Here is a 56,736-nt window from a genome sequence, read left to right on the forward strand (position 1 = left end):
CCCAGCGAAGGCTGGGGCCTAAACCGAAGGCTGTGAGACTCTCATAGGCGGGTTGGATCCCAGCCTGCGCTGGGATGACAGCAACCTATTTCAACCGCTCGATCTTGCTCGCGGCCTCGTCGATGATCGCGGTGACGTCCAGGATTTTGTCCGATCCCTTTTCTTCTTCGGCGAGCCGGATGCGGATCGCGCTTTTCAGATTATGCATCGCGCGGCGGACGGACGCGCCATCGCTGGCCTCGCCCATTTTGGATACGCCTTCCAGCCGTTCGAGAATCTCGGCGATCTGCGCCTCTTCCTCGGCCAGACGGGCGGAACCCGCTTCGGTGATCGAGTAGATCTTCTTGCCGTCGCCATCGACCTTTTCGTCGATCAGGTCCATTTCCGCCATCAGGGTCAGCGTCGGATAGACGATCCCCGGACTGGGCGCATAATGGCCGCCGGTCAGCTCCTCGATCTGACGGATCAGATCATAGCCGTGCCGCGGTTCCTCGGCGATCAGGTGCAAGGCCAGCAGCTTCAGTTCGCCGCGCCGGAACATCCGTGCGCGCCTTTTGCCCTTGCCGCCTTCGAAGGCTGCCTGGGCGAAAGCGCGGGCGAATTTCTCGCCGGGCGGCCCGCCTCTTCCGCGGCCCCGGCCCCTGCCAGATCCACGTCCCGACCCGTCGGGGCCGCCATTTCCAAATTTCATTCCATGTCTCATTTTCTAATCTTTCTCTATATCTAAGATGTTCTTAAGATATATCTTATAATGTTCTTTGCAACAGGAAATTGCCGAAAAATGCACAAGCACCTGAAAATGTGGCAGAAAATCGGGGTGATTTCGTGCTCTGCGCTGCGCTGCACCGGCTCTAAAGATATTGGACTCGCGCGCACAAGCTGTTAACCAAGCAGTTAAAGTCGAGATGGAGAGAGCAATGACAACCCCGATACATGGCACCTGCGACCCCCGCTTTGCCCCCGTTAAAGCGGCCTTCGCCAACAATTTCAGCGAGCATGACGATCTCGGCGCGTCCGTTGCGATCACCCTGAACGGAGAATTTGCCGTCGACCTGTGGGGCGGCCATCTCGACGAAGAGCGCACCCAGCCATGGCAGGAAGATACGCTGGTCAACGTCTGGTCGAGCACCAAGACGATGGCGGCCATGTCGCTGCTCTTGCTCGCCGATCGCGGGGATGTCGATTTATATGCAAAAGCTGGCAAATATTGGCCGGAATTTGCCCAAAATGGCAAAGAAGACGTCGAAGTCCGGCATTTTCTCTCCCATAGTGCCGGTCTCTCCGGCATGGACGAGAAGGTCGTGGGCGACGCGCTCTACGACTGGGAATGGATGACCACCGCTCTCGCCAAGCAGAAGCCGTGGTGGGAACCGGGCACGCAGTCGGGCTATCACGCTCTCACCCAGGGCCATCTGATCGGCGAAATCGTCCGCCGCGTAACCGGCCAGACGATCGGCAATTTCTTCCGTCAGGAAATCGCCGAACCGACCGGCGCGGATTTCCATATCGGCGCGGATGAAGCGCTGGACGCGCGCATTGCCAATCTCGTACCGCCCAAGAGCGGCCCTGCCCCCAACCCGGATTCAATTGCCGGCCGCACCTTCGCCAATCCCGGCGTCGACGCCACCGAACCGAGAAAGCGGGCCTGGCGCGCGGCTGAAATACCCGCCGCCAATGGTCAGGGCAATGCCCGCAGCATCGTCCGCGCCCAGACGGCGATGGCCAATGGCGGCCAGGCCTTCGGCAAGACGATCCTGTCGGAAGCCGGAACGAAGCGGATATTCGACAAACAGACCGAAGGCACCGATCTGGTGCTCGGCCTGCCGCTGACCTTTGGCATGGGCTATGGGCTGAACAATCCGGCCACGCCGATCAGCCCCAATGCCAACACCGCCTTCTGGGGCGGCTATGGCGGATCGTCGGTGATTATCGACCAGGACGCGGGCCTGTGCTTTTCCTATGTCATGAACAAGATGGAATCCGGCCTGCTCGGCGATCCGAGAGGCTTCGGACTGGCAGCAGCGATGTATATGTCGATGGCTTAACCAGAGGCTGGGCGTTGCCCATAATGGCTAGTCGGCACGGCACGACGATCCCGCTAGAACAGCCGTTCAACCTTTCAGGATAGAGCCCGATATGGATCTGGGAATTGCAGGCAAAATTGCGCTGGTCAACGGCGGGAGCGCCGGATTGGGTCGCGGGGCGGCTCTGGCGCTGGCGAGAGAAAAGACCGAATTATACGTCACCGCGCGCGGCGAAGAGCGGCTGCTCCAGACCTGCGAAGAGCTGGCCCGCGAAACCGGCGCCAATATCACGCCGATTGTCGCCGATCACAGCAGCGACGAAGGCCGCGAGACGATCCTGTCCATCTGTCCCAGTCCGGATATCTTGGTCGCCACCTGCTCCCCTCCCCCCTTCTCCGGCGATTTCCGCACCGTCGGCCGCGCGGAATGGGAGGAAGCCCTGTCGCTCACTTTGCTCAGTCCGGTTGAGTTCATCAAATCGGTGATCGACGGCATGGTCGAGCGCAAATGGGGCCGGATCGTCAATATCGCCACCGGTGCCGCCAAATATCCCGCCGCGATGCGGGTGCTGTCCGGACCGCCGCGTGCGGCTCTCGTCAATTATACGGTTGCGGTGGCGAAACAGGTCGCCAGACATGGCGTGACAATCAACAATATCCTCCCCGGCATGCATCACACGGACGGGATCAGGGATATGTTCGACAGCCAAGCCGAGGCCAATGGCACCAGCTATGACGAGGAAGTCGCGAAATTCGTCAAACAGGTCCGTATCCCGGTCGGGCGGTTTGGCGACGCGGAAGATATGGGCATGTTTGTCGCGATGTTCTGCAGCGAAATGGCCGGCTATGCGACCGGACAGAGTCTGGTGGTCGATGGCGGCATGGGCAATTCGATTTTCTAGCTGAGATGCGCGCCTATTTCGGTCGTACGCGCAAAATTTGCTGGTCGGGCCGTCCGGTTCTTCGGTCAGCAGATAGAGAAAACCGTCCGGGCCGGTTCTGACATCGCGGAAACGCGTGTCCAGTTCGCCGAACAGTTCCGCCTGTTTGCCCAGTGACCCGTCAGCATTCATGTCCACATGGCGCACATGTTTGAGCGCCAGCGCGGAGAGGAACAGATCGCCTTGCCAATCCGGGAAGGCCTCTCCCGCATATTGGGCAAAGCCGGATGGCGCGATCGATGGCGTGAAATGGACCAGCGACTGTTCGGTTCCGTCGAACGCCTCATAAGGCGAAATCCGGCCACCGGAATAATCCAGCCCGTAGGAAGCGGTGGGCCAGCCATAATTGGCGCCCCGCTTGATCTCGTTGATCTCGTCCCCGCCCGCCGGGCCATGTTCATTTTCCAGCACGCGGCCGTCCGCCGCCAGAATGATACCCTGCTGGTTGCGGTGACCAAGACTCCAGATTTCCGGCAGCGCGCCCTCTTTCCCGACAAAGGGATTGTCCTGCGGCACCGAACCATCGTCCTTCAGCCGGACGATCTTGCCGAAATGATTGTCCAGTTTCTGCGCTTCCTCGCGAAAATGGAAAGCATCACCGACCGGCATCATCAAGGTCCCGTCGGGCAGGAAGATGATCCGCGCGCCGTAATGATTGCCCTGGATCCGGCTCGGCGCAGCGGCGAAACTCTGCTCGCCATTGCTGATCTGCGGCTTGCCGTCGGCACCATCATATTCGAAGCGCATCAGCGAAAGCGTGTTGGTGCCGTCACCCTGATCGGCAGCATAGGAAATATAGAGCAGGCCATTTTCGGCAAAAGCGGGGTGCAGCACCACGTCGAACAGGCCGGCCTGCGCGCCGGCGGCGGTGTGAACCTTGGGATATTCCTCGCCGCTGGCGAAATCATGGACCAGCGTTGCGGTCCCGTCCGGGGCGATATGCTTCAGCTTGCCAGTGCGTTCGGTGACCAGCATGGCCCCGTCGGGCAGAAAGGCGAGCGACCAGGGATGGTCGAGGCCGTCGGCGACCGTCTCGATCGTGTAATTGACCGGAGCCGGATCGACACGGCCAGCGGCTTCGCTGGTTTTCGTGCCATTGGAGGAAGCGCCCTGGTTCGAACAGGCCGCCAATGCGCCCAGCGCGACAACGGAAAGGATGGTTCTGAAATTTCGCATATTGGCCCCTTGTTTGCCCCCCTGTTTGATCGCCCAGTCTACCAAGTTTCTCCGGTCTGGCCAGCCTCTCTAATTCAGCTCTTGCCAGTTACGACGAAGCCTTTAGGCTGGACCGCTGACAGGAGAATTTCATGGCGCGCTTTGTTCGTTGGATTTTGGGGCTGACTGCGGCGGCGCTGGCGACCTATGTCGTCGGGACCGCGCTGAATTCTCAAGCGGTCATCGCGATGCACGATATTTCGGTGAGCCTTGACGACCGGCTGAACATGACGCTGTTCGACCTGTCCAACATGGTCGCCTATCTGGCAATCATAGCCATTGCCTTGCTGATCGGCTTTCTGATCGCCACCCTGTTGAAGCGCTTTCTGCCCAATCTGGCGCGCGTCGCCTACCCGATTGCCGGAGCCGCCGCGATCGCCGTCACGCTGGGCGCCATGTATATGGTGTTCCAGACCATCCCGATCAGCGGCGCACGGTCGACCTTGGGTTTCCTGTCGCAGATATTGGCGGGTGCTATCGGTGGCTGGGTGTTTGCGCGGATTGCGGTCCAACCCGTCACCCCGGCGAAGGCTGGGGCCTAAACCAAGGGTAGCGAGACTCCCATAAGCGGGCTGGATGCCAGACTTCGCTGGCCTGACGGAGGCCTAAGTGCCTGCCGTCGTTTAGGATATATTCAATGATTTGCGCTAGAGATGCGCGATGAATGATATGTCTCTCGATATCAAAGCGGTCCAAGCCGTGAGCGAGCTTTCAACCACATTCAATATCGATGAGGCACATATTCTGCATAGCAAGATTATCGCTGAATGCGCATCTGTGGAGCGATGGCTGTTCAATCAGATTTCACTGTTCCAGAAACCGGCAATGATGCTTTCTCAGAAAATCGATCAGATGGAAAAGCTGCTCGATCAAGACGAAAACCCATCGAAGCTCGCTAAAAAGATGAAGGTGCGCTTGACCGCATTCAGGCCGTTTGCTCAGTTTAGATCCGACATTGCGCACTCTGAGATGAGTTGGGCAACGCGGGGATCTGAAATCATTATCTTATTCGAAAATGCCGCTCAAATCTGCCAGCCTCCAGTCCGAAAAATAACGGCTATGTCGATGGATGACTTGAGAAATGTTCGGATCGGTATCGCAAAAGCGGAGAACGAACTGACGATGCTGGACATCAGCCCCAAACCATCTTGCACATCTCAGCCGGCGAAGACCTCCGTCACCCCAGCGAAGGCCGGGGTCTGATCCAAGGTTGGTGAGATCCCCATAAGCGGGCTGGGTGCCAGACTTCGCTGGCATGACGGGATAATTTCATCCTCTCCCAGAGGGAGAGGCAAGCAAGACTTGAGAGCGAAGCGAACTAGTCGCGCTCGGTGAGGGGTTGATCTTCTTTGCCCTCCAGTATTGCCAGCCGAATTTCCTCAAGGACGCCCTCCAGGTTCTCAAACACCTCGCTGTTCCAGAATCGGATCACCCGATAGCCCGCGATCTCCATGACAGCATCGCGATTCTTGTCTTCAGGGCTGTCGACATGCTGACCCCCGTCCAGTTCAATTATGAGGCTGGCCGAATGACATAGAAAGTCAGCTATATAGTCATCAAAGGGGGCCTGAAACCGAAATTTCGTATTTTCGAGCTGGCGATTGCGAAGGCGCGACCAGAGCAAAGCTTCTGCATCAGTTCTGTTTCTTCGGAGTTTTCTTGCGACTGGAGTCAGGCGCTTCTTTATGGCCTGTCTAAACCCCTCACCCACTGCGACTAGGCAATGAATTGCCAAGTCTCGTTGCCCTCTCCCTCCGGGAGAGGAAAATCACGCTGGCGGCAGCCAACGGAACGAAATGGAAATATAGCATGTTCAGCCGAAAAAGTCATTCCGCCTGCTTTATCAGAGTCTAAATAGGTGCGTTAAATCGACCGTCACCCCAGCGAAGGCTGGGGCCTCAACCGAGGGTGGCGAGACTTGCATAGGCGGGCTGGATGCCAGCCTGCGCTGGCATGACGGGATATGGTCAGGTCTTCTGCGAAGGCTCGACCCATCCAGAAGAAAGAGCCTATTCCTCCGGCTTCTTCGCCACACCCACAAACGCAGGCCGTAGCAAACGATCCTTGATCATATAGCCAGCCTGCATTTCCTGCACGATCGTGCCGGGTTCTTTGTCAGCGGTGGGAATTTCGACCATCGCCTGATGCTGGTTGGGATCGAGCGGCAGGCCGACCGAGGCGACGCGCTTGATGCCGTTTTTCTCGAACACGGACTGCAGCTCGCGGCCGGTGGCTTCGATGCCGTTGATCAGGCCCTTCCACTTTTCCTCGTCCTTGACCTCGGCGGGAATGGCTTCGAGGGCGCGGTTCATATTGTCCATGACCGAGAGCATGTCGCGGGCAAAGCCGGTTGCGGCATAAGCGCGGGCGTCCTGCGCGTCTTTTTCAAGGCGGCGGCGGACGTTCTGGGTCTCGGCCTGGGCGTAAAGGACCGCCTGCTGGGCTTCGGCCAGTTCATTCTCCAGCGCCTCGATCCGGTTGTCGGAATTTTCCGGCTGGGAAGATTCACCTTCTCCGCCGCTTTTCATCGACTCCGGCACGCCATCCAGCTCGGCTGCGGCCGCGGCGTCGCCATTGTCTTGTCCGGGATTCTGCTTGGTATCGCTCATGTTCTAAATCACTCTAATTTCTATCATTTGGTCAACAAACGCGACAGGCTCTGCGCGGTAAAGTCTACCATGGGTACGACGCGCGCGTAATTCAACCTTGTCGGGCCGATTACGCCAACCACGCCGACCACCTGTCCGTCGCTGTCTTTGTAGGGCGCCGCTATCACAGATGAGCCGGAAAGGGAGAATAATTTATTCTCCGCGCCGATAAATATTTTCGCTGCCTCGGCATCGCGGGCATTGTCGAGCAGGCGGGCGATTTCCTGCTTACCTTCGAGTTCGTCGAGCAACCGCCGGACGCGGTCGAGATCCTGCAAATTGCTTTCCTCCAGCAGGTTCGCCTGACCGCGGACGATCAACACCGGCCGGTCGGCGGGATCGCGGCTCCAGGTTACCATGCCGGCCTTGACCAGATCTTCCGAAGCCTTGTCGATCGCCAGCTCGCCGGCGCTGATCTCGCGGTCGACGGTCGAGAGAGCCTGGCTGAGCGTCATGCCGCCATAGCGGGCGGTGAGATAGTTGCCGGCCTCGACCAAGGCGGAATCCGACACGCCCGGCGGCAGGTCGAGCACGCGGTTTTCGACAGCGCCATCCTGCGACACGAGGATCGCCAGCCCCTGCCCCTCGGACAGTTTGACGAAACTGAACTGCTTGAGCCTTGGCTCGCGCTTGGGCACCAGCACCAGACCGGCGCAGGAGGACAGGCCGGAGAGGATCGAGGTCGTCGCGCGCAGCGCATCCTCGACTGGTCCCTTTTCGGTAATCTGGCTCTCGATCGCGTCGCGTTCCTGCTGCGTCGGGGCCGCCGCCTGCATCATACCGTCGACAAACAGCCGCAGGCCGAGTTCGGTTGGCATCCGCCCGGCGCTGGTATGCGGCGCGGCGAGCAGGCCCAGTTCTTCAAGATCCTGCATCACATTGCGGATCGAGGCGGGGGACAGTTCCAGACCAGGCGCCTTGGAAATGGTCCGCGACCCGACCGGCGCGCCGCTGTCGAGATAGGATTCCACCACGACACGGAAGATGTCCTGGGCGCGGGTGGTCATTTCGGTGATCGGGGTGTTGGGCATGGGTGATAGATAGGATGAATCTCAGTGGGTTTCCAGCGCGCAATTGAGAGCTGCCGTGCTCCGCACTCGATGCGGAGCTTGTGCGGCGGATAGCGCTCTCAACCTCCAGAGCTCCGCATCAAGTGCGGAGCACATAAATCACGCAATCCTCACCCTCTCCCATAGGGAGAGGCAACCGCAGCTTGGCATCTTTGATGGCTAGCGCAGGTCGTGAGGGGCTTTGCACTCTCGAGAGAGCGTAACCCCTCACCGAGCGCGACTAACCCCGGATTGGGTCCGGGGAAGTCTTGCTTGCCTCTCCCTATGGGAGAGCATGATAATTTCACTCGTCATTGCGAGCGGAGCGAAGCAATCCAGAGCGGCACGCGCAAACGCCTGGATTGCCGCGTCGCTTCGCTCCTCGCAATGACGGCGGGCTCATGGGGATTTTTCGGGAGAGGAATAGGGTGGCAACCCCTGGCGTCTTTCTCTAAGCAGCTTCCTTCAAAGCCACAGGAGAATCAATCATGCGACCATCGGGCCGTGCGCCGGACGAAATGCGCGCCATTTCTATTGAAACCGGATTTACCAAACATGCCGAGGGAAGCTGCCTGATCAGCTTTGGCGATACGCGGGTATTGTGCACCGCCAGCATCGAGACGAGCCTGCCACCATGGATGCGCGGCAAGGGTACCGGCTGGGTGACCGGCGAATATTCAATGCTGCCCCGTGCCACCCACACCCGTGGTTCGCGCGAAGCGGCTCGTGGCAAACAGTCGGGCAGAACGCAGGAAATCCAGCGGCTTATCGGGCGCTCTTTGCGCTCGGTCGTCGATCTGAAGAAGCTCGGCGAGCGGCAGATCACGCTCGATTGTGACGTGATCCAGGCCGATGGTGGCACGCGGACGGCTTCGATCAGCGGTGCCTGGGTGGCATTGCGGCTGGCGGTCAACGGACTGCTCGACCAGAAAGTGCTCAAGGAAGACCCGATCCAGCAGAAGATCGCGGCGATCAGCTGCGGTATCTTCGACGGTACGCCGGTGCTCGATCTCGACTATGACGAGGACAGCAACGCCGGCGCCGACGCCAATTTTGTGCTGACCGGCGATGGCAATATCGCCGAGGCGCAGGCGACTGCCGAGGGTCAGACCTTTGATGACGAAGGCCTGATGCGGCTGATGCGGCTTGCGAAGATCGGTTGCGGCCAGATTTTTGAGGCGCAGGATAAGGCGGTTGGTTAGGATTTAGAGGAAATAGGCGTCATCCTGAACTTGTTTCAGGACCCCTTGAGAGCGCGCTCAGCCTTTGGAGGTCCTGAAACGAGTTCAGGATGACGGAGATGTGAGGAATTATGACCACCCACCGCAAACTTGCCCCCGGACGCCTCGTGATCGCCAGCCATAACCAGGGCAAGGTGCGCGAAATCCGGGCGTTGCTCGAGCCTTATGGCATCGAACCAGTATCGGCGGGCGATCTCGATCTGCCGGAACCGGAAGAAACCGGAACGACCTTCGCCGAAAACGCGCTGCTCAAGGCGCGGGCGAGTGCGGAGGGTTCGGGTTGCGTGGCGCTGGCCGATGACAGCGGGCTGTGCGTGGCGGCGCTGGACGGCAAGCCGGGGGTCTACACCGCCGACTGGGCCGAACGGCAATGGTTTGAAGGCGAGCCCGGCCGCGACTGGTATATGGCGATGGGCAAGGTCGAGGGAAAGCTGGCCGAGCAAGGCCCCGACGTCGATCGCAGCGCCTATTTTGCCTGCACCCTGGCGCTGGCCTGGCCCGACGGCATTCGGAAGTGTTCGAGGGGCGCGTTCAGGGCAATCTCGTCTGGCCGCCGCGCGGGACTTTGGGTTTCGGCTATGATCCGGTGTTTCAGCCGATTGGTTTTGAAGAGACGTTTGCAGAGCTCGATCCGGCGCAGAAACAGGCTATGAGCCACCGGGCCGATGCGTTCCGGAAACTGGTCGAGAGCTGTTTTTGACTTGTTACCCCAGCGAAGGCTGGGGCCTAAACCAGGGGTTGTGAGACTCACATAGGCGGGTTGGGTGCCAGCCTTCGCTGGCATGACGGGTTAACCTACCCCCGCAGCGGATCCCGGCCCATAACATTGCCGGCGGGACTATAGCGACAGACCAGATAATCCCAATGCGCGCTGCTCGCCATGGCGCATCCGACCCGTCGCGTTGTCGGCCAGATGATCTGGGTATAATGGCCGATATCGCTCCAGTTGCCGGTGGTGCTGTTCTCGGGGAAGCGGCCGGGCTTGAAATAGCGGTCTTCCTCGACCCACGAGCTGATCATGGCCCTGTGGTCATAGGCGTTGCGCGTGCCCATCCAGAGATTTTCCCCCTGTCGCTCACTGCGCCCCGACTGGCTGTCATGGCCGAATCTGCCCGTCCGGGCCATGGATCGCGCATATAGGGCGGCATCCATGGCCAGCTGGTCGCTCCACTGCAGAGCCGGCGCGCCGACCCGGGCACGGGTCTGGTTATGCGCGCGCATCATCACCTGTTGCAGGGGGCTGGCGGTTTGCGGCGCAGGAACGGGTACGGCGCGCGGCGCGCGGTTTTCCGAGACGCGCGGTGCGGGCGGCGGCGGGACGGACCGTTCGACCGCCGTGTCCTGATAGGGAATCTGCGGCGGCATGACGGAACAGGCCGCTAATAGTGGCGCGATCGCGAAGATAGGGCTAAGGGCGCGGAACTTATGCATGACCGAGACCATAGGAAGCTAAAAGTTAACAAGTCCGCTACGGGACCGCTGGCGCTCTATGTCCACTGGCCGTTCTGTGTCTCCAAATGCCCCTATTGCGATTTCAACAGCCATGTCCGCGAGCAGGTCGATGTTTCGGCATGGCAAGCCGCCTTGCTCGCCGATATGGCGCATGAAGCCGCATTGACACCGGAGCGCAAGCTGTCGAGCATCTTCTTTGGCGGCGGAACGCCCTCGCTGATGCCGCCAGCGCTGGTCGAGACATTGATCGAGACAGCCGAGCGCCATTGGGGCTTTGCCGACAATATCGAGATCACGCTGGAGGCCAATCCGTCTTCGGTCGAGGCGGCAAACTTCCATGACCTTGCCTGGGCGGGCGTCAATCGGGTGTCCCTGGGCCTGCAATCGCTGGATGACCAGACGCTCGAATTTCTCGGCCGCGCGCATGATGTCGACGAAGGGCTGGCCGCACTGGATACCGCGCAAAAGGCTTTTGACCGGGTCAGTTTTGACCTGATCTATGCTCGCCCCGGTCAGTCACTGGACGACTGGCAAAAGGAACTGGAGCGCGCGCTGTCTTTCGGCACCGGCCATCTCTCGCTCTATCAGCTGACCATTGAACCGGGCACGCGGTTCGAGACGCTGGTGCGCACCGGCAAGCTGGTCCCGGCCGACGATGACCATTGCGCCGATCTGTTCGAGCTCAATCGCAGCATTATGACCGCAGCCGGCCTGCCCGCCTACGAGATCAGCAATCACGCCAAGCCCGGTCAGGAAAGCCGTCACAATCTGACCTATTGGCGCTACGAAGACTATGTCGGCATCGGACCCGGTGCCCACGGGCGGCGGCTTGAACAAGCGACCGAGCGGCACAAAAAGCCGGAGAATTTTCTCTCGGCGGTAGAGCGCAACGGCAACGGGTTGAAGGTCGAACAGCCCCTGTCGCCCGAGACGCGGGCGATGGAAGCGCTGATGATGGGGCTTCGGCTGGCGGAGGGCGTGGATCTGACCGCGCTGGCGCAAAAGACCGGACTGGCGGCGGCGCAGATGGTCGATCAGAAAGCCGTAGATCACCTCGGTCAATTGGGTCTGCTCGACGCGGACCAGGGACGGTTGACAATCTCGCCCAGGGGCATGCCACTGTTAGACGCGCTCCTGCCGAAGATCATCGCCGACCTTTAAAAAACGCGCGCCGTTTCATCGCCCAAGGGGCGTTGAAATCTATCGGCTTAGCTGTCACACTCGCTTCAGGTCTGAGGAGAGAGAAGCCATGGGAATATTCAGCGTCATCAAGCGCGAGGTCCATTTCACGCGGTCGCTCAAAAATGTGATGGCGCAGGTCAAGGATATTGACGCCGACGCGCCCATCCTGATCACCGACGATATCGAGGCCACGATCGACCGCTATCCGGACAATATCGCCTTTCATTTCGAAGGCGATACGGTGACCTATGCGGAGTTTGAGGCGCGCGCCAACCGGATCGCGCACTGGGCGCTGGCGCAGGGCTATCAGGCAGGTGACACGGTCGCCCTGTTCATGGAAAACGCGCCCGATTTTGTCGCCACATGGTTCGGCCTGTCCAAGGTCGGAATCATCACCGCGCTGATCAACAGCAATCTGGAGGGTGCCGGTCTCGCCCATTGTCTGAACATCGTTGATACAAAGGCAGTGATCACCACCGCCGATCTGGCGCCGCGCGTATCGTATATCGCTGCCCAGCTCGACGGGTCGCCGGCGCTGTGGGACTGGGACGGCGAAGTTGGCCAGAACCTCAACAGCGCCCTGGCTACCCTGCCCGATGATCAGCCGGACAAGAGCCACCGCGCCGATATGACCGGCAGAGACCTGTTCCTCTATGTCTATACATCGGGCACCACCGGTCTGCCCAAGGCGGCGCGCATTTCCCATGCCCGCGCCCGGCGCAGCTTCCGCATTGCCATCTCGACCTGCCCGCTGACGCCGGAAGACCGCATCTATATCACTCTGCCGCTCTATCATGTAACCGGCGGCTTCATCGGCATGGGCGGCGCCTTGCTGAGCGGGGCATCGGCGATATTGCGGCGCAAATTCTCCGCCTCGCAATATTGGGATGACGCCGCCGATTATGGCGCGACGGTGGTTGTCTATATCGGCGAGCTGTGCCGCTATCTGCTCAACCAGCCGGATCATCCCAAGCAGAGCGCGCACAAGGTGCGGGTCGGCATCGGCAATGGTCTGCGCGCCGACATCTGGCAGCAATTTGTCGACCGCTTCCAGGTGCCCAAGCTGCTTGAAATCTATGGTTCGACCGAGGGCAATATCTTCCTGATGAACTTTGACGGCAAGATTGGCGCGGTCGGCCGGATACCGAAATATCTGGAGAAGCAGTTCGGCGACACCAGGATCGTGAAATTCGACATAGCCGAGGAACAGCCGGTGCGCGGCGAAGACGGCTTCTGCATCAAGGCGGACTGGGACGAGCCGGGCGAGCTGATCGGCCGCATCTTCAAGGACAGCCCGTCGGATTTTTCCGGCTATCAGGACAAGGAAGCGACCGAGAAGAAGATCCTGCGCGACGTGTTCGAAAAGGGCGACGCCTGGTTCCGCTCCGGCGACCTGATGAGCCGCGACCGCTCCGGCTATATCTATTTCAAGGACCGGATCGGCGACACGTTCCGCTGGAAGGGCGAGAATGTCGCGACCAACGAAGTCTCCGAAATCCTCTCGCAATATCCCGGGATCAGAACCGCCAATGTCTATGGCGTAGAAGTCCCCGGCACCGACGGCCGCGCCGGCATGGCCTCGCTGACCGTGGCGGATGATTTCGACATATCCGGACTGCGCGCTTTTCTGGCCGCGGAAATGCCGCCTTATGCGGTACCCCTGTTCATCCGGATCGAGCCGGAAGCTCAGACCACGGGCACATTCAAATATCGCAAGGTCGAGCTGGTCAAGGAAGGCTTTGATGTCAACGCGATCACCGACCCGGTCTGGTTCTGCAAGCCGGATGTGGAGGGCTATGCTGCGCTGACCAAGGCGGAACATGCGAAGATCCTGTCGGGTGAATATCGGTTGTAGCGGTGGGTGCGGCGCACATTGCCGTCATTGCGAGGAGCGGATGCGACGAAGCAATCCAGAGCGGCGCTCACCGCTCTGGATTGCTTCGCTACGCTCGCAATGACGGAAACTGAATTGGGCGTGCCAACATTCGCCCTACGGGAGAGGATGTTTGGAGATTGATTCCGGGTCTGCTAGATTCCCCCCATGGATAGCGCCACCACCATCATCAACGCCTTCTCCGCCCATCTCCGCGATGACCGGCGGCGGTCGCCGCATACGGTGCGCGCTTATGTGATCACGGCGGAACGTTTCTGCGCCTTTCTGATGGACCATATTGGCGGCGGCGTGGCGGCGGACGAGGTCAAGGCGGTGACGCAGGCCGATATCCGCGCCTATCTCGCCTACAGGCGCGGAGACGGCCTGACCAACAACAGCGCGGCGCGGGAATTGTCGGCCTTGCGCGCGTTCCTGAAACATGTTGGCGGCGACGAGGCGCAAATCCCGAAGATCAAGGGCCCCAAGGTCAAGCGCGGCGTCCCGCGTCCGGCTTCGCCCGATGATATATTGGCGCTGGCCGGCGACGTGCAGGACAGTGCCAGCGAGGACTGGATCGGCGCGCGCGACTGGGCGGTATTGCTGTTGCTCTATGGTTCCGGCCTGCGGATCAGCGAGGCACTCGGTCTGACCGGCGACACGCTGCCCCTGTCCGACACGCTCAGGGTCACCGGCAAGCGCGGCAAGACCAGGATCGTGCCGCTGCTCCCCAAGGTGCGCGAAGCGATCGAACATTATGTCGATCTATGCCCCTATCCGATTGCTGCCGATATAGCGCGCTGCAAACATGATGACATCAGTGGATCGCCGCTGTTTCGCGGCAAGCGCGGCGGGCCGCTATCACCCAATATGATCCGCCGCGTCGTGCAACAGGCGCGGACCCGGCTCGGCATAGCCGACACCACCACGCCGCACGCCCTGCGCCACAGCTTCGCTACCCATCTTCTGGCGGGCGGCGCGGACCTGCGCAGCCTGCAGGAATTGCTGGGTCACGCGAGCCTCAGCTCAACGCAAGTCTATACCGCGGTCGATGCCGCGCATTTGCTCGATGTCTATCAGAATGCCCATCCCCGGGCGGGGTGATTTCCCGATCCGGTGACGGTGTCCCGGGAGCGGGAATAGGAAGCCCATCAGCCTGCGTCGTCGGACATATTCTGCTGGCTGGAATGAGTCAGAATATCGATGGCCTCGGCAACCTTTACCGCGGGAACGCTCAACTGAAGCTCGTCCAGTTGCACCAGCAGATCGCGAAGCACCTGGATGAACCCGGACAATTGATCTTCGTTTTTCATCCTGAACACTTTTGCAATTGATACAAATATCAATGGTGACGACTTTCAATATCACGTCATCGAAAACCCGGAGCTTAGTGAGCCTTCCGGAGCAAAAAGTCAAAAATTACTTGTGATATACTGGAAAACTAAAGACAAATTCCGGGAACGCGATTTCAGGCTCCCTTGCCGCTGGCCTCATATTCGGCGGTCACGCCGGCCGGTTCAGCCGCGACATCCAGCACCATTTCGATGGTCGACACGGCCTTGCCGGTTATCTTGAAGCTGCGGTCCACCCCGGTCTCGGAGATATTTCCGGTTACCAGATCCTGCCGCGCCAGTACCGAAAGAATGCGGTCGAGATTGGTCGGAAAGCGCATCACTTCCACCAGCGAGGATTCCCGGACAAGGGGAACCGCATCCCGACAGGCATATAATTTCAGCAGCACCAGCCAGGTATCTTCACCGAGATCGGAGATTTCGTCGCCAAATATCTGGTTCCGCTTTGCAGCGATTGCCAGAAGATCGTTTGCTATATCGGTAAAGTGCATATGCCCCCCATTCCGTGATGGAACGATTCCGGACTTTTCAGCCAACCGGGACGTTCCGCTAGCCTGTTTCACTAAAACGGACCGGCAAGGAGAACAATCTGTACCAAGGGACAGGGTGGCCCTGCGGTGATGCCATAGAGTCGGCGGGCCTTGCGAGGCCGATCGTTGCTCTTTTCCAGGTGCGGAGCCGACCGGACAAGCCGGTAATTGCCCCTCTCTCCGGTCCGGTTTATCGACGCAAAATCACCGCTGAATGCCACTTCGCGCGAAGGCCTAATTCTTTAGCCAGTGGCCTATTCCGTAGCGTCACCCATTATCGAAGGGCAGAAGAGGTCCCACAATTCCAAATTAAAAGAGAATATGCGAACGGCAACGAGGACTATTTTATCTGCACCAGGTGAGGAGTCTGAAAATGAAGAAGGAATCACGGTACAACAGATTATTTTTACACGCAAATCCATCATGACCGCGCTGATGAGTTCGGCGGTTGCCGTCGGCGCGGCCGGCTATGGTGCACCAGCGCTGGCACAAGATCTGGCCGCGGAAGAAAGCGGCAGCAACATCATCATCGTTACCGCGCGCAAGCAGAATGAAACGCTGCAGGAAACACCGGTCACGGTAACGTCCATCGGCGGCGAAACCCTCGACAAATTCCAGGTCAACGAAGTCGCCGATGTGGTCAGTCGCATACCGGCGCTGAACGTCCAGGTCGGCGGTTCCGGTGCCGGTGGCCAGATCAGCCTGCGCGGCGTCGGCACGACCAATATTTCTGCCGCTTTCGATTCTGCTGTCGCCTTTGATTTCGATGGCGTGTCGATCAGCACCATGCGGCTGGTCCAGGCATCCTTTTTCGATGTTGAACAAATCGATGTTCTGAAAGGCCCGCAATCCCTCTTCTTCGGCAAAAGCGCCTCGGCGGGCGTATTCTCGGTCCGCTCGGCCAATCCGACCACCGACTGGGAGATTGGTGGCAAGGCTTCCTATGAATTCGAGGAGCAAGGCTATACGGTGGGCGGCTATATTTCCGGTCCGGTCAGCGACACGCTGGGTATTCGCGTCGCCGCGCAATATCAGGATATCGACAAATATGTCGAACTGGAAGCCGGGACGCCTTCGGTTTTCGCAGACTCCGGCAAGGGCCTGAAGAATTTCGTCGGCCGGGTCACCCTGCAATGGGATCCCAGCGACAATTTTTCCGCCAATCTGAAGGTCAATTACAACCGCAATGAGGGCGACAGCCTGCTCGGCCATTCCGATATCAGTTGTGGCGCCAATGGCTTGGCCGATGATGTGTTCCTCGCGCTGCCGGGCGTATCGATCGCCTCGAATGCGACTTGTGACATCCAGGACGGTCTCTATCCCCATCCCGACGGCCATCCTGACTTGCAGGTCATCGCCCCCGGCACCACCGGGGCCGATCGCTACACCGGGCAATCCTATAACGAAACGGATACCATCTTCGTGCGCCTGGCGATGGATCTGGAGCTGAGCGACACGCTCACCCTGTCCACGGTGAGTGGTTTTCTCGACCTGGAAAATGAACATCTCGATCATTTCAGCTATGTCGGCATTCTGCCCAACGGCGACCCCGCCGGCTTGCCCGCTCCCTTTTCCGACGCGCTGACACAGCATACCCAGGAAATCCGGCTGACCAGCGATTTTGACGGCATGTTCAACTTCATGGTCGGTGGTTTCTGGGAAAGCCGCAGCCAGCCTTTGCAGACATCGCAAAATGCCTTCATCGGTTCGTTCATATTCCCGGATTCCAGAGGGATTACCTATGACTGGGTGGCGGACCGCACGACCAAGAGCGAAGCCCTGTCCTTTTTCGGCAGCGTCAATCTGGACCTCACCGACCAACTGGAACTGTCCGGCGGCGTTCGCTGGACCGACGAACAGAAGACTCACAGAACCTCCTTTCCGGTTCTGCACAACGCCCTGTCCTTTCTGAACGGTATCGTCGGCGGGATCGGCTTTGTCGTCCCGGAAGGCTTCCAGACCGGCGCAATCAAATTTTCCGACAGCAATGTCTCGCCGGAAGTGACGCTGAAATATCAGGCAACCCCTGATCTCAACCTCTATGCCTCCTACAAGACGGGCTTCAAGTCGGGCGGGGTCGACAACAGCAGCCTGCCGACGGCATCGATCCAGCTGGTGGTGCCCGGCTTTGCCGAGATGTTCCCCGCCCTCTACCCGGATCCCGAGGCTGCGCGGCAAGCGGCGCTGGATTCGCTCATCTACGATTCCGAAACAGCCAAGGGCGGCGAGGTCGGGGTGAAGGCCCTGCTGGCAGGCGGTGCGTTGCGGATCAATACAGCAGCCTTCTATTTCGTCTTCGACGATCTGCAGGTGCAGAATTTCGACGGTGCTGCGGTGCGTTTCCTGACCATCAACGCCGGTGAGCTGACCACAAAGGGCTTCGATATCGACTGGTCCTGGCGCACCCCGGTCGAGGGACTGAACCTCTCCGGCGCAATCGGCTATACCGATGCGAAGTTCACCGACACGTTCATCTCGCAGGATCCGGATGGTATCCCCGGCAATGCCGATGACGTTGACATAAACGGCCGGACCGCCGCGCGCGCACCGAAATGGTCGGGCAATATCGCTTTCGACTGGACCGTGCCGATGGGCGATGCGATCGAGCTCGGGCTGAACGGCAATGCCGCCTACAGTTCCTCCTATTTGCCGGCAACAATAATTTCACCGATTATGTCCAGGACAGCTATGTAACGCTGGATGCTGCGGTCTCGATCGGTGCTCCGGATGACAAGTGGAAATTGTCGCTGATCGGCGTCAACCTGACCGATGAAATCTGGGCCAACACCGCCGGCGACCGCCCTTTCTTGCCACCGGGTGGCGATGACCGGGTAATCACCCAGAACCGCGGTCGGCAATTGTTCGTGGAAGCCGCCTTCAAATTTTGATCGACACTCTCCCGTTGATCATGTCAGGCCGGACCAGCAACTGCTGGCCGGCCTGATTATTTGCATATTTCGATCGGAGCTGGCGGAGTAGGAAGCCATCTGACTTGAGATGCCAGCGCAGGCTCTTATCCGGTCGGCGTTCCTGGGCCTCACTGCCCCTGGTTTGATCCCGGGCCTTCGCTGGGGTGACGGCAGGTTTTTCATCTACGATATACTGTCGCGCGAAAACCGGTGCTCCCGCCTCACCCCTCCTTGGGTCGCCAGAAGATAATCCGCCAGATGTAGACGACAACCAGCAACCCGATCACGCCGAGCGACACCGGTCCGAGATATTGCCCGATATTCTCGACATTCTGCTGCAATATATAGCCGGCATAGACCAGAGCGCTGTTCCAGACCGCTGCGCCGGCGCTGGTGGCGAGGATGAAGCGTTTGTGTGACATGCCGAACAGGCCGGCGGGCACGGAAATCATCGTCCTTATATTGGGGATGAAGCGGGCGACGAAGACCACCCACTGGCCGTGATTGTCGAAAATCCGGTCGATCCGGTTGACCGCCTCGACGTCGAGCGTCAGCCAGCGGCCGTGTTTGCGGACAAAACCACGCAGGTCATCCTCGTTCCAGTGGCGCCCGATCATGAACCAGACATAATTGCCGGCCAGCGAACCGATGGTGCCGACCAGCACCAGCCAGGCCGGGTGGAATGTCCCCTGCCCCACGCCGACGCCGCCTAGCCCCATGATCAGCTCGGACGGGATTGGCGGGAAGATATTTTCCAGCGCCATCAGCAGCGCAATGGCCCAATAGCCGCCCTGCTCGATCAGGTCTGTTACCCAGCTGTTCATCGCGTGCGGACCCGCGCCTGTTTATTGCGCCGCCAGCCGCCGCTCGATTGCATCCCAGATCATGCCCGACGTGTCGGTGCCGTTGAAATTATCGATCGCGACGATGCCGGTCGGCGAGGTCACGTTGATCTCGGTCAGCCATTTGCCGCCGATCACGTCGATGCCGACAAAGATCAGGCCGAGACGCTTGAGATCCGGCCCCATCGCGGCGCAGATTTCCTTCTCACGGTCGGTCAGCTCTGCCGCTTCGGCATAGCCGCCCTGCGCAAGGTTACTGCGAAACTCGCCTTCGCCCGGCTTGCGGTTGATCGCGCCGGCGACTTCGCCGTCGATGAGGACGATGCGCTTGTCGCCCTGATGCACTTCGGGGAGGAAGGGCTGGACCATATGCGGTTCCGGCCAGGTCTGGTTGAACACCTCGAATAGAGCGCTGAGATTGCTGCCGTCTTCCGGCACCAGGAAGATCGCCTTGCCGCCATTGCCGTGCAGCGGCTTGACCACGACGCCACCATGTTCCTTCTGGAAGGCCCGCACTTCGTCGAGGTCGCGGGTGATCAGGGTCGGCGGCATGAACTGCGCATAGTCGAGCACATAGACTTTCTCCGGCGCGTTGCGGACGGAGACGGGGTTGTTGACCACCAGTGTCTCGCCCTCGATCCGCTCGAGCAGGTGCGTCGCGGTGATATAGCCGACGTGGAACGGCGGGTCCTGACGCATCAGCACGACATCGACATCGCTGCCGAGGTCGAGTTTGACCGGGTCACCAAAGGTGAAATGATCACCCTTCACCGGCCGCACGGTCACCGGATGGGCCGGCGTGGTCAGGCGGCCATTGGCCTGCAGGGTCAGGCCCTTTACGTCATAGTGAAACAGCTGATGCCCGCGCTTCTGGGCGGAGAGCATCAGCGCGAAACTGCTGTCTCCGGCGATATTCACGCTTTCCATCGGGTCCATCTGTACGGCGATTTTCAGGGTCATTTGCATTCCTTGGTCATTTTCGCACCCGCTTACCGTTCGTCTCGAGCGTAGTCGAGACACATTGGCATTGCGCCAGGTGTCTCTCGACTTCGCTCGACACGAACGGGAGAGTTGCGTTTCTAACCGTTCGTCCCCGGCTTGTCGAAGGGCCTTTTTGTTTAGCGGGGCAAAGAGAAAGTTCGATCCGCTTTCCGTTCGTGCTGAGCGTGCCTGTCCCCGCGAAGGCGGGGATCGAAGCATCTTGACCGTCAATCCACCGAAAGTCCGAAAGATGTCCTTCGACAGGCTCAGGACGAACGGCTGGAGGTCAGAGACCCCCGCCTGCGCGGGGGTTGACGCTTCGGAACGCTTTGCATCCCGTGGCGCGTCAAAATCCGTGCCATACATTGGGCAGATGGACCGGCAGGCGTCGCGGGGCGATCAGGATCACGTCGATGCGGGCGTCCTCCCCTTTGGTGCAATAGCGCGGATAGAGGATTTCCACCGCATCGGCCACGCGCTGCAGCCGTTTCAGGTCGATCGCCTGTTCCAGATCCTCCAGCTTCGTGCGCGCCTTCACCTCGACAAAGGCGACAAGCCCGCCGCGTTTGGCGACCAGGTCGACCTCGCCGCGCGGGGTGCGGACCCGTTCGTCCAATATCCGCCAGCCTTTCAGGCGCAGGAAGCGGGCTGCGGTCTTTTCGGCCTGCCGGCCCCGCTGCTCCGCTGCCTCGCGTTTCATCTTCTGGATACCATAGGTGATTTTAGCACTGCCGCTCGTGCTGAGCTTGTCGAAGCATCTGGATCGCCAAGGCACCGCAGGACCGATAGAGGCCCTTCGACAGGCTCAGGGCGAACGGTGTGGGCGGCGCTGGGCTTCATTTGTCATCACCCGTTCGTGCTGAGCTTGTCGAAGCATGTGGACCGCCAAGGCACCGCAGGACCGATAGAAGCCCTTCGACAGGCTCAGGACGAACGGTTTGCGGGTCTCGGAGTTTCATTTTCCGATTTCCAGCGATTGACCATCTCGTACAGCGCCTTGCGGTCGGTGTTGAAGGCCTTCGCCACCTCGCCCGCTGCCTTTGAGGCAGGCAATCGCTCCAGCGCCTCGCGCAGCGCAACCTCGACCTCCGCTTCGCTCGCGGCTTCCGGCACGCCCGGTGGGCCGATGATCACGACAATCTCGCCCTTCGGCTTTTCCGACCCGTAACGCTCGGCCAGTTCGCTCAGGGAGCCCGCCACTGCTTCCTCGAAACGCTTGGTGATTTCCCGGACCACCGCAGCCTTGCGGTCCCCCAGCACAGCCAGCGAGCCGGCCAGCATCGCCCCCAGCCGCGAGCCATTTTCGTAAAAGATCAGACTGGCGTTGAGTGTCTTTAAAGCCGCGAGCGATTCGCTCCGCGCCTTGGTCTTGCTCGGCAGAAACCCTTCGAACAGAAAGCGGTCGCTGGGCAGTCCGGACAGGGTCAGCGCGGCGATCGCTGCGCTTGGGCCGGGGATCGTTGTGACATAGAGGCCCGCCGCCTGCGCATCGCGAACCAGCTTGTAGCCGGGATCGGAAATCAGCGGCGTTCCCGCATCGCTGACCAGTGCGACAATTTTACATCGCACCGCGTCCAAAATCGCATCCCGGTCGGCCGCCGACTTATGGTCGTTATAGACCATCATCTTCGACTTTTTGCCGATATGATTCAATAGCTTGCCGGTCACTCTTGTATCTTCGACGAGGATGATATCGGCGGCAGCGAGCGTTGCTTCGGCGCGGCGCGACAAATCTCCGAGGTTGCCGATCGGGGTGGCAACGATATAGAGACCGGATTGGGCAGGAGCAGACATATGACGGTCATGGCAGACAAGGTACATCTAGGACAAGATCAAAGCAGACGGCGCGGCATTTTGAAGTGGGCGGGCCTCTCCGCCATTGCGATGCTGGCCGGCTGTTCGACCGTAGTCCCGCGTGGCGCAGAGCCGGTGCGGACCGACGCGCCAGCACCGCCGCCAGTGACCGCAGGTCTGCCCGACGACCAGAAACATCACCGCATTGCCTTGCTGGTGCCGCTGTCCGGCAAGAATGCCGGTATCGGCCAGTCGCTGGCCAATGCCACAACCATGGCGCTGCTTGACACTCAGGCGGACAATATCCGCATGACCAGCTATGACACGGCCAAGGGCGCTGCATTGGCGGCGCAGAGCGCCATTCGCGATGGCAACAAGCTGATCATCGGCCCGCTGCTCAGCGACAATGTGGTCGCGACCGCCAATATCGCACGGCCAGCCGGCGTACCGATCCTGAGTTTCTCCAACGACAGCGGCGCCGCCGGCAATAATGTCTTCATATTGGGTCATATCCCGTCGCAATCGATCAACCGGGTCGTCACCTATGCCAAATCGAAAGGCATGAACCGCTTTGCCGCGCTGGTCCCCAACGGCGTCTATGGCCAGCGGGCATCCTCGACCCTGCTGCGCAGCGTGAAAGACGCCGGCGGCACCGTGGTTTCGATCCAGACGTTCAACCGCGATTCCCAGTCGATCGAGGCGGCGACCAAGAAACTTGCCGAAAATGGTGATTTCGAAGCGGTGCTGCTTGCCGACAATGGCGACATGGCGATCAAGGCCGCGCCCTATATTCGCAAAAATGCCAGCGGCACGGCGAAAATCCTCGGCACCGACCTTTGGAATACCAGCAGCAATCTGGCCGGCGCACCATCCATGCGCGGCGCCTGGTTCGCCAGCGTTTCCGATGGCCTCTACAAGCAATATGCCGACAAATATCGCGCCCGCTATGGCAAGGCCCCGTTTCGCCTGTCGAGCCTCGGCTATGACTCGGTATTGCTGACCGTCAAGGTTGCCCGCAACTGGAAAGTCGGAGAGCCCTTCCCGATCAATCAACTGACCGACAAGGGCGGCTTCATCGGACTGGACGGTGTTTTCCGGTTCAAGGCCGACGGGGTTTCGGAACGGGCCCTGGAAGTCCAGGAAATCGGCAACGGCAGCTTCACCGTGGTCGATCCGGCGCCCAGAGGGTTCTGATCGATATCATTCCGGGATCTGCCAGCGCACCTTGTTGGTGTAGGACGAGCGGACCGGTTCGTCGCTGGCATTTCTGGCAGGATTGAACCGGGCACGGCGCATCAGTGCGCTGCAGGCGGCCCCATCGAGATCATCCTGCCCGCTTGACTCCAATATGTTGCAGGCGGTGACTTCGCCGGCCTCGCTGATTTGCAGCTGAAACCCGACAGTGCCGCCTCGTTCCTCTCGCAAAGCGGCTGTCGGGTAATCGCCGGGCGAAATCCATTCTCCTGGATTTCCTGCAGGTGATGCAGGGATGATTGCACTGCTGCGAGCAGCGGAATCAACGGCACCCGGCATCGGAGTGCGCTGTGTTGATGTTTCAAATCCGGTTTCACGATCCGGCCAAAAGCTGACGACGAGGGAAATGGCGAAAAAATAACCAGTCTGGGTAATACCCTCCTGACCGGAGCCGGGATGTTTACAGAGGAACCAAAGAGATGAACCGTCAACTTCTCATCCGGTAGCTCATCTTCCCTGATCTCGTCGTCCGTGTGATATCCATTGCCCGGTTCATAGAGCGCATCGGGATCGTCGCTCTGCACCGCGCCGTCTCGATAAAAATTGTCCTCCGCATCCGCATGATAGCCGGCATCGGGTTCATGGTTTTCCGCTGGGATTGCCCCGGGTGGCGCTTCGGCCGGATCGTCCCGTTCGCCGGTTGAAAGACTGTCGCGTCCGGGCGACACGCTGACTCTCGAATAGTCCGGCTGATAATCGTAGCGCGCGCCGATCGAGGACGCACATTTCTGACAAATCACGCTATAGTCACCGCGCGACAGTTTCGAATTTTTCAAGAGATCGTCCGCACCGGCCTCTCCGATGTGGACGAGCGGGCGAGGTTCACCGCAATTTCCGCATACCGGCGATTTCAGCGATTTACGTTTGAAAAATCCAAACACCCCCGTCCCCCATCAGGTTCAACCGATATTCTGGCCCGTCTCTTTCCAGTCCTTCAGAAAGCCTTCGAGGCCCTTGTCGGTCAGCACATGCTTGAACAGGCCACGGATGACATGGGGCGGCATGGTGCCGACATCGGCACCGATGCGGGCGGATTCCAGCACGTGGATCGGGTGGCGGATCGAGGCGACGAGAATTTCGGTCTCGAACGCGTAATTGTCGTAGATCAGCCGGATATCCTCGATCAGCGTCATGCCATCGAGACCATTGTCGTCATGCCGTCCGACGAAGGGCGAGATGAAGCTGGCACCGGCCTTGGCCGCGAGCAGCGCCTGATTGGCGGAGAAGCAGAGAGTCACATTGACCATCGTGCCTTCGCTGGTCAGCGCCTTGCAGGTTTTCAGTCCGTCCACCGTCAACGGCACCTTGATGCAGACATTGTCGGCGATCTTGCGCAGCACTTCGGCTTCTTTCATCATCGCGTCATGGTCGAGCGCGACCACCTCGGCGGACACCGGACCATCAGTCAGGCCGCAGATTTCCCTGGTCACTTCCATGATGTCGCGACCCGATTTCTTGATCAGCGAAGGATTGGTGGTGACGCCGTCGACCATGCCGGTCGCTGCGAGGTCGGCAATTTCCGCGGTATCGGCGGTATCTACGAAGAATTTCATCGGTCTGGCTCCAGAATACAGGAATAGGCTCTATTGCCGTTTGCCTATCCGCTTTCCACAGGTCGGGGAACTGTTGCCCCCTTCTGTCCGGCAAAAAGCTGTGGATAGATTGGGGGAAGATCGCGGGATAAATCGGTACTAAAAGGCTTTGCCGACACCCAGGACCGCCATCAGTAGCGGATCGTTGGTGGCCCGCGGATTGGCGCGTATGGCCTCCTCCTGCGCGCCGATCGAACGATAGATGGCATCGCTGACCTTGTCGGTCACGTCCCGGCTGATGCTGGAAAAATCGACATTGGTGGCTTGCGAGAGCACCAGATTGATAATCTCGTTGTCGAACAGTCTCAGCCCGCTGCCGATGCCGGGCAGCATCCGCTCGACGAGCGTGTTTCCCAATTGCCCCTGCAGCAGGCTGGTGGCCGCGCGCGGCCCGCCGTTGATGATTGCGGCCGCGTCGGCGATACTCATATTGCGGATGGTTTCCGCGACGATCGGAGCGGCCAGTTCGGCGCCCTTTTCGGCCGCGCGATTGACCTGCATCAGCAAGCGATCCTGGATCGGCTTGGACCGCAGCAGAGCCGTGGCGATGCTTGTTGCCCGCGAACCACCCAGGGAATCGGGTACCGAAATCCGCGCCACCTGGCTGTCGAAGAAACCGTTCGGCTCCATCAGTTCGGCAAAAGCATTCTGCGACGACAGGGTCAGCAGCCGCTTGACAGCTTCGGTCAGGCTCAGGCCCGGCACGCTGGAACAGCCGGGAAGCGCCAGCAATCCGGCGGCAGCGCCAAAGCCCAGAACCGATCTACGATGATAGTCCATTATACTCTCCTATATTCGTCAAAGCGGGAATGACGGATGATGATAAGCTGCCTATAGCATGAATATGAATCGCGTTCGTGTACTCCTGCTTAATGCTGCTCTCGGCCCGCTCGATTATCGCGTGCCCGACGGCATGCGGGTCGAGCCGGGTTCGATCGTGATGGCGCCGCTGGGTCCGCGCAAATTGCCGGGAGTGGTGTGGGAGGCGGACAGCTTTCCGGTAGAGGAAATCGACCCGAAGAAATTGCGCCCGCTGCTCGAGGTCCGCGATGTACCGCCGCTGCGCGCGCCGCTGCGGCGGCTGATCGAATGGACCGCCGCTTATTATTTCGCCTCGCCGGCATCGGTGCTGCGCATGGTCCTGTCGAGCGGCGCTGCCTTTGCCGACAATCGCCCGATCAGCGAATATCGCCTGAACGGCACTATGCCCGACCGGATAACGCCGCAACGGCAGCAGGCGCTGGAAAAGCTTGAAGGCGTCCAGGGTACGATCAGCGAGCTGGCCAACAAGGCCGGCGTATCGATCGCGGTGATCCGGGGACTGGAAAAGCTGGGCATATTCGACCGGGAGGAAGTCTCTCCCTTCGCCACCAGCGCTAAGCCTTTGCCCGATTTCGACACGGTGGATCTCAGCGAGGACCAAAAGGACGTCAGCAATATATTGATCGAGGCAGTGCGCGCCTCTGCGTTCAAACCCTATCTGCTCGACGGCGTCACTGGTTCGGGCAAGACCGAAGTCTATTTCGAGGCGGTCGCCGAAGCCTTGCGGCAAGACAAGCAAGTGCTGGTGCTGCTACCGGAAATCGCGCTGACCGAGCCGTTTCTCAACCGTTTCGAGGCGCGCTTCGGCGCTGAACCGCTGGCCTGGCACAGCGGCATGAAACAGTCGGAACGCAAGCGGAACTGGCGGGCGCTGGCCGAGGGCAATGCGAAAGTGATCGTCGGCGCTCGCTCCGCCCTGTTCCTGCCTTATGCCAATCTCGGCCTGATCATTGTCGACGAAGCGCACGAGACCAGCTTCAAACAGGAAGACGGCGTCCGCTATCACGCCCGCGATGTCGCGGTCATGCGCGGGCTGTACGAGCAGATCCCGGTGATATTGGCCTCGGCCACGCCGGCGATCGAGACCCGCCATCAGGTCGAGCAGGGCAATTATGAACTGCTCGAACTGCCGGCGCGGTTCGGCGGCGCGACGATGCCGGATATCGAGGCCTTGGACCTGACCGAGGACGTACCACCGCGCGGCAACTGGCTGGCCCCGACGCTGGTCAACGCGCTGGAGGAAAATCTCGAGCGCGGCGAGCAATCGCTGTTATTCCTCAATCGTCGCGGTTTTGCGCCGCTGACCCTGTGCCGCACCTGTGGCCACCGCATCGCCTGCCCCAATTGCACCGCCTGGATGGTCGAGCATCGCCTGACCCGCCGCCTCGCCTGCCATCACTGCGGCCATGTCATGCCGATCCCGGAAAATGTCCGGAATGCGGCGACGAAGACAGTCTGGTCGCCTGCGGACCCGGCGTCGAGCGGATTTGCGACGAGGTCAAAATGCTGTTCCCGCAGGCGCGGACCGCGATTGTCACCTCGGACACGATCTGGTCGCCGCAGAAGGCCGCTGACTTCGTCAACCAGATGGAGGCAGGCGCGATCGATATCGTCGTCGGCACCCAGCTGGTGACCAAGGGCTATCATTTTCCCAATCTGACTTTGGTCGGCGTGGTCGATGCGGATATCGGGCTGGAAGGCGGCGACCTGCGCGCCGCCGAGCGGAGTTTCCAGCAGATCGCCCAGGTCGCGGGACGGGCCGGACGGGCGGAAAAGCCGGGCCGTGTCTATGTCCAGACCCGCATGCCGAATGCGCCCGTGATCCAGGCGCTGATCGAGAATGACCGGGAGGGATTTTATGCCGCCGAAATTGAAGCGCGGCGGCAGGCGCTGGCCCCGCCCTTCGCCCGCTGGGCCGCGATCATCGTCTCGTCCGAGGACAATAGCGAGGCGATGGAAACCGCCCGCCTGATCGGCCAGACCGCGCCCAAGCTCGACGGATTTTCTGTCTTCGGCCCTGCCCCCGCTCCGCTGGCGATGCTGCGCGGCCGGCACCGGCACCGTCTGCTGGTCCATGCGCTGCGGTCGGTCGACCTGCAGAATATCATGCGCGAATGGCTGGAACAGCTGGAATGGCCGCGCGCGGTGCGGGTCGGGGTGGATGTTGATCCCTATAGTTTTGTTTGATCCTTGATGCCGCGCAGGCTCGCTTACGCTCGCAACCACCCCAACTACTCCTTTGAAAAGGAGGGGCGACTGAAGTGCAAAAGTCCTTTGAATGTTGCACCTATTTGAAGCATGAACCAATCCATGATAAAAAACTGACACTCCTGCTCTCCATCCTTACCGCCACGCTGCTCACCGGCCCTGCGCAGGCCGATCCGGCCGATATCAGCGCTGCCAGCCGATCGGTGGTCCGCGTGGTGCTGGCGGCGAAAGACGGCAGCAAGGTCGCCTTTGTCGGCCATGGTAGCGGTTTCGCGGTGGCACCGGACAAGATCGTGACCAACGCCCATGTCGTCGAGATTGCGCGGCAGGAAAGCTCGGTCGTCATCGGTATCATTCCCTCGCAGGGGGGACCAGCTATGGCGGAAAAATCATCGCTTATTCGCCCGGCAATGATCTGGCCTGATCCAGGTGCTGGATGGCGGGCGCTTACCGCCGATGACGATTTTCGGCGGACCGGTTGCCGACGGCGCGGATGTGGTGGCGATCGGCTATCCTGGCTCGGTCGACCGCGCCCAGGGGCTTGACCTGGACGATCTGATCAACCCGATGTCGCCGGTCAAGACCACGGGTACCGTGTCCGGTGGCCGGACGACAAAGCAATTCGACACGATCCTGCATACCGCGCCGATTGCGTCCGGCAACAGTGGCGGGCCGCTGATTGACAATTGTGGCCGGGTGCTTGGGGTTAACAGCTTCGGTTCGATCAGCGAGGGCAATGACGCGGAATTCGGTTTTGCCGTTTCGGCGCGCGAAATCCTGAGCTTCCTGCGCCAGACCAATGTCAAGGCTGGCTCCACCGCAACGCCCTGCCGCTCTGCCGCCGAGATCAGCGAGCGGGAACGCCAGCGCGAGGCGGCCGCCCGCGCGCAGGTGGCTGCGGCCAAGGCGGCAGAGGCCGAAAAGCGCGAACGGGAAGAGGCCCAATTGCGCACCGGCATCACCCAGGACATTATCGCCGAACGGGAAAACAGGATCGCGCTAGCGGCACTGATGCTGGCGCTTTCGCTGCTTGCTGCCGGCGGTGCGGGGATCCTGCTATTACAGGGCAAGCGCAACCCGGGCATCGCCACAGCGGGGGGAGCGGCGGTCCTGTTGCTTGGTGCCGTCATCATATTCCTGGCGCGCCCGGACTTCAGCGAAATCGATGATCGCGTCGCCGAAGCGATGCAGGAGAATGCTGCCGATAAGGAACCGCAGCAGCCCGGCATCGCGACAGCAGGCAAATATCAATGCACGATCAATCCGCAGCGCAGCCGGATCACCGTATCTCAGGAGAATGAGCTGCTCTTCGACTGGGCAGACGGAGGCTGCGTCAACAGTCGCACCCAATATGGCCGCGACGGCGCCAAATGGTCCCGTATCTTCGTTCCCAATGAAGAGCAGACGGTAACGATCAGCAGCTTCCAGCCGGATCGCAGCGAATTTACCGAGGAACGCTATCTGATGGGACTGGACGCAATGACCAGGCGCGGGCGATCAGGGCAGAATATGGCAACAGGGCCTGCACCACCGACGTCAAGGCCTTGGCCGATATCGAGGATATGGTGAAGGCGATCAGGGCCGAATTGCCGATGCAGGCGAACGAGCGGCTGGTGTACGAGTGCAGGAAAGCCGACTAGCGCGAGAGGGATTAGCCATGAGCAGCGATAGCGACAACATCAAAAAGCCCGATTATTCAGGCATGAAGGCCGTTTTCATCAATTGCACTTTGACACCGTCACCGGCGTTCAGCCACACGGAATGCCTGATGGATGTCGTCCGCAAGATCATGGAAGATGCAGGCGTATCGGTTCAGACTTTCCGCAGTGTTGATCATGATATTGCTCCGGGCGTCTACCCGGACATGACGGAGCACGGTTTCGCGACGGATGAATGGCCCACAATCTCGAAAAAAGTGATGGAAGCCGAGATTCTGGTCATCGGCACGCCGATCTGGCTGGGGGACGTATCCTCGGAATGTCGCAAGATCATCGAGCGGCTCTACGCCCATTCCGGCGAAACCAACGACAAGGGGCAATATATCTTTTACGGAAAGGCTGGCGGCGTTGTGGTCACCGGCAATGAAGACGGTGTCAAACATTGCGCCATGAGCACGCTCTATTCGCTCGGCCATATCGGCTATATGATACCGCCCCAGGCCGATGCCGGCTGGATCGGACCGATCGGTCCCGGCCCTTCTTATGGCGACGAGAAAGAGGATGGCTCCCGCGTCGGTTTCGACAGCGATTTCACTCAGCGCAACGCGACATTTCTGGCCTGGAACCTGATGCACACGGCCCATATGCTAAAACAGGCCGGCGGCATTCCGGATTATGGCAATTCGCGCGAAGCCTGGGATGACGGTAGGCGCTATAACCACCCCAATCCCGAATATCGCTGACCGCGGCTCGGGCGCAACCTGGTCCCGGGCTTCGGGGACGCGCAGGACAAGCCGCCCCGGAGCATTCAAAACCGTTATGACGTTCAGGCCTGCCTGGCCCGTGGTTCGTTGTGCTGATACCGATAGGCCAGCAGATCCTCGGCTATCGACATCAGCACTTCGACCGGTTTTTCCTGCTTGATGGCGTCTTCCAGCTGCTTTGCCACGCTCGCCATTTCTTTCTCGCCGAACGATCCCGCGGATCCGGCAAGCTTGTGCAGCATGATGGCGATGTCATCGCTTTGCGCCTGCGGCCAGTCGCCGATCGTGGCCATGCCGACCGTGAGCCTATCCAGAGTCTCGGTCCGGAATTTTGCATATTTCGGGCGCAGCAGGGCAATGGTCGGGTCTTCCGCCACCACTTCGATCACCGGATCCGGTTTTTCGAACTTGGATCAAAATACCAGTCACACACGGCCTTGTAGAGATCGTTGAACTGGATCGGTTTGGAGACATGGTCCTGCATGCCGGCTGCCTTGCAGGCATCGCGGTCTTCGGAAAAGGCATTGGCGGTCAGCGCAACGATCGGAAGCTGTTCTGCGGTGATACCGGCCTGGCGAATTCGCCGGGTGCTTTCGATCCCGTCCATGATCGGCATCTGCATATCCATCAGAACAAGACCGAAATCCGATGCGGCTCCTTCGTTTCTCGTGAGGGTTTCCAGCGCTTGCGAACCATTGTCGACCGATATCACGGTACAGCCCATACGCTCGAGCATTGCGGTTGCAAGCATCCGGTTGATCTCGTGATCCTCGACCAGCAATATGGTGCGGTTGACGGCGGGTAATGTCGTCAGCCTGTCGTCTTCTTTGGCACGTTTGGTGGCATCTCCGCGAGGATCGACGCATTCGTTGAGAGGTATCTCGATACAGAAGGTCGAGCCGGAACCGGGTTTGCTCTCCAGACTGATATTGCCCCCCATCATCTGGACCAGCTTGCGGGAAATGGCCAGACCAAGCCCCGTGCCGCCGTAGGAACGGTCCGTATCATGCTCAGCCTGCACAAATTCGTCGAATATTGATTGCTGCCGCTCTTCGGCAATCCCGATGCCGGTGTCGATCACGCTAATTCTGAACGTGCCATTGTCATCACCCGACAATTCGGCCTTGACGGTTACCGATCCTGAATCGGTAAATTTGATGGCGTTGCCGATCAAATTGGTCAGAATCTGGCGGAGCCGCAGCTTGTCATGCTCGATGAATTTCGGCAGATCGTCGGCATAGTCCAGTTTTAGAGCAAGCCGGTGATTACCCGCCGCCGTCAGCATCATGTTGCACGTACTCTTGAGCAAATGCGCCAGTTCGAAGGGTTCCGGCGACAATATCAGCAGTCCGGCGTCGATCTTGGAAATATCCAGAATATCGTTCAGCAATGCCATCATGATCTTGCCGGATTCCTCGATCAGCGCGACATATCCGGCCTGTTGTTCGTCCAGATCCGATTGGCTGAGCATTTCCGCAAAACCGAGAACCCCGTTCATCGGCGTGCGGATTTCATGGCTCATATTGGCTAGAAACGATGCCTTGGCTTCGGTGGCCGCTTCGGCAATATCGCGCGCTTCCCGCAATTCGCTCTGCCGCTGGCGCAATTCTGTAATCGCCTTGCGCTGTTCGGTTATCTCCACGATGACACCGACATAGCCGATGATATTATTATCCATGTCGAATTCCGCCTGGTTGACGGTGCGGACCCAGATTTCCTCGCCATCCTTGGTCGTGTGACAGGCTTCCCGCTCGCATTTATCGCCCGGCTTTTCGAAGCCGGTGAAGGCCTCGTCCATCTCGTGGGATGTCTTGTCGGTCAGCGCCCGCATCCATCCGTCGCCCTTGACCTCTTCCTCGGTCAGACCAACCCGTTCGCGCCAGGCCTTGCTTACATAATAAACCTTGCCCTCGGCGTCGGCCTGGAAAAAGCCGACCGGAGCGGACTCGGCGAGCCTGCGGAACCGCTCTTCGCTCTTTTTCAGCGCGTGGGAAGCCGCACGGGCATCGGTTATATCGCGAATATTGCCGGTCGCTCCGTCAAAATGCCCTTTCTCGTCGCGGACCGCTTCGAGAAACACCTCGACCTGCCGCTCCTTGCCGTCAGCACGAATGAAGGTCTGGTTCAACGTGAGCGTGTTCAATTCCCCGCTGGCCAGCCTGAGATATTCGATTTCGGCCTTTTGCAGGGAATCCTTGGTCAATAATTTCGTTACAGGCCAGCCGAGCGTTTCCTTGACAGAATAACCGGTGATCGTCTCCCATGCCGGGTTCAGCAACAGCCAGCGGCCCAGCTTGTCAGTCCGGAAGACAATGTCCCGCATATTGTCGAAAATCGACTGGGTCTGGTCACGACTGAGCCGCAATTCGCGCTGCAACATGATTTGCGCTTCCAATATGCTGGCGACCGGCAGCGAACTTGCCAGCGTGAACAAAAGGAAGACCTGCACGACGAATATATTGTCGTGAAGATTGCCATCAATCAGCTGGGCCGGGCCGGAACCGTTGTAGGTCCCTATGATCGCAACGATCGCGACAACCACGACGGACAGCGAAGCGCCGACAATGCCCTTGCGGACGGCCGCAACCAGCACGAACAGCGTCACCATGAACAGGAACGGGTAGGATGACTGGCTGAAAACCAGAACCGTCAGCAGGCTGCCTGTCCCGAAAATGGCGAGATATTCGAGATCCATCTTTCTGTTCCATTGATGGATGCCGTTGTGATTGCCGAGTATGATCGAGAAAATCGGGGCGAATATCCACATGCCGAGGCTGTGCGCTGTCATCCAGTCTAGCCATCCTAGCAGCGAGACATTTTCTCCGGACAGGGAGAACAGGAGCATAACAATCCCGCCGGCGATCAGCGGTGCGACAAGCCCGCCAAGAACCGCAAACCAGATCAGGCTGCCGAAATTGACGAAATTGGGATTGGGCCCGCATTTTCGGCGGACCAGATAGATCGCAATGGCGACTTCAATCCCGTTGACAACAGCCATCGACGACGCCTTCGGCCAGCTATCACCGGTGGCGATCGAGACGGCGCATCCCATGGCGACGCATGAAAGAATATGCGGGACGGAAATACCGCCCTTATAGCGCAAAAGGGCGGCAACCAGAAAACCGTTGGAGATCCACAATGCCGAAAAGTCGGATTCTCCGCGGCTCAACATGATCCCGGCGACGGAAAGGAGGCCATAGGCCGCCGTAATTCCAGCGAAGATGGACATGCGCCTGGCTAAAGAAGCTGGCAAAGTGTCTTGATTATTCATCTGGTCACCGATCTATTCTTAGTAGAAACAGGCTTTGCAAAGGAAAAGCCGCTCCACTCCCAATTCTCAGAACGATAATGACCGGAATAACGGTCCAACGTCTTGAATGCTGCAACTGCCCATCAAACTGCCATTCCTTCGTCATTTTTCGGCTGACTGGCTCAAACCGTTGGTCCGCTGATATTAGGTCATCTGGATTTGGTTACGGCAAACGCGATAATAATTAAGGCCAATAGGCCAGAACTGATTTACCCATATAGATTCATTCGCCCCTGTTCCGGAAACGCTTCGGACTGAGATATGCGTTCATCAGTTGTTGCAGAAAATCCGCCGCCGGCAGGCCATGGCGCTCGCAGATGCACGCCGGAAGACCGGAAGTCTGCCGCACCAGATCATATCGGATTTTGATACAGTCCGGTGCCGGAATCCTCAGTCGCGCTCTTTTTCCAGCAGCATTTTCTTGATTTCCAGCCCGTAGGCATAGCCGCCCATCGTGCCGTCGCTGCGCACCACCCGGTGGCAGGGGATCAGGACGGCGACATGGTTTGCGCCATTGGCGCTGCCCACAGCGCGCACCGCTTTCGGCTTGCCGATAGCAGCCGCGATATCGGCGTAGCTGCGGGTTTCGCCTTCGGGTATCTTGCGCAATTCCTGCCAGACCGCTTCCTGAAAGGCGGTGCCCTGAACGTCGAGCGGAATATTATGCGGGCGACCGGGCGTTTCGACCTGCGCCACCACCTGCTCGAACAAGGCTGCGAACGCGGCACCGCCCTGCTGCAAGTCCGCTTTCGGAAACCGTTTGCGCAATGCATCCTCGTCCTCGTTAAAAGACAGGCAGCAGACGCCCTTGTCGGTCGCGGCCACCATCATCGCGCCGAGCGAGGTGTCGATGACGGACCAGTGCACCGTCACCCCTGCCCCGCCATTTTCCAGACGCCCGGTTTCATGCCCATTTTGCGTTCCTCGTAAAATCGCGAAGCCGAGCCATAACCGGCATCGTAAATCGCATCGGTTACCGTTGCACCGCCGTCCAGCGCATGTTTGACCCGCTCGGACCGCAAGGCCCGTGCGTAAGCGGCGGGCGACAATCCGGTTTCGCGTTTGAAAATCCGCTGGAGATGGGTCGGCGAATAGCCTGTCAGGTTCGCCAGTTCGTCCAGCCTGGGCGCGGTTTCCGCAGCGCGAATGGCATCGATCACCAGCTTGACTGCGGCTTCGTCCCTGGCAATATCATTGGGACGGCATCTCAGGCAGGCCCTGAGCCCCGCCGCCTCTGCCTGCTCCGCTCTGGCAAAGAAGCGCACATTTTCCCGTTTGGGATGGCGGGCGGCGCAGGAGGGACGGCAATAGATGCCGGTACTCAGCACGCCGGTGACGAATTTTCCGTCGAAACTGCGATCGCGGGCCTGCATCGCCGCCCACGCCCGGGCATCATCCACAATTTTCTGGTTCACGATTCAAACCTCTCCACCCGCGCGACGAAACATCCATGGGCTGCGTTATGCACGTCTATATAGGCAAGCTCGTCCAGTTCAAACAGCTGACGGATCGCGCGGTCCGCCTCGCCGGGCAATGCGAGGCTGGCGGTTTTCAGCATCGCATCCGTGCCGAAAGCGCGCATGCCCAATGTGCGGCCTGCGAAAACCGGAGGAATACTGTCGGTGTATCGCGCCGCCGCCGTCAGCCCCGTTCTGGCAAATATAGCATAGGAACTCCGATAAGGAGAATCGACATCATGGGATATGTGGTGGAACAGGATCAGTTCTTCGCCCACTTCGGCGTCTTCCAGAGATATGCGGCAGGGAAAGCCCGGCTTGCTGGTCGCCGTCATTCGGACCGCACCCAGCGCCGAAAGCTTTTCCGCGCTTGCCTCTGCAAAGGGTCTGGCAATATCCGGGTTCAATCCGGTCATCTGACAGGTCATGGAAATACTCCCGTTCTTGCTATCGGTCCGAATTTAAATCACCCTGCCCCATGCGGCTTCCCGTATCTTGCGTTCAAAGCCAAATATTATGCGCGCAACAATGAAAGTCGCAAAAACTGCCGGTTCGGCTTTCCGCGAAAATGATTCCCAAAGCCGTCTTGCCTCGCAGCAAAATGGTTGCTAGACGCCGCGCATCCGTGGGCGGAATCGCAGGATTTCCGGCCAGAAAGCGGACCATTTCATGAACGGTTTTCAGACCATATAAACGGTCAGGGAGTAGCAAACGCGTGGATCAATCCAGCGGCATCAGAGCGAGTTTAGCGGGGCGTTACGCCACTGCTCTGTTCGCTCTCGCACAAGAAACGAATAGCATCGACGCGGTGCAGGCCAGCCTCAACACGTTGAGCGAAGCCCTCGCCGAATCGGACGACCTGAAGGAACTGACGAAAAGTCCGGTCCTGTCGCGTGACGATGCCAGCAAGGCAATCGCTGCAATCGCGAAGAGCCTCGGCCTCGACAAGCTGACGACCAATGTACTTGGCGTGCTGGCTGCCAATCGCCGGCTGGACCAGATCCCCGCCGTCATTCGCGCCTTTTCGACGCTGGCTTCTGGCTATCGCGGCGAAATTACCGCCGAAGTGACCTCGGCCCATCCGCTGGATGACAAACAGATTGATGCGCTCAAGGCGCAGCTCAAGAAACGTGTGGGAAGCGATGTTAGCGTTTCCACCGCCGTCGATCCGTCCATTTTGGGCGGTCTGGTCGTTAAGATCGGCAGCCAGATGATCGACAGCTCGATTAAAACCCGTTTGAACACCCTATCGCAGGCCATGAAGGGCTAAAGGAAGATACACATGGATATTCGCGCCGCAGAAATTTCAAAGGTCATCAAGGACCAGATCGCCAATTTTGGCAATGAAGCCCAGGTCTCCGAAGTCGGAACCGTGCTTGCCGTCGGTGACGGTATTGCCCGTATTCACGGCCTCGACCAGGTGCAAGCCGGTGAGATGGTTGAATTCTCGAACGGTATTCAGGGCATGGCGCTGAACCTCGAAGCGGACAATGTCGGCGTCGTGATCTTCGGCTCTGACGCTGAAATCAAAGAAGGCGACGTGGTCAAGCGGACCGGCACCATTGTGGACGTTCCGATCGGCAAGGAATTGCTGGGTCGCGTCGTTGACGGCCTCGGCAACCCGATTGACGGCAAGGGCCCGATCAAAACCACCCAGCGTAGCCGTGTGGAAGTCAAGGCGCCGGGCATCATCCCGCGTAAATCGGTTCACGAACCCGTTCAGACCGGCCTGAAAGCGCTCGACGCTCTCGTTCCTGTTGGCCGTGGCCAGCGCGAGCTGATCATCGGTGACCGTCAGACCGGCAAGACCGCCGTCGCCATCGACACGTTCATCAACCAGAAGACGGTCAATGCCGGTGATGACGAAAGCAAGAAGCTCTACTGCATCTACGTAGCTGTCGGCCAGAAGCGCTCGACCGTCGCACAGATCGTCAAGAGCCTCGAAGAAAATGGCGCGATGGAATATTCGATCGTGGTTGCTGCAACCGCGTCCGAGCCTGCACCGCTGCAGTATCTCGCACCTTATACCGGTGTGACGATGGGCGAATATTTCCGCGATAACGGAATGCACGCCTGTATCGTGTATGACGATCTGTCCAAACAGGCTGTGGCCTATCGCCAGATGTCCCTGTTGCTGCGTCGTCCTCCAGGACGTGAAGCCTATCCTGGTGACGTTTTCTATCTGCACAGCCGTTTGCTCGAACGTGCCGCGAAGATGAACGAAGACAATGGTTCGGGTTCTTTGACCGCATTGCCGATCATCGAAACCCAGGCTGGTGACGTTTCGGCCTATATTCCGACCAACGTGATTTCGATCACCGACGGCCAGATCTTCCTCGAAACCGACCTGTTCAACCAGGGCATCCGTCCCGCAATTAACGTGGGTCTGTCGGTTTCCCGTGTGGGTTCCGCTGCACAGACGAAGGCGATGAAAAAGGTTTCGGGTTCGATCAAGCTCGATCTTGCACAATATCGCGAAATGGCGGCCTTTGCGCAGTTCGGTTCGGACCTCGACGCATCGACGCAGAAATTGCTCGCTCGTGGTGAACGCCTGACCCAGCTTCTGAAACAGGCGCAATTCTCGCCGCTTCCTTTTGAAGAGCAGACCGCGTCGATCTATGCCGGTACCAACGGGCATCTTGATACCGTCGCAGTTGACGATGTTGTGCGCTACGAAGAAGCCATGCTGGCCCATTTGCGCAGCGAACATGCCGACATTTTGAAAACCATCCGTGAAAGCGGTGACTTGGCGGATGACACCAAGGCTGCGCTCGAAGCGGCTCTGGCGGCATTCGGCAAGACATTTGCCTGATCGCTCCTGTTGCCAAAACAGAAGTGATGGGATGCCGGAGCTGTCCGGCAGGACGAATTAAGGAGCCAATATGGCTAGTTTGAAAGAACTGAAAGATCGTATCGCGTCGGTGAAATCGACGCAGAAGATCACCAAGGCCAAGAAGATGGTGGCTGCTGCCAAATTGCGCCGTGCGCAAATGGCAGCCGAAGCCGCGCGTCCCTATGCCGAGCAAATGGAAAAGGTGATGGGGGGTCTCGCCTCCAAGGTTTCGATCGACGAAAATTCGTCGAAACTGCTGGCGGGCACCGGCAAGCTGGACACCCATTTGCTGGTGGTCGCGACCTCGGATCGTGGTCTTTGCGGTGCCTTCAACGCCAATATCGTCAAGGAAGCGCGCCTGACGGCGGAGCGTCTGATCGGCGAAGGCCGTACAGTGCTTTTCTACATGGTCGGCCGCAAGGGCATTCCGATCATCAAGCGCTTCTATCCCGGCCAGATTCTGAAGCATTTCGACACGTCCAATGTCAAAGCGCCCGGCTTTGAAGAAGCCAAGGCTATTGCCGAGGACCTTACGACGCTGGTCGAAGAAGGCAAATTTGACGTCGCCCACCTGTTCTACGGCAAGTTCAGGTCCGCACTGGTACAGGAACCGACGGTCCAGCAGATCATTCCGATCGCGGTTGCCGAAGGTACAGTGGCCGAAACCAGCGGCGCGGTCGAATATGAACCGGACGAGGAGGAAATTCTCGCCGAATTGCTGCCACGCAATCTGACCACCCAGATTTTCGGCGCTTTGCTGGAAAATAACGCGTCGGAACAGGGTGCGTCGATGACCGCCATGGACAATGCGACCCGCAACGCCGGCGACCTGATCGACAACCTCACGATTATTTACAACCGTAGCCGTCAGGCCGCGATTACCACCGAATTGATTGAAATCATCGCTGGCGCTGAAGCGCTATAGTAGTGATTGATCTCAAGCATCGAATTCCGATGATCGGATTGATGCTCTGTTTGACTATTGCTTGCGATAGAAAGGAAGAACAAGATTATTCAGACGAAATAGGCCAAACTATCAAAGTCGCAAACGCATTGCCGACAAGTCGTAGTGAATTAGACTATGATTTTTCGAATGATGCGGTCAACGGAGAAAGTTGCGCATGCTCGGTTGATGGATGCTCGGAACCGTCCCATCGGACATTTTACGAGAAAGACAATGTTAGCTGTGAGATAGTGGATGCAGACCAAAAGATTGCCCAATGTTCTTTCAGAGAACGAACTGTTGGGAGCGATGATAGCATTGAAGAGACTTTTGGGCCTTGGGAAAAACGGATAATTTTGGCTAAGAATTACAACGGAAAACTTTGGTGCACAGTGAAGCATCTTGAAAATTTGAATTAAGGCAAGAAGGTAAGCAAAATGGCAAAAACCAAGAATATAGGCCGCATTTCACAGGTCATCGGCGCAGTCGTCGACGTCACCTTTGATACGGAAATCCCGGCAATTCTCTCGGCTCTGGAAACCGATAATAACGGCAACCGGCTGGTGCTCGAGGTTGCACAGCATCTCGGCGAGAACACCGTTCGTACCATCGCCATGGATGCGACCGAAGGTCTGACCCGCGGTCAGGAAGTAACAGCCACTGGTTCGCAGATCCAGATGCCTGTTGGACCTGAAACGCTCGGCCGAATCATGAACGTGATCGGCGAGCCAATCGACGAACGCGGCCCGATCGGCAACAAGACCACGGCTCCAATTCACGCGGAAGCCCCTGCTTTCGTCGACCAGTCGACCGAGAATGAAATTCTGGTCACCGGCATCAAGGTTGTCGATCTGCTCGCACCTTATGCAAAGGGCGGCAAGATCGGCCTGTTCGGCGGCGCGGCGTGGGCAAGACCGTGCTTATTCAGGAACTGATCAACAACATCGCAAAAGGCCATGGCGGTACATCCGTTTTCGCCGGTGTTGGTGAACGTACCCGTGAAGGTAACGATCTCTATCACGAATTTCTCGACGCTGGCGTTATCGCCAAGGATGCCGACGGCAATCCAAAGTCGGAAGGCTCGAAAGTGGCGCTGGTCTTCGGCCAGATGAACGAGCCTCCAGGAGCGCGTGCCCGTGTGGCTCTCTCCGGCCTGACCCAGGCGGAATATTTCCGTGACGTCGAAGGCCAGGACGTTCTGTTCTTCATCGACAACATCTTCCGCTTCACCCAGGCCGGTTCGGAAGTGTCCGCACTTCTCGGCCGTATTCCTTCGGCTGTGGGCTATCAGCCTACCCTGTCGACCGACATGGGTGCATTGCAGGAACGTATTACCTCCACCAACAAGGGCTCGATCACATCGGTTCAGGCCATTTATGTTCCTGCCGACGATTTGACCGACCCTGCACCGGCAACATCCTTTGCCCACCTCGACGCAACCACCGTTTTGAACCGTGCGATTTCGGAGCTGGGCATCTACCCGGCTGTTGATCCGCTCGACTCCACCTCGCGTGTTCTGGAGCCACGCGTTGTAGGCCAGGAACATTATGATACGGCCCGTGCTGTCCAGGAAACGCTGCAGAAATATAAATCCCTGCAGGACATCATCGCCATTCTCGGCATGGACGAGCTTTCCGAAGAAGATAAGCTGGTCGTTCAACGCGCCCGTAAGATCCAGAAGTTCCTGTCGCAGCCGTTCCACGTTGCGGAAGTCTTCACCGGCATCCCGGGCAAGTTCGTTGATCTCGAAGACACGATCAAATCGTTCAAGGCAGTTGTCGACGGCGAATATGATCATCTTCCGGAAAACGCCTTCTACATGGTCGGCGGCATCGAAGAAGCGATCGAAAAAGGCAAGAAAATGGCTGCTGAAGCTGCTTGATTGTGGGAAGGTTAGTTAGATCATTTGTTGCTCTTATTGGCCTGTTCAGCTGCACCTCTGTGGTAGCCCAAATCGCTCCCGGCGTGAGGCATCCTGACAACCTTGCAGAAGGTGTTTTGATGTCTCAACTTATGGGGTGTATTGGAGCCGCTTCGGGAAGACCGACCGAAGGATTGAACATGCCGTTCAATCCGGAACTGACTGGTATTGCGGAGCACAAAGCTTTGCCCGCCGATTTGTCGTCTTTAGCCGGAGAGATGTCTGAGCAAAGTAGGTATTTAGCTTTGGATACGCCGGAAGGACAAGTTTGGCTCGCGTACGATAAGGTCGCAAGAAAATGTGTCGTGACAGCGATCGCTCCATCTCCCGAAGATGTGCGGACGTCATTGATGCAATTGTACGAAGGCCCAAAAAGCCCTTGGCAGCAGGGAGAACCCGAAACTCCTGATGGTGATCCGTTTTATTTTGGGATGTTAGAGCCAGCCCTCAATTGTTGATGCCTGCAGTTCATCTTGAGACTAAAATAAGCACATCAGAAGAAGTGAATTCACAGATTCTGATCGTTACTGAAGCTTCAGACCCAATACCCAAGTGACAAACGAAATTTAAGTTATCGGAAATTAAAATGGCAGATCTACATTTCGAACTCGTAACCCCAGAGAAACTCGTCCGGTCGGAAGATGTATTCATGGTGGTTGTGCCCGGTACCGAGGGTGATTTCGGCGTATTGGCCGATCATGCCCCCGTCATGTCGACGGTCCGTGATGCCGACCTGCTCGTCTACGCCAGCGAAGGCGCTACGCCGGAAACGATTTCCGTGCAGGGCGGCTTTGCCCAGGTTGACGAGAAGGGCCTGACGGTTCTGGCCGAAGCGGTCAGCTGAACGAATATCCTGTCACCCGCTATCAGTCGGAATAGCGGGTGAACATCCACAATGCCAGATTGGCCAACAGGCTATATGCCAATATCGCATAGGCCGCGCCAAGACCGCCCTGCCCCGGTATCAGAACTGCCATCAGGCTCAGCAAAACCGTCACAGCACCTGTACGGATCCAGAGAATGGCCTTCGGGCGGCCAGCGGCCATCAGATTGGGTTCGAAATTGACGCCCCATAGCTCGACCGCGGCGGCCAAAGACAATACCAGCAATATCGGATAGGCGGGCAGGAACGCTTCCCCGGCAATTAGCTGCAACGCCGGCTTGCCGAGAAAAACGGCGATTATCACCAGTAATATTGAACCAATGGCGGATATGCGGCTGGTCTGCGCGAACAGCGTTTTGCGGGCATCACCGCCCTCGTGCGAGTCCACCGCACTCAGTTCGGCATAAACGGCCCGGCCGAGCATATCGGCGAGCCGCGCGACCGCGTCTTTCAGCTGATAGGCCAACCGGAACAGACCGGCAGCAGCAGGACCGACAAAGAAGCCGACGACCAGCAAGGGCACCTGCTGGGCGATGGACCTGACGGTCGTGCCGAGATTGGTGATCCAGAGAAAGCTGAAGAATTGCGAGAAGCTTTTCGGTATCGCAACGATTTCGGAAAGGCGGAGACCGGTAAAACGGACGGGCGTGACCAGCCGGACCGTAACCCAATAAGCCACACAGGTAAGAATTTCCGCCGCTGCCCAGGCAATCAGGAAGCCCTTGATATCGGGCGAGAAAGTCCAGGCCAGCAGGGCGCCGCCAAATCGCGCCAGTGGCGTCATGGCAGCGGCCAGTGCGCCGTCCCGGAAACGGTCGAACAGGCGCAATATTCCGATTGCCGAGGACCGTACGCTAAGCAGGCTGACTATCGCGAACAGGATCGCCATGCCAATCATGTCATCCTGCCAGCCGAACTGGTCCGCGAATATCAATATCAAACCCGTAACCAGCAAAATGCCGAGCAGAGCGGAACCGATATCCAGCAACAGACAGAATGCGGCAAGCCGGTTGACGTCGCCATCTGCCTTACCGGCCTGCAGCTGACTGCCGAAACGGATGACCAGTTGCCAGCTTTCAAAGGAAACAAAGGCTGAAGCCACCTGCGCCGTCACCAGGATCAGCGTGAAATATCCGAACCCGGCCGGTTCGAGCAGCCGCGTGGCCAATGCCAGATAGAACAGGCTGAGAACTGCCCCGAAGCCCTTTCCGGCCAGCAACCAGCCAAGATTCCTAACAACGCGGCTAAGCGAACTGTTGGACTCGAAAAAAGATCGAACCCCGATAATAATCTTGTTATTCAACAGTACACCTGCAATCCGACCAACAGAAAATCTTGTCCGGCGAAACCCGCCGGACATAATGGACCCATTTCTATGAAAATTGCCTTCCTGTTCATTGCAGAAGCGTATCAAACTTATCACGCTACACCATAGCTCTGGCGCTTGCCAAGCGAGGGGGATGCGATGTCGTCGCCTATTATAATGACCCGACCGTGCCGGAGCATCTGGAGCGGATAGCCGCTGCAAATGGCGTTGCCCCGGTGCCGGCGAAGCGCCTGAAACGGGGTTTCCTGGGCTGGCTTATCCAGTCGATCCGGATCCTCGGCATGGCAAAAACCAGGTGATGCGCGCGAATATGCGGGAGCTCCTGTCCTATGACGTCATCGTCTCGGTTGAAAATACGGTCGCCTGGCTTGCCAAGAGGCGCAAATCGGACCGTCCGCTTTTCGTATTCAAGAGCCATGGCGCGGGCGACCGGGACGTCGCCTGGCATCCCCGCATCGCGGAGTTCGACCTGCTGCTACCGCACGGTACCAAGACGGCGGAGAGATATGTCGAACAGGGACTGGGCCAGCCCGCCGCGATCAGAACGACCGGCTATCTGAAAACCGACGTCACGGAACGGCTGCGCGAGGGCCAACAGGCCCTGTTCGATACCGCCCGGCCGACCGTCATCTACAATCCGCACAAGGACCGGAAACAGTCTTCCTGGCGGCAGGCGATCGAACCCATGCTGGACCAGTTCGCCGGTCAGGATATCTTTAATCTGATTGTGGCGCCGCACGTGAAAATGTTCCGCAGGCGGTCTGCCAGTGCCCGGCAGCGATGGGAAAACCGCAGCACGGATTCAATACTCATCGACACCTGCTCCGACCGGCTGCTTGATAACAGCTATACGGTCGCAGCTGATATCTACATCGGGGATGTCAGCAGTCAGGTCTATGAATTTACCGCCCGGCCCAGACCATGTGTATTCCTCAATTTCAACAAGATCGACTGGCGCGACAACCCCAATTACCTGTTCTGGCAAATGGGAGAGGTCATCGAGGACCCGGCCGAGATATTCGCCGCCGTGGCGCGCGCGCGCGATCTTCACCCCCAATATATCGAGATCCAGAAGAAACTGACCAGCGACGCACTGGGCGATGATATCCGGGACGGAGCCGAATATGCGGCAGACGCGATTGTGGACTATTATCGACACGGCAGGACGCTGCGCGACTAGAGAAACACGGTCACGAACCGCAGACTGCCCCGGCTAAGCCGAAAACTGACCGGCGCGATTTCTCGCCGGATCATGCCATTCGCCTAGGCTTCCAGCACCGTTGTCGCTTTCCGGGAACTGCGCCAGAGCAGCAAGCCGCTGAATATTATCAGCAAGCCCCCGAACATCGCGGTCCGGTCAATCGGATCATCAAAGACAAAGACACTGATGGCTGTCGCGATCAGCAGCTGGATATAGACGATCGGCGCAATCGCCGCCGCGGTCGTTCGCATCGTTGCCATGAACAGCAGAAAATGGCAGCCCGTCGCCGTCAGGGCAACCAACAGGCAGCGCAGGACCACATCCCAGTCCGGTGGACCCGGGACGGCCATGACGGGAACCAGCCAGTGGCCAAGCAGCGAAGCGAGAATCAGGAAAATCGCTGCCCAGAAAGCGATATAAAACTGCGCCGCGAATATCGACCGCTGGGTCGATACCATGCGGTTGAGGATCAGCATCGTCGACATGGCGAAGGCGGAAATCAGCGGCAATATGGCCACCCAGCCGAAGGCGGCCACATTGGGACGGAGCATGATCAGCACCCCGGCAAAAGCAACGATCGTTGCAACCCAAGTCCGGGGCGGCATTTTCTCTTTAAGGAACCAGCCGGAGAATAATGCGGTAAGGATCGGATTGACGAAGGATATCGCCACCGCATCAGCCAGCGGCATGATATAGATGGCGGAAAAAAGCTGATCGTTCCGACAAATAGCGCAAATCCGCGCGCGACATGGAGCCACGGCCGGTTGACCTGAAAGCCGCGTCGGCCTTCGCGCATGAACAATATCACCGCCAGTGCCATCGCGCCAATTGAGAAGCGAAGCGCCGCTACGGCCGGCGCGGGCCAATCACCGGCCATCGACTTGATCAGCGCATCGCCGATCGGGAAACCGGCAAAGGCCACCAGCGCGAGCGTGATGCCCCCTGCTGCAGCCGTCCGTTCGCGAGAATGGTCAGCAGTCAAAATTTCGTTCCTTGCCCATATGGACGGCTTAGCCGCTGCTCTGCGCGGCACAAGTCACAAAATTGCAGGAGCAATCATCACGCTGCAATCATACTAATTTACCAGTTTATTAACCATTTTCGGGGAAAGAGGGCCTTGATCGTGTGACATTAGACATATCGGACAGAACAGAATGAGCGCATTTGGCAAGAAAAATGGACTGGGTGGCGGGAAACCGTCCTTTGGCGTAGCGAAGCCAATGACCGGCGGCGGCAAGAAAACCGCCGATTCTGAAAATCGCGACGACAATCTGGGTGGCAACCAGTTTCCGCCGCTCGAATCTGTACCCCTGATCGACGAAGAAACGCCATCCTCGCCTCCTTCTTCACAAAGCGAAGCGATGGCCCGACTGTCCGAACGGTCCCAACCTCTGGCTGAAGATACAGACAAGGAAGAGGGCTTCGGCGCCTCGGTCCACAAGATCAAGGAACAGGTGCTCCCGCGCCTGCTCGAGCGCGTCGACCCGGAAGCCGCCGCGACCCTGAACAAGGAAGAACTGACCGAAGAATTCCGCCCGATCATCATGGAAGTGCTGACCGAGCTCAAGCTGACACTGAACCGGCGTGAACAATTTGCGCTGGAAAAAGTGCTGGTCGACGAGCTGCTCGGCTTTGGTCCGCTGGAAGAGCTGCTGAGCAATCCGGATATTTCCGATATCATGGTCAATGGTCCGGAACAGACCTATATCGAAATCAAGGGCAAGCTGGAAATCGCACCGATCCAGTTTCGTGACGAGGAACATCTGTTCCAGATCGCCCAGCGGATCGTCAACCAGGTCGGCCGCCGAGTCGACCAGACCACACCGCTTGCCGATGCCCGTCTGAAGGACGGCTCACGTGTGAACGTGATCGTACCGCCGCTGAGCCTCAAGGGCACCGCGATCTCGATTCGTAAATTCTCCGAAAAGCCGATCACGCTCGACATGATGAAGGGCTTCGGATCGATGTCCGACGACATGTGCACGGCGCTGAAAATTGCCGGGGCATGCCGTTTCAACGTCGTTATCTCGGGCGGTACCGGGTCGGGTAAGACGACGATGCTCAACGCCATGTCGAAGATGATCGATCCCGGCGAGCGCGTGCTGACGATCGAGGATGCCGCCGAGCTTCGCCTGCAGCAGCCACACTGGCTGCCGCTGGAAACCCGTCCGCCGAACCTTGAAGGCGAAGGCGCGATCACCATCGGCGATCTCGTCAAGAACGCCCTGCGTATGCGGCCCGACCGGATCATCCTTGGTGAGATTCGTGGCGCGGAATGTTTCGACCTTCTGGCCGCCATGAACACCGGCCATGATGGCTCCATGTGTACGCTTCACGCCAACAGCCCGCGCGAATGTCTCGGCCGTATGGAGAACATGATCCTGATGGGCGACATCAAGATCCCGAAGGAAGCCATCTCTCGCCAGATAGCTGAATCCGTCGATCTGATCGTGCAGGTGAAGCGTCTCCGCGACGGTTCACGCCGCACCACCAATATCACCGAGGTGATCGGGATGGAGGGCGATGTTATCGTCACCCAGGAATTGTTCAAATATCAGTATATCGACGAGGATGCCGACGGAAAGATCATCGGTGAATATCAGTCTGCCGGTCTGCGCCCCTACACGCTCGATAAAGCACGGCAATATGGCTTTGATCAACCGCTGCTGGAAGCCTGCCTCTAGTCAGCCGCTCACTCGGTCGAGAGTATTCCCAGTCCGAAGGCAATCGAGATGCCGAAGGTCAGCAACGCCAGAGCGGTGATGGTTGACCACGGCATGAAGCCGACATCTTCAATATCACGACGATTGCTGCGCCGCCGGTTGCCGATCTCCGAGATCAGGGCAACCGTACCCGACAGCCCGCAGATCATCATCCACAGCGGCGGCATATATGCTTAGCCTTTGTCTATCATATTGATGATGCCCGAGAAATCCTTACCACCCTGCCCCTGTTCCTCGGCATATTTCTCGTAGAGTTTCGCGGCTTCTGCGCCCATTGGCACATCCGCGCCGGCGCTTTGTGCCGCTTCCATCGCCAGACGCAAATCCTTGAGCATCAGCGCAGCCGCGAAGCCACCTTCATAGCCATTGTCGGCCGGGCTCTGCGGTCCAACGCCAGGTACCGGGCAATAGCTGGTCATCGACCAGTTTTGACCCGAAGCCTTGGAAGAAATATCATAGAAATTCTGCAGATCGAGGCCGAGCTTCTCAGCCATCTTGAACGTCTCGCAGGTCGCGATCATCGACGCGCCGAGCAACATATTGTTGCAGATTTTCGCCGCCTGCCCCGCACCATTGCCGCCGGCGTGGATCACCGCCTTGCCCATATCGGACAGGATCGGTTCGGCCCGCTTGAAGCCTTCGTCGCTGCCGCCGACCATGAAGGTCAGCGTGCCGCCATTGGCCGCTGCGATCCCGCCGGACACCGGAGCGTCCACGGGCACAAGGCCTTTGGCTTCCGCCATCGTGGCAACGTCCCGCGCGCTGTCGACGTCGATGGTGGAGCAATCGATCACCAAGGTGCCGGGATTGGCGTTGATGATGATTTCATATTCATAGACTTTGCGGACATGGGTGCCGGCCGGGAGCATGGTCACAACGGCTTCCATATTCTGGACTGCTAGTGCGGCGTCGCTCACCGGATGGCAGCCAGCCTCGCCGGCCCTTGCAAGCGCTTCGCCGGACAGATCAAAGGCATGGACCTCATGCCCCGCTTTTGCGAGATTGGCAGCCATGCCGCCACCCATATTGCCAAGGCCGATAAATCCGATTTTCATTATAGTCTCCAGTAGTATTCAGCGATGAAAAGTCACCAAGCCGTGCGAAGTAGAAACCGCTATTTCTAGCGCCCCTTCCATTGGCCTTCACGCTTCTCGATGAAAGCAGCCATGCCCTCTGTCTTGTCCTCGGTGGCGGTCAGGATCTGGAACAGGCGGCGCTCGTGGACCAGACCCTGCTCAAGATTATTCTCGAACGCCGCATTGACCATTTCCTTGTTCACCTGAATCGCCATTGGCGGCATCGAGGCAATGATCGCAGCGGATTTGAGCGCCTCGTCGAGCAATTCGTCATGCGGCACAACGCGGGCCACCAGACCGGAGCGCTCGGCTTCCTCGGCGTCCATCATCCGGCCGGTCAGGCACATGTCCATCGATTTCGCTTTGCCGACCGCGCGGGTCAGACGCTGGGAGCCACCCATTCCGGGAGCCACGCCGAGCTTGATTTCCGGCTGGCCGAATTTCGCCTTGTCGCTGGCAATGATGATATCCGCCATCATCGCCAGTTCACAGCCACCACCCAGAGCGAAACCGTTGACCGCGGCGATCCACGGCTTGCGGGTCGCTTTTACGATATGGCTGGTCCATTTGGCGAAGAAATCCTCCAGATAGAAATCGGCCGCGGACTTGTCGTACATTTCCTTGATGTCGGCACCGGCGGCAAAAGCCTTGTCGCCCGAACCGGTCAGGACGGCGCAATTTTGCGTCTCGTCGGCCTGAAACGCGGCAAAAGCGTCGATCAGTTCGTCCAGCACCTGGCTGTTCAGCGCATTCAGCGACTTGGGACGATTGAGCGTGATCAGGGTGACGGCACCCTTTTTCTCGGTAAGAATTGTTTCGTAAGTCATAGGGGCTTCCATTCTTCATTGGCAGGCAGGGCGCGAAAATCGCATCAATCCACTCGTCGGTCACTTCCTCTGGCGTCGCCGGATCCCATTTCGGATCATTGTCCTTGTCGACAATCAAGGCTCGCACGCCTTCAAGGAAATCATGCATCACCAGCACATGATAGCCGATGCGATATTCGTTGCGCATTTCGTCGGCAAAGCTGTCCATCGCCGCGCCTTCCCTGAGCTGGCGCAGGGCCACCTTGCAGGTCTGCGGGCTTTTGGTGCCCAGCGTGTCCCGTTCCTTGGCCGCCCATTCGCTGTCATCGGTTTCCAGCGCCGCCAAAATGTCCTCAAACCGGTCGGAGGCGAAGAACTTGTCGATCTTGTCGAGATTTTTGGCGATCCGAGCTTCGGGAATATTGCCCGACAGCTGCCCCAATATACCCTCGATCCGGTCCGGCTTTTCGGAAATCCGCTGCTTGGCCTCTTCCAGCACGTCCGATTCCAGATAATGGGTCGCGAGACCGATTTCCTTGCACTCGGCACCGTCAAGCCGCGCGCCGGTGAGCGCGAGGAACTGGCCCAGCCGTCCGACGAGCCGCGACAGATACCAGCCGCCACCGACATCGGGGAACAGTCCGATACCTGTTTCCGGCATGGCAAAGCGCGTATATTCGGTCGCTACGCGATATTTCGCCGGTTGCGAGATGCCGACACCGCCACCCATGGTGATGCCGTTCATGAAGGCGACAATCGGCTTGGGATATTCGAACATCAGATGGTTGAGCTGATATTCCTTGTAGAAAAATTCCCGCCCTTCCTTGCCGTCCTTCATACCGGACGCGCGCAGCATGGCGATGTCGCCGCCGGCGCAGAAGCCCCGACCCTCGCTATGGTCGATGATCACCGCTTCGACTTCATCATCGTCGCGCCATGCCTGCAGCGCGTCGATCATCCCGAGACACATGTCGAGATTGAGCGAATGGATCACTTTGGGCCGGTTCAGGCTGATATGGCCAACCCGCCCGGTTTTCTTGATAATCAGATCTTCTGTCATATTATTCCTATTGCCGCAGCAGTTCACGCGAAACGATCATCCGCATAACCTGGTTGGTACCCTCGAGAATACTGTGGACCCGCAGATCGCGCCAGAAACGCTCGATCGGATAGTCCTGCAAATAGCCATAGCCGCCAAAGAGCTGCAGCGCGTCATTAACAATCTTGCTGCCATTGTCCGTCGCCAGCCGTTTGGCCATGGCCGCGAATTTCGTCTTGTCCGGCGCGCCTTCGGTCACCTTCGCCGCAGCGAGATAAAGCAGCGCCCGCGAAGCTTCCAGATCGGTCGCCATATCGGCGAGCGTGAACTGGGTATTCTGGAAATCGCTGATCGCCTTGCCAAATTGCTTGCGCTCCTTGGTATAGGCGACAGCTTCATCAAGACAGCGCTGCGCGCCACCAAGCGAACAGGCTCCGATGTTCAGACGCCCTCCATCGAGGCCCGCCATCGCGATACGGAACCCCTCGCCTTCGTCACCGACACGGTTCTCAACGGGCACCCGGACATTGTCAAAATTGACCTGCGCGGTGGGCTGCGAGTGCCAGCCGAGCTTTTTCTCGTTTGCGCCGAAGCTGACGCCATCCATGTCCTTTTCGATGACGAGGCAGGTCACGCCTTTTGCGCCGTCATCGGATGTGCGCGTCATCGTGACGTAAATCTCGTTCTCGCCGCCGCCGGAGATAAATTGTTTCGAGCCGTTGACGATATAGTCGTCACCGTCACGCACCGCCTTGGTCTTCAGCGAGGCCGCGTCGGATCCCGCTCCGGCTTCCGTGAGACAATAGCTCGAGATTTTCTCCATCGGCACAAGATCGGGCAAAAATTTGTCCTTCACCGCCTGGGAGCCGAATGTGTCGATCATCCAGCTGGCCATATTGTGAATTGAAATAAAAGCGCTGGTCGAAGGACAGCCATAAGCCATCGCTTCCATGATGATCGCCGATTCCAGCCGCCCAAGCCCGATGCCGCCGGATTCCTCGGAGACATAGATCCCGCCAAAGCCCAGTTCGGCCGCCTGCTTGATCGTGTCGCGCGGGAAGACATGCTTTTCATCCCACTCAGCCGCGTGCGGCGTTATCGCATCAGCGGTGAATTTCTGCGCCATTTCCTGAATGGCAAGCTGGTCTTCGGTCAGGGAAAATTGGGTCATATCTGTTTCTTGTTCGATGCCACGTCGGCGGCGGTTGATTCTGTGTCCCGCTATACCAGCAATATGTTGCTGTAGGCGATATTTGCAAGGTCGGGACGTCGTGCCACAGGCGATACTGTTGTAGACAGGACGGTAGACCCGAGGATATCACATGGGGAACGGGTTGCTTTCATGCACCGGGGTCTAGTCGCGCAAGACCCGCTCGGCAAATAGCTTTTTGCTACTTTTGATCATTGCGCTCATACCAGCGATTGCCGATATTGCGCTCGGCCGCCAGCATCTGGGTACGGGTCCCGTCGGCAAAATCGACATCCGGCTCCATAAAGGCAATCGGGTCGCGATAGGCCTCGTCGGCGGTGACAATCGTCCAGCCGTCCGCCTTGAGCGCTGCTGCCAGATCGTCGACGAACATCGCGGAGAGATCGGTTTCGTGCAGCAATATCATCTGCACCGGCGCTCTACCCAGCGTTCGCCTGGCCAAGTCGTCCGCGAAATTGGCCGATTGCGTATAGGATTCGACGAAGAGGTCACGCAGAGCGTTCCAGTCCATGATCTTTCCTGCTCTGGCCGCCGAGATCGCCATATCCTCCAGATACCAGTCCGACGCATCGACCGTCACATAGCCGTTCATCAGACCGCGCTTTTTCAGACCGGTCCGTACCGCATCGCGCTTCGCCCTGTTTTTCCGTCCTTCATCAAGGAACGGGAAGCGGAACCACGGGCGGTAATTGGGTTTGCCCTTCAGCCAGACTTCCGCCGCATCAATATCAGCGAGAAATGTTTCGACCGAAACCGACGACAGTTTGCTGTGTCTGGCCGTGTGGTTCGCAAGAACATGGCCGGCCGCCGCATAAGCCTCGATATCGGCGGCGTCATTGTCATTGGCGGTAATCCGGCCCGAGTTAATGAAGAAGGCGGCTTGATCGATGCCCGCCGTTTTCAGCGCCTCAATCAACAGCTTCGGTCGCTCGTCCGGTTCCAAGAAAGCGCCCTTGCCGCGTGGCGCATCGTCGAAACTGAAGGCGATGCGCTTGTCGTACATGGCAACCGGCGCGGGCAGCGCCATAACCTCGCTTGCACCATGGTCCGGACGCCAGAAGGCGAACAGAGCGATCGCCAGCAATAGCGACGGCAGGAACAGTCTGGGTGCCAGCGCTAGCAATTTGGCACCGGGATCAATTTCGAGTGGGTAGCCATGATAACCATTTCCGCCCGAAAGACCGGAATTTCCAGCATTTCGGGCGGCTTGTCCTGATTTGGAACTCTGCGGCTTGCAAGCCTTACCGAGCGTTTACCCCATGGTCGGAATGACAAAGGCATCCTTGTTGCCGCCGTCGGCTGTGCCGTCGGGCCAGCGCTGGGTGACGGTCTTGACCTTGGTCCAGAATTTCACGCCTTCCATGCCGTGCTGGTTGGTGTCGCCGAAGGCGCTACGTTTCCAGCCGCCAAAGCTGTGATAGGCGACCGGTACAGGAATCGGTACGTTGATGCCGACCATGCCGACATTGACGCGGCTGGCAAATTCGCGCGCCGCGTGGCCGTTGCGCGTAAAGATCGCGACGCCATTGCCATATTGATGCTGGCTCGGCAGCGCGAGCGCTTCCTCGAAATTCTTTGCGCGGACGATCTGCAGCACGGGGCCGAAAATCTCTTCCTTGTAGCTTTCCATCTCCGGTTTGACATGATCGAACAGGGATGGCCCGATGAAGCAGCCGTCTTCATGGCCTTGCAACGAGAAGCCGCGGCCGTCGACGACCAGTTCCGCGCCTTCGTCGACCCCGGTCTGGATCCAGTTCTCGACCCGCTGCTTGTGCGCCGGATTGACGACCGGACCATAATGGGCTTCCTCGTCGGTCGAAATGCCGACCCGAAGCGCTTCCATCGCCGGAATCATTTTCTCGCGCAGACGATCGGCGGTGTCTTCGCCCACCGGCACAACCACCGGCAGCGCCATGCAGCGTTCGCCGGCCGACCCGAAAGCAGCGCCCGACAGATCATTCACGACCTGATCGAGGTCCGCATCCGGCAGGACGATACCGTGGTTTTTCGCGCCACCCATGGCCTGGACCCGCTTGCCGGCCGCGACACCGCGCTGATAGACATAATGGGCGATATCGGAGGAACCGACAAAGCTGATGCCGCCAATGGCAGGATGATCAAGAATGGCATCAACCATTTCCTTGTCGCCATGCAGACATTGCAAAATGCCTTCCGGCAAACCGGCCTCGAGCATCAATTCGGTAAGCCGCACCGGCACCGAAGGATCGCGTTCGGACGGTTTCAGGATGAAGGCGTTACCGGTCGCGATCGCCGGGCCGAACATCCACATCGGGATCATCGCCGGGAAGTTGAACGGGGTGATGCCGGCGCCGATGCCAATCGGCTGGCGCATCGAGTAGACGTCAATGCCGGGGCCTGCACCCTGAGTATATTCGCCTTTCAGGACATGCGGGATGCCGCAGCAGAATTCGATCACTTCGAGACCGCGCTGGATATCGCCCTTGGAATCCGCGATCACCTTGCCATGTTCGATCGAGAGCATATGGGCCAGTTCGTCCATATTGGCCTCGACCAGTTCCTTGAACTTGAACATCACCCGCGCGCGCCGCTGCGGGTTGGTGGCCGCCCAGGCCGGTTGGGCCGCGAGCGCCGCATCCACCGCCTTGTCGAGCACCGCCGCATCGCCGAGATCGACCTTGCCCTGGATACCGCCATTATTGGGATCGAAAATATCGCTCTGGCGGGCCGCTGCTGCGGTTCCTCCGGAAGCCAAGACATGGGTAACAGTGCGCATTGAAAGACTCCTGATTGCTTTTGCGGGCTATATGCTATTTACCGCAACAATGCACAACCGCTCTTCCCCTATCTTTTGTGGCAATATTGCATGAGCAATGACGGTGCCGCCGGACAGAACCGGCCGATGGCAGGTATCCTCACGCGTCTGGCCGCGATGCTCTCGCTCGCGGTCATGTTCGCCTTCGTCAAACTGGCCGGCGAGCAGGGTGTGCATGTCACCGAAAGCCTGTTCTACCGCCAGCTGATCGCCATGCCGCTGATCTGCTTTCTGATCATGCGGAGCCGGGAGGGCTGGCCGTCGATCGTCTCGAACAAGCACAAGCTCCATATCCTGCGCTCGGCTCTCGGCATTTTCGCAATGGGTCTAAACTTCTGGGCGATGACCCTGCTGCCCCTCGCCGACGCCACGACGATCAGCTTCACCGTTCCCATTTTCGCTACCCTGTTCGCGGCGATATTCCTGCGGGAAAAGGTCGGCATCAGGCGCTGGTCGGCGATCCTGATCGGCTTTGTCGGCGTGCTGATCGTGGTCCAGCCAGGTGGATCGCTGATCCCCGCTTTCGGCGCAGCGGTGGCGCTTGGCGGCGCACTGGTCACGGCGGCGGTCACCATGGTCATCCGCATGCTCGGCCGCACAGAGACCAGCGTCGTCACAATCTTCTGGTTCTCGGTCTACACCCTGCCCGCGCTCACCGTCTGCGCCTTCATCTACGGCGGCGGCCATGACGCCAAGACCTGGGGCTATTTGCTCGGCATCGGCATATTCGGCGCGCTGGGGCAGCTGTGCATCACCCAGTCGCTGCGCTACGCGCCGGTCTCGACGATCGTGCCGATGGACTATAGCGCGCTGATCTGGGCGAGCTTCTTCGGCATCGTCATCTTCGACCAATATCCCGGCCTGTCGATCTGGCTCGGCGCGCCGGTGATTATCGGATCGGGCCTGTTCATTGCCTGGCGCGAACATGTGAAGGCGAGCAAGCTGACGGTTGCCAAGGCGGAGCCGAGCGCATAATCACTCCCGCAATAGGGAGAGAGACATGCTGAAATTCATATCGTCCATCGGGGCAGCGCTGACGCTGCTGTTGGCAAGTGGCGCGCAGGCCGAAGAGGTACCCGCGGCCCTCCCCTATCCCGAAGTGACCATCTTCGAAGCCGCGAAGATCATCACCATGGAGCCTGGCTATCCCGAGGCCCGCTATGTCGCCACCGCTGACGGCATCATCCTCGGTCTCGGCCAGACATTGGAAGATCTGGAAGCATGGACGAGGGACCGGGAGGTCACCGTCGACCGGCAGTTTGCGAAGCAGATTCTGATGCCCGGCTTTGTCGAGCCGCATGTCCATCCGATGCAGACGATCATGATGCTGCCGATGCCGTTCATCAGCCCGGAAGAGTGGAAGCTCCCCGGCAAGACCTACCCTGCGGCCCGCGGCAAAGCGCAATATGAAGAGCGACTGCGCGCGGAAATGGCCAAGAGCGAGGACGCCCTGTTCATCACCTGGGGCCATCACAAGCTGTTCCACGGCGACATGGACCGCGCCGAACTCGACCGCATCGCGCCCGACCGGCCGGTCGTCATCTGGCAGCGCAGCTTCCACGAGATCATCGCCAACAGCAAGGCGCTGACCCTGCTCGGCATCGGCGATGAAGCGGCCTTCACCGCCGCGTTCAGCAAGCCGCTATCGACCCCGGCCATGCCGATTATGCCAGCGGTATCATCCATGAGACCGCCCTGTTCAACGGCATCGAAATGCTCCGCCCCTATCTCTTCTCGCCCGCCAAGGTGCAGCAGGGTCTGGCCGACATGCGCCAGATGATGCTGGAAAATGGCGTCACCACGAGCGCCGATCTGGCATTTGGTGGCTTTGGCGGACCGGCGATGGAGTCGGCTCTGTTCAAGAGCCTCTACGATCAGCCGACCACGCCTTCGCGAATTCTCGCCATCCCCGTTGCGCCGCTGGTGACCGGCGATCCCAATGTCTGGCTCAAGGATATGAAAGCCAGATATGACAGCCCCAAATTCTTCTTCTCCAACCGGGTGAAGCTGTTCGCCGACGGCGCCTTTTTCGCCCAATATATGCAGATGAACCCGCCCGGCTACAGCGACGGCCACGAGGGCAAGTGGCTGACCGAACCGGAAGAGTTGCTCAAGCAGACCGAGCGTTTCTGGGACGCCGGCTGGAACCTGCACACCCATGTCAACGGCGATCGTGGCCTCGATGTGGTGCTCGACATCACCGAAAAGCTCGCCCTCCGCAACGGCCAGAATATTGTCATGGAGCATCTCGGCTATTCGACCGAGGCGCAGAACCGGCGGATCGGCGATATGGGCCTCTATGTCTCCGCCCAGCCCAACTATATCCGCATCCTCGGCGATGCCTATGCAAAGACCGGCATGGGCCCCGACCGTGCCGCGCAGATGAGCCGGCTCGGTTCACTCGAGCGCAAGGGCGTGCCGCTCGGCCTGCACAGCGACTTCAACATGGCGCCGATCGACCCGCTCTATCTCGCCTGGGTGGCGAGCAACCGGATCACCCTCGACGGCAATGTGAAAGCACCGAAGGAGCGGCTCTCGCTCGACAAGGCGCTGCGCGCAATCACCGTCGAGGCGGCGCAGGTGATTGGCCTCGATGCGATGGTCGGCAGTATCGCCACCGGCAAGAAAGCCGATTTCACTGTGCTCGACCGCGATCCCTATGCCGGCGGCGCGGCGAAGCTGCGCGAAGTCGGGATCAAGGGCGTGATATTCGAGGGCCGCTGGTTCCTGGCGGAGTAGGGTTTGTGCTCCTGCGCAGGCAGGAGCCCATCTCCTGATATTGCGTCTACCCCCAATGGTCAGTGTTTAGACCTGCTTGAGCCGATAATTCTTGGCCATTGTGTTCAGCTGATCGTTTCCGAGATGGGCCCCTGCCTTCGCAGGGGC

General features: G+C 58.9%; 53 protein-coding genes and 6 pseudogenes. 30 read left to right on the top strand and 29 right to left on the bottom strand.

Annotated elements, in window-relative coordinates; genetic code table 11:
- Positions 1 to 85: 85 nt before the first annotated feature.
- Positions 86 to 691 (bottom strand): PadR family transcriptional regulator, encoded by a 606-nt coding sequence (locus tag C8024_RS17510; protein WP_254306053.1) that lies wholly within the window; start codon positions 689 to 691, stop codon positions 86 to 88.
- A 226-nt stretch (positions 692 to 917) separates the two neighbouring features.
- On the opposite strand from C8024_RS17510, the gene C8024_RS17515 reads away from it, so the two are divergent.
- The gene (locus C8024_RS17515) at positions 918 to 2,045 is read left to right on the top strand and encodes a serine hydrolase domain-containing protein (protein WP_217272288.1); all 1,128 of its coding nucleotides are present in this window, start codon (positions 918 to 920) and stop codon (positions 2,043 to 2,045) included.
- 91 nt (positions 2,046 to 2,136) lie between these two features.
- Positions 2,137 to 2,925: an SDR family oxidoreductase gene (locus tag C8024_RS17520; protein ID WP_173207638.1), complete on the top strand. Its 789-nt coding sequence runs from the start codon at positions 2,137 to 2,139 to the stop codon at positions 2,923 to 2,925.
- A gap of 60 nt (positions 2,926 to 2,985) precedes the next feature.
- Here C8024_RS17520 and C8024_RS22190 read toward each other — a convergent pair.
- Positions 2,986 to 4,140, bottom strand: a pseudogene (locus tag C8024_RS22190) (PQQ-dependent sugar dehydrogenase); the annotation flags it as partial.
- 131 nt (positions 4,141 to 4,271) lie between these two features.
- On the opposite strand from C8024_RS22190, the gene C8024_RS17525 reads away from it, so the two are divergent.
- Both C8024_RS17525 and C8024_RS17530 read left to right on the top strand, forming a co-directional pair.
- Entirely contained in the window at positions 4,272 to 4,721 is a 450-nt protein-coding gene (locus C8024_RS17525; RefSeq protein WP_173207520.1) for a hypothetical protein, read from the top strand.
- A 118-nt stretch (positions 4,722 to 4,839) separates the two neighbouring features.
- Positions 4,840 to 5,382 (top strand): hypothetical protein, encoded by a 543-nt coding sequence (locus C8024_RS17530; protein WP_173207522.1) that lies wholly within the window; start codon positions 4,840 to 4,842, stop codon positions 5,380 to 5,382.
- A 115-nt stretch (positions 5,383 to 5,497) separates the two neighbouring features.
- Here C8024_RS17530 and C8024_RS17535 read toward each other — a convergent pair whose 3' ends face one another.
- The 3 genes from C8024_RS17535 to hrcA form a co-directional block, all read right to left on the bottom strand.
- Positions 5,498 to 5,914, bottom strand: coding sequence for an endonuclease domain-containing protein (locus C8024_RS17535; RefSeq protein ID WP_254306054.1), 417 nt, complete (start codon positions 5,912 to 5,914; stop codon positions 5,498 to 5,500).
- A gap of 274 nt (positions 5,915 to 6,188) precedes the next feature.
- Entirely contained in the window at positions 6,189 to 6,788 is a 600-nt protein-coding gene (grpE, locus tag C8024_RS17540) for a nucleotide exchange factor GrpE (RefSeq protein WP_100094288.1), read from the bottom strand.
- Positions 6,789 to 6,811: 23 nt separating this feature from the next.
- Positions 6,812 to 7,858, bottom strand: coding sequence for a heat-inducible transcriptional repressor HrcA (gene hrcA / locus C8024_RS17545; protein WP_173207525.1), 1,047 nt, complete (start codon positions 7,856 to 7,858; stop codon positions 6,812 to 6,814).
- Between the two features lie 506 nt (positions 7,859 to 8,364).
- On the opposite strand from hrcA, the gene rph reads away from it, so the two are divergent.
- Together rph and rdgB are read left to right on the top strand one after the other, a co-directional pair.
- A complete protein-coding gene (rph, locus tag C8024_RS17550) occupies positions 8,365 to 9,078 on the top strand; it encodes a ribonuclease PH (protein ID WP_100094286.1) in 714 nt (237 codons plus the stop codon).
- Positions 9,079 to 9,188: 110 nt separating this feature from the next.
- Positions 9,189 to 9,817 (top strand): annotated as a pseudogene (gene rdgB / locus C8024_RS17555) (RdgB/HAM1 family non-canonical purine NTP pyrophosphatase).
- A 95-nt stretch (positions 9,818 to 9,912) separates the two neighbouring features.
- Here rdgB and C8024_RS17560 read toward each other — a convergent pair.
- Positions 9,913 to 10,482: a CAP domain-containing protein gene (locus tag C8024_RS17560; protein WP_173207528.1), complete on the bottom strand. Its 570-nt coding sequence runs from the start codon at positions 10,480 to 10,482 to the stop codon at positions 9,913 to 9,915.
- A 60-nt stretch (positions 10,483 to 10,542) separates the two neighbouring features.
- On the opposite strand from C8024_RS17560, the gene hemW reads away from it, so the two are divergent.
- The 3 genes from hemW (at position 10,543) to C8024_RS17575 (ending at position 14,725) form a co-directional block, all read left to right on the top strand.
- Positions 10,543 to 11,730, top strand: a complete 1,188-nt coding sequence (hemW, locus tag C8024_RS17565; protein WP_173207531.1) for a radical SAM family heme chaperone HemW — start codon at positions 10,543 to 10,545, stop codon at positions 11,728 to 11,730.
- Between the two features lie 88 nt (positions 11,731 to 11,818).
- On the top strand, positions 11,819 to 13,606 hold the full coding sequence (locus tag C8024_RS17570) for a long-chain-acyl-CoA synthetase (protein WP_173207534.1): 1,788 nt from the start codon (positions 11,819 to 11,821) through the stop codon (positions 13,604 to 13,606).
- A gap of 186 nt (positions 13,607 to 13,792) precedes the next feature.
- Positions 13,793 to 14,725: a tyrosine recombinase XerC gene (locus C8024_RS17575; RefSeq protein ID WP_173207537.1), complete on the top strand. Its 933-nt coding sequence runs from the start codon at positions 13,793 to 13,795 to the stop codon at positions 14,723 to 14,725.
- A 47-nt stretch (positions 14,726 to 14,772) separates the two neighbouring features.
- Here the strand turns inward: C8024_RS17575 and C8024_RS17580 are convergent, their stop codons facing one another.
- Both C8024_RS17580 and C8024_RS17585 read right to left on the bottom strand, forming a co-directional pair.
- The gene (locus tag C8024_RS17580; RefSeq protein WP_164089158.1) at positions 14,773 to 14,934 is read right to left on the bottom strand and encodes a hypothetical protein; all 162 of its coding nucleotides are present in this window, start codon (positions 14,932 to 14,934) and stop codon (positions 14,773 to 14,775) included.
- Between the two features lie 155 nt (positions 14,935 to 15,089).
- Entirely contained in the window at positions 15,090 to 15,464 is a 375-nt protein-coding gene (locus tag C8024_RS17585) for a hypothetical protein (protein WP_173207540.1), read from the bottom strand.
- A gap of 462 nt (positions 15,465 to 15,926) precedes the next feature.
- On the opposite strand from C8024_RS17585, the gene C8024_RS17590 reads away from it, so the two are divergent.
- Both C8024_RS17590 and C8024_RS17595 read left to right on the top strand, forming a co-directional pair.
- Positions 15,927 to 18,197, top strand: a complete 2,271-nt coding sequence (locus C8024_RS17590) for a TonB-dependent receptor (RefSeq protein ID WP_173207543.1) — start codon at positions 15,927 to 15,929, stop codon at positions 18,195 to 18,197.
- A 47-nt stretch (positions 18,198 to 18,244) separates the two neighbouring features.
- The gene (locus C8024_RS17595) at positions 18,245 to 18,391 is read left to right on the top strand and encodes a hypothetical protein (protein WP_173207546.1); all 147 of its coding nucleotides are present in this window, start codon (positions 18,245 to 18,247) and stop codon (positions 18,389 to 18,391) included.
- A gap of 242 nt (positions 18,392 to 18,633) precedes the next feature.
- Here the strand turns inward: C8024_RS17595 and C8024_RS17600 are convergent, their stop codons facing one another.
- From C8024_RS17600 to rsmI, 4 genes are all read right to left on the bottom strand, one after another.
- Positions 18,634 to 19,236 (bottom strand): DedA family protein, encoded by a 603-nt coding sequence (locus C8024_RS17600; RefSeq protein WP_173207549.1) that lies wholly within the window; start codon positions 19,234 to 19,236, stop codon positions 18,634 to 18,636.
- A 21-nt stretch (positions 19,237 to 19,257) separates the two neighbouring features.
- A complete protein-coding gene (gene gshB, locus C8024_RS17605) occupies positions 19,258 to 20,214 on the bottom strand; it encodes a glutathione synthase (RefSeq protein WP_173207551.1) in 957 nt (318 codons plus the stop codon).
- Between the two features lie 367 nt (positions 20,215 to 20,581).
- A complete protein-coding gene (locus tag C8024_RS17610) occupies positions 20,582 to 20,935 on the bottom strand; it encodes a YraN family protein (RefSeq protein WP_173207554.1) in 354 nt (117 codons plus the stop codon).
- Between the two features lie 224 nt (positions 20,936 to 21,159).
- Positions 21,160 to 22,029, bottom strand: a complete 870-nt coding sequence (rsmI, locus tag C8024_RS17615; protein ID WP_173207557.1) for a 16S rRNA (cytidine(1402)-2'-O)-methyltransferase — start codon at positions 22,027 to 22,029, stop codon at positions 21,160 to 21,162.
- Positions 22,030 to 22,089: 60 nt separating this feature from the next.
- On the opposite strand from rsmI, the gene C8024_RS17620 reads away from it, so the two are divergent.
- Positions 22,090 to 23,223 carry a penicillin-binding protein activator gene (locus tag C8024_RS17620; protein ID WP_254306055.1) on the top strand — a complete coding sequence of 378 codons (1,134 nt, stop codon included), beginning with the start codon at positions 22,090 to 22,092 and terminating at the stop codon, positions 23,221 to 23,223.
- Positions 23,224 to 23,229: 6 nt separating this feature from the next.
- Here C8024_RS17620 and C8024_RS23810 read toward each other — a convergent pair whose 3' ends face one another.
- The 4 genes from C8024_RS23810 to C8024_RS17635 form a co-directional block, all read right to left on the bottom strand.
- Positions 23,230 to 23,412, bottom strand: coding sequence for a TonB family protein (locus tag C8024_RS23810; protein ID WP_367947421.1), 183 nt, complete (start codon positions 23,410 to 23,412; stop codon positions 23,230 to 23,232).
- Positions 23,325 to 24,059, bottom strand: a complete 735-nt coding sequence (locus tag C8024_RS23815) for a hypothetical protein (protein WP_367947423.1) — start codon at positions 24,057 to 24,059, stop codon at positions 23,325 to 23,327. The genes C8024_RS23810 and C8024_RS23815 overlap by 88 nt, the downstream gene beginning before the upstream one ends.
- 123 nt (positions 24,060 to 24,182) lie before the next feature.
- Entirely contained in the window at positions 24,183 to 24,836 is a 654-nt protein-coding gene (gene fsa / locus C8024_RS17630; protein WP_173207563.1) for a fructose-6-phosphate aldolase, read from the bottom strand.
- Positions 24,837 to 24,974: 138 nt separating this feature from the next.
- Positions 24,975 to 25,655, bottom strand: a complete 681-nt coding sequence (locus C8024_RS17635; protein ID WP_173207566.1) for a DUF4197 domain-containing protein — start codon at positions 25,653 to 25,655, stop codon at positions 24,975 to 24,977.
- Between the two features lie 64 nt (positions 25,656 to 25,719).
- Between C8024_RS17635 and C8024_RS17640 the strand changes: the two are divergent.
- The 4 genes and pseudogenes from C8024_RS17640 to C8024_RS17655 all read left to right on the top strand — a co-directional run bounded on the left by C8024_RS17640 (position 25,720) and on the right by C8024_RS17655 (position 30,306).
- Positions 25,720 to 27,884: pseudogene (locus tag C8024_RS17640) on the top strand (primosomal protein N').
- 74 nt (positions 27,885 to 27,958) lie between these two features.
- Positions 27,959 to 28,450, top strand: coding sequence for a hypothetical protein (locus C8024_RS17645; RefSeq protein WP_173207569.1), 492 nt, complete (start codon positions 27,959 to 27,961; stop codon positions 28,448 to 28,450).
- On the top strand, positions 28,362 to 29,474 hold the full coding sequence (locus C8024_RS17650; protein WP_173207571.1) for a serine protease: 1,113 nt from the start codon (positions 28,362 to 28,364) through the stop codon (positions 29,472 to 29,474). Before C8024_RS17645 ends, C8024_RS17650 begins: the two co-directional genes overlap by 89 nt.
- Before the next feature lie 88 nt (positions 29,475 to 29,562).
- Entirely contained in the window at positions 29,563 to 30,306 is a 744-nt protein-coding gene (locus tag C8024_RS17655; protein WP_173207574.1) for a flavodoxin family protein, read from the top strand.
- 83 nt (positions 30,307 to 30,389) lie between these two features.
- On the opposite strand, the gene C8024_RS17660 is transcribed toward C8024_RS17655, so the two are convergent.
- From C8024_RS17660 to C8024_RS17675, 4 genes and pseudogenes are all read right to left on the bottom strand, one after another.
- Positions 30,390 to 30,716 carry an Hpt domain-containing protein gene (locus C8024_RS17660; RefSeq protein WP_173207577.1) on the bottom strand — a complete coding sequence of 109 codons (327 nt, stop codon included), beginning with the start codon at positions 30,714 to 30,716 and terminating at the stop codon, positions 30,390 to 30,392.
- On the bottom strand, positions 30,713 to 33,556 hold the full coding sequence (locus C8024_RS17665) for a PAS domain S-box protein (protein ID WP_173207580.1): 2,844 nt from the start codon (positions 33,554 to 33,556) through the stop codon (positions 30,713 to 30,715). Before C8024_RS17665 ends, C8024_RS17660 begins: the two co-directional genes overlap by 4 nt.
- 471 nt (positions 33,557 to 34,027) lie before the next feature.
- Positions 34,028 to 35,010 (bottom strand): annotated as a pseudogene (locus tag C8024_RS17670) (bifunctional transcriptional activator/DNA repair enzyme AdaA).
- 38 nt (positions 35,011 to 35,048) lie between these two features.
- The gene (locus C8024_RS17675) at positions 35,049 to 35,522 is read right to left on the bottom strand and encodes a DUF1203 domain-containing protein (protein ID WP_173207583.1); all 474 of its coding nucleotides are present in this window, start codon (positions 35,520 to 35,522) and stop codon (positions 35,049 to 35,051) included.
- A 287-nt stretch (positions 35,523 to 35,809) separates the two neighbouring features.
- Between C8024_RS17675 and C8024_RS17680 the strand changes: the two genes are divergently transcribed.
- From C8024_RS17680 to C8024_RS17710, 7 genes and pseudogenes are all read left to right on the top strand, one after another.
- A complete protein-coding gene (locus C8024_RS17680; protein WP_100094267.1) occupies positions 35,810 to 36,364 on the top strand; it encodes a F0F1 ATP synthase subunit delta in 555 nt (184 codons plus the stop codon).
- Between the two features lie 12 nt (positions 36,365 to 36,376).
- Entirely contained in the window at positions 36,377 to 37,906 is a 1,530-nt protein-coding gene (gene atpA, locus C8024_RS17685; protein ID WP_173207586.1) for a F0F1 ATP synthase subunit alpha, read from the top strand.
- Positions 37,907 to 37,976: 70 nt separating this feature from the next.
- Positions 37,977 to 38,852 carry a F0F1 ATP synthase subunit gamma gene (locus tag C8024_RS17690; RefSeq protein ID WP_173207589.1) on the top strand — a complete coding sequence of 292 codons (876 nt, stop codon included), beginning with the start codon at positions 37,977 to 37,979 and terminating at the stop codon, positions 38,850 to 38,852.
- Between the two features lie 2 nt (positions 38,853 to 38,854).
- Positions 38,855 to 39,289, top strand: coding sequence for a hypothetical protein (locus C8024_RS17695; RefSeq protein WP_173207592.1), 435 nt, complete (start codon positions 38,855 to 38,857; stop codon positions 39,287 to 39,289).
- Between the two features lie 18 nt (positions 39,290 to 39,307).
- Positions 39,308 to 40,752, top strand: a pseudogene (gene atpD, locus C8024_RS17700) (F0F1 ATP synthase subunit beta).
- A 179-nt stretch (positions 40,753 to 40,931) separates the two neighbouring features.
- A complete protein-coding gene (locus tag C8024_RS17705; protein WP_217272290.1) occupies positions 40,932 to 41,249 on the top strand; it encodes a hypothetical protein in 318 nt (105 codons plus the stop codon).
- 128 nt (positions 41,250 to 41,377) lie between these two features.
- A complete protein-coding gene (locus C8024_RS17710; RefSeq protein WP_173207598.1) occupies positions 41,378 to 41,635 on the top strand; it encodes an ATP synthase F1 subunit epsilon in 258 nt (85 codons plus the stop codon).
- A gap of 22 nt (positions 41,636 to 41,657) precedes the next feature.
- Here the strand turns inward: C8024_RS17710 and C8024_RS17715 are convergent, their stop codons facing one another.
- Entirely contained in the window at positions 41,658 to 43,034 is a 1,377-nt protein-coding gene (locus C8024_RS17715; RefSeq protein ID WP_302051653.1) for a lipopolysaccharide biosynthesis protein, read from the bottom strand.
- 134 nt (positions 43,035 to 43,168) lie between these two features.
- Between C8024_RS17715 and C8024_RS22630 the strand changes: the two genes are divergently transcribed.
- Together C8024_RS22630 and C8024_RS17720 are read left to right on the top strand one after the other, a co-directional pair.
- A complete protein-coding gene (locus C8024_RS22630) occupies positions 43,169 to 43,300 on the top strand; it encodes a hypothetical protein (RefSeq protein WP_302051654.1) in 132 nt (43 codons plus the stop codon).
- An 11-nt stretch (positions 43,301 to 43,311) separates the two neighbouring features.
- Positions 43,312 to 44,181: a hypothetical protein gene (locus C8024_RS17720; protein ID WP_173207604.1), complete on the top strand. Its 870-nt coding sequence runs from the start codon at positions 43,312 to 43,314 to the stop codon at positions 44,179 to 44,181.
- An 83-nt stretch (positions 44,182 to 44,264) separates the two neighbouring features.
- Here the strand turns inward: C8024_RS17720 and C8024_RS17725 are convergent, their stop codons facing one another.
- Positions 44,265 to 44,960, bottom strand: a complete 696-nt coding sequence (locus tag C8024_RS17725) for a DMT family transporter (protein WP_367947420.1) — start codon at positions 44,958 to 44,960, stop codon at positions 44,265 to 44,267.
- 36 nt (positions 44,961 to 44,996) lie between these two features.
- On the opposite strand from C8024_RS17725, the gene C8024_RS17730 reads away from it, so the two are divergent.
- Together C8024_RS17730 and C8024_RS17735 are read left to right on the top strand one after the other, a co-directional pair.
- Positions 44,997 to 45,281 carry a hypothetical protein gene (locus C8024_RS17730; RefSeq protein ID WP_173207611.1) on the top strand — a complete coding sequence of 95 codons (285 nt, stop codon included), beginning with the start codon at positions 44,997 to 44,999 and terminating at the stop codon, positions 45,279 to 45,281.
- A gap of 75 nt (positions 45,282 to 45,356) precedes the next feature.
- On the top strand, positions 45,357 to 46,886 hold the full coding sequence (locus C8024_RS17735) for a CpaF family protein (protein ID WP_100094258.1): 1,530 nt from the start codon (positions 45,357 to 45,359) through the stop codon (positions 46,884 to 46,886).
- An 8-nt stretch (positions 46,887 to 46,894) separates the two neighbouring features.
- On the opposite strand, the gene C8024_RS17740 is transcribed toward C8024_RS17735, so the two are convergent.
- From C8024_RS17740 to C8024_RS17770, 7 genes and pseudogenes are all read right to left on the bottom strand, one after another.
- Positions 46,895 to 47,092: a hypothetical protein gene (locus C8024_RS17740; protein WP_100094257.1), complete on the bottom strand. Its 198-nt coding sequence runs from the start codon at positions 47,090 to 47,092 to the stop codon at positions 46,895 to 46,897.
- 6 nt (positions 47,093 to 47,098) lie between these two features.
- Positions 47,099 to 47,983 carry a 3-hydroxyisobutyrate dehydrogenase gene (gene mmsB / locus C8024_RS17745; RefSeq protein ID WP_367947422.1) on the bottom strand — a complete coding sequence of 295 codons (885 nt, stop codon included), beginning with the start codon at positions 47,981 to 47,983 and terminating at the stop codon, positions 47,099 to 47,101.
- 62 nt (positions 47,984 to 48,045) lie between these two features.
- Complete coding sequence (locus C8024_RS17750) at positions 48,046 to 48,828, bottom strand: enoyl-CoA hydratase-related protein (protein ID WP_173207617.1); 783 nt, start codon at positions 48,826 to 48,828, stop codon at positions 48,046 to 48,048.
- A pseudogene (locus C8024_RS17755) lies at positions 48,825 to 49,867 on the bottom strand (enoyl-CoA hydratase/isomerase family protein). Before C8024_RS17755 ends, C8024_RS17750 begins: the two are co-directional and overlap by 4 nt.
- Positions 49,868 to 49,874: 7 nt before the next feature.
- A complete protein-coding gene (locus C8024_RS17760) occupies positions 49,875 to 51,017 on the bottom strand; it encodes an acyl-CoA dehydrogenase family protein (RefSeq protein ID WP_173207620.1) in 1,143 nt (380 codons plus the stop codon).
- A 220-nt stretch (positions 51,018 to 51,237) separates the two neighbouring features.
- On the bottom strand, positions 51,238 to 52,179 hold the full coding sequence (locus tag C8024_RS17765) for a polysaccharide deacetylase family protein (RefSeq protein ID WP_173207623.1): 942 nt from the start codon (positions 52,177 to 52,179) through the stop codon (positions 51,238 to 51,240).
- 129 nt (positions 52,180 to 52,308) lie between these two features.
- Positions 52,309 to 53,811 carry a CoA-acylating methylmalonate-semialdehyde dehydrogenase gene (locus C8024_RS17770; protein WP_173207626.1) on the bottom strand — a complete coding sequence of 501 codons (1,503 nt, stop codon included), beginning with the start codon at positions 53,809 to 53,811 and terminating at the stop codon, positions 52,309 to 52,311.
- Between the two features lie 90 nt (positions 53,812 to 53,901).
- Here C8024_RS17770 and C8024_RS17775 point away from each other — a divergent pair, with 90 nt between their 5' ends.
- The 3 genes from C8024_RS17775 to C8024_RS17785 are packed head-to-tail and all read left to right on the top strand — an operon-like array spanning position 53,902 to position 56,589.
- Positions 53,902 to 54,825, top strand: a complete 924-nt coding sequence (locus C8024_RS17775; protein WP_173207629.1) for a DMT family transporter — start codon at positions 53,902 to 53,904, stop codon at positions 54,823 to 54,825.
- Between the two features lie 25 nt (positions 54,826 to 54,850).
- A complete protein-coding gene (locus tag C8024_RS17780; protein ID WP_173207632.1) occupies positions 54,851 to 55,630 on the top strand; it encodes an amidohydrolase family protein in 780 nt (259 codons plus the stop codon).
- A complete protein-coding gene (locus C8024_RS17785; protein ID WP_173207635.1) occupies positions 55,564 to 56,589 on the top strand; it encodes an amidohydrolase in 1,026 nt (341 codons plus the stop codon). The genes C8024_RS17780 and C8024_RS17785 overlap by 67 nt, the downstream gene beginning before the upstream one ends.
- The last annotated feature ends 147 nt before the right edge of the window (positions 56,590 to 56,736 follow it).

Source organism: Sphingopyxis sp. BSNA05, assembly GCF_013265645.1.
Classification (GTDB): Bacteria; Pseudomonadota; Alphaproteobacteria; order Sphingomonadales; family Sphingomonadaceae; genus Parasphingorhabdus.

Coding starts and splice junctions, on each gene's coding strand:
- C8024_RS17510 (WP_254306053.1), bottom strand. CDS start 691: ATGAAATTTGGAAATGGCGGCCCCGACGGGTCGGGACGTGGATCTGGC.
- C8024_RS17515 (WP_217272288.1), top strand. CDS start 918: ATGACAACCCCGATACATGGCACCTGCGACCCCCGCTTTGCCCCCGTT.
- C8024_RS17520 (WP_173207638.1), top strand. CDS start 2,137: ATGGATCTGGGAATTGCAGGCAAAATTGCGCTGGTCAACGGCGGGAGC.
- C8024_RS17525 (WP_173207520.1), top strand. CDS start 4,272: ATGGCGCGCTTTGTTCGTTGGATTTTGGGGCTGACTGCGGCGGCGCTG.
- C8024_RS17530 (WP_173207522.1), top strand. CDS start 4,840: ATGAATGATATGTCTCTCGATATCAAAGCGGTCCAAGCCGTGAGCGAG.
- grpE (WP_100094288.1), bottom strand. CDS start 6,788: ATGAGCGATACCAAGCAGAATCCCGGACAAGACAATGGCGACGCCGCG.
- hrcA (WP_173207525.1), bottom strand. CDS start 7,858: ATGCCCAACACCCCGATCACCGAAATGACCACCCGCGCCCAGGACATC.
- rph (WP_100094286.1), top strand. CDS start 8,365: ATGCGACCATCGGGCCGTGCGCCGGACGAAATGCGCGCCATTTCTATT.
- C8024_RS17560 (WP_173207528.1), bottom strand. CDS start 10,482: ATGCCGCCGCAGATTCCCTATCAGGACACGGCGGTCGAACGGTCCGTC.
- hemW (WP_173207531.1), top strand. CDS start 10,543: ATGCATGACCGAGACCATAGGAAGCTAAAAGTTAACAAGTCCGCTACG.
- C8024_RS17570 (WP_173207534.1), top strand. CDS start 11,819: ATGGGAATATTCAGCGTCATCAAGCGCGAGGTCCATTTCACGCGGTCG.
- C8024_RS17575 (WP_173207537.1), top strand. CDS start 13,793: ATGGATAGCGCCACCACCATCATCAACGCCTTCTCCGCCCATCTCCGC.
- C8024_RS17580 (WP_164089158.1), bottom strand. CDS start 14,934: ATGAAAAACGAAGATCAATTGTCCGGGTTCATCCAGGTGCTTCGCGAT.
- C8024_RS17585 (WP_173207540.1), bottom strand. CDS start 15,464: ATGCACTTTACCGATATAGCAAACGATCTTCTGGCAATCGCTGCAAAG.
- C8024_RS17590 (WP_173207543.1), top strand. CDS start 15,927: ATGACCGCGCTGATGAGTTCGGCGGTTGCCGTCGGCGCGGCCGGCTAT.
- C8024_RS17600 (WP_173207549.1), bottom strand. CDS start 19,236: ATGAACAGCTGGGTAACAGACCTGATCGAGCAGGGCGGCTATTGGGCC.
- gshB (WP_173207551.1), bottom strand. CDS start 20,214: ATGACCCTGAAAATCGCCGTACAGATGGACCCGATGGAAAGCGTGAAT.
- C8024_RS17610 (WP_173207554.1), bottom strand. CDS start 20,935: ATGAAACGCGAGGCAGCGGAGCAGCGGGGCCGGCAGGCCGAAAAGACC.
- rsmI (WP_173207557.1), bottom strand. CDS start 22,029: ATGTCTGCTCCTGCCCAATCCGGTCTCTATATCGTTGCCACCCCGATC.
- fsa (WP_173207563.1), bottom strand. CDS start 24,836: ATGAAATTCTTCGTAGATACCGCCGATACCGCGGAAATTGCCGACCTC.
- C8024_RS17635 (WP_173207566.1), bottom strand. CDS start 25,655: ATGGACTATCATCGTAGATCGGTTCTGGGCTTTGGCGCTGCCGCCGGA.
- C8024_RS17650 (WP_173207571.1), top strand. CDS start 28,362: ATGACGATTTTCGGCGGACCGGTTGCCGACGGCGCGGATGTGGTGGCG.
- C8024_RS17655 (WP_173207574.1), top strand. CDS start 29,563: ATGAGCAGCGATAGCGACAACATCAAAAAGCCCGATTATTCAGGCATG.
- C8024_RS17665 (WP_173207580.1), bottom strand. CDS start 33,556: ATGTCCATCTTCGCTGGAATTACGGCGGCCTATGGCCTCCTTTCCGTC.
- C8024_RS17675 (WP_173207583.1), bottom strand. CDS start 35,522: ATGACCTGTCAGATGACCGGATTGAACCCGGATATTGCCAGACCCTTT.
- atpA (WP_173207586.1), top strand. CDS start 36,377: ATGGATATTCGCGCCGCAGAAATTTCAAAGGTCATCAAGGACCAGATC.
- C8024_RS17690 (WP_173207589.1), top strand. CDS start 37,977: ATGGCTAGTTTGAAAGAACTGAAAGATCGTATCGCGTCGGTGAAATCG.
- C8024_RS17705 (WP_217272290.1), top strand. CDS start 40,932: ATGCCGTTCAATCCGGAACTGACTGGTATTGCGGAGCACAAAGCTTTG.
- C8024_RS17710 (WP_173207598.1), top strand. CDS start 41,378: ATGGCAGATCTACATTTCGAACTCGTAACCCCAGAGAAACTCGTCCGG.
- C8024_RS17715 (WP_302051653.1), bottom strand. CDS start 43,034: ATGTCCGGCGGGTTTCGCCGGACAAGATTTTCTGTTGGTCGGATTGCA.
- C8024_RS17720 (WP_173207604.1), top strand. CDS start 43,312: ATGCGGGAGCTCCTGTCCTATGACGTCATCGTCTCGGTTGAAAATACG.
- C8024_RS17730 (WP_173207611.1), top strand. CDS start 44,997: ATGAACAATATCACCGCCAGTGCCATCGCGCCAATTGAGAAGCGAAGC.
- C8024_RS17735 (WP_100094258.1), top strand. CDS start 45,357: ATGAGCGCATTTGGCAAGAAAAATGGACTGGGTGGCGGGAAACCGTCC.
- C8024_RS17740 (WP_100094257.1), bottom strand. CDS start 47,092: ATGCCGCCGCTGTGGATGATGATCTGCGGGCTGTCGGGTACGGTTGCC.
- C8024_RS17750 (WP_173207617.1), bottom strand. CDS start 48,828: ATGACTTACGAAACAATTCTTACCGAGAAAAAGGGTGCCGTCACCCTG.
- C8024_RS17760 (WP_173207620.1), bottom strand. CDS start 51,017: ATGACCCAATTTTCCCTGACCGAAGACCAGCTTGCCATTCAGGAAATG.
- C8024_RS17770 (WP_173207626.1), bottom strand. CDS start 53,811: ATGCGCACTGTTACCCATGTCTTGGCTTCCGGAGGAACCGCAGCAGCG.
- C8024_RS17775 (WP_173207629.1), top strand. CDS start 53,902: ATGAGCAATGACGGTGCCGCCGGACAGAACCGGCCGATGGCAGGTATC.
- C8024_RS17780 (WP_173207632.1), top strand. CDS start 54,851: ATGCTGAAATTCATATCGTCCATCGGGGCAGCGCTGACGCTGCTGTTG.
- C8024_RS17785 (WP_173207635.1), top strand. CDS start 55,564: ATGCTCCGCCCCTATCTCTTCTCGCCCGCCAAGGTGCAGCAGGGTCTG.